54 protein-coding genes and 1 pseudogene (1 of these 55 cut by a window edge) are annotated in these 56,329 nt (G+C 59.5%); 30 read left to right on the forward strand and 25 right to left on the reverse strand.

From position 1 onward, the window contains the following. The 4 genes from MHY08_RS05985 to MHY08_RS06000 form a co-directional block, all read right to left on the reverse strand. On the reverse strand, positions 1-229 hold a 229-nt coding region (locus MHY08_RS05985; RefSeq protein ID WP_239235851.1), incomplete at its 3' end, for a hypothetical protein. 354 nt (positions 230-583) lie between these two features. Beyond that, on the reverse strand, positions 584-1,555 hold the full coding sequence (locus tag MHY08_RS05990; protein WP_239235852.1) for a beta-carotene 15,15'-monooxygenase: 972 nt from the start codon (positions 1,553-1,555) through the stop codon (positions 584-586). Beyond that, positions 1,552-2,355: an AAA family ATPase gene (locus MHY08_RS05995; RefSeq protein WP_239235854.1), complete on the reverse strand. Its 804-nt coding sequence runs from the start codon at positions 2,353-2,355 to the stop codon at positions 1,552-1,554. The genes MHY08_RS05990 and MHY08_RS05995 overlap by 4 nt, the downstream gene beginning before the upstream one ends. Next, complete coding sequence (locus MHY08_RS06000) at positions 2,352-2,726, reverse strand: GntR family transcriptional regulator (RefSeq protein WP_005327000.1); 375 nt, start codon at positions 2,724-2,726, stop codon at positions 2,352-2,354. Before MHY08_RS06000 ends, MHY08_RS05995 begins: the two co-directional genes overlap by 4 nt. A gap of 203 nt (positions 2,727-2,929) precedes the next feature. Between MHY08_RS06000 and MHY08_RS06005 the strand changes: the two genes are divergently transcribed. After that, on the forward strand, positions 2,930-4,027 hold the full coding sequence (locus MHY08_RS06005) for an NYN domain-containing protein (RefSeq protein WP_005325960.1): 1,098 nt from the start codon (positions 2,930-2,932) through the stop codon (positions 4,025-4,027). On the opposite strand, the gene MHY08_RS06010 is transcribed toward MHY08_RS06005, so the two are convergent. Together MHY08_RS06010 and trxA are read right to left on the reverse strand one after the other, a co-directional pair. Then, on the reverse strand, positions 4,024-4,761 hold the full coding sequence (locus tag MHY08_RS06010; protein ID WP_005325958.1) for a PspA/IM30 family protein: 738 nt from the start codon (positions 4,759-4,761) through the stop codon (positions 4,024-4,026). The genes MHY08_RS06005 and MHY08_RS06010 overlap by 4 nt on opposite strands. An 83-nt stretch (positions 4,762-4,844) precedes the next feature. Then, entirely contained in the window at positions 4,845-5,213 is a 369-nt protein-coding gene (gene trxA, locus MHY08_RS06015) for a thioredoxin (protein ID WP_005325956.1), read from the reverse strand. Between the two features lie 117 nt (positions 5,214-5,330). On the opposite strand from trxA, the gene MHY08_RS06020 reads away from it, so the two are divergent. The 3 genes from MHY08_RS06020 to MHY08_RS06030 all read left to right on the forward strand — a co-directional run bounded on the left by MHY08_RS06020 (position 5,331) and on the right by MHY08_RS06030 (position 8,278). Beyond that, positions 5,331-5,531: a heavy-metal-associated domain-containing protein gene (locus MHY08_RS06020; RefSeq protein WP_005325954.1), complete on the forward strand. Its 201-nt coding sequence runs from the start codon at positions 5,331-5,333 to the stop codon at positions 5,529-5,531. A gap of 8 nt (positions 5,532-5,539) precedes the next feature. Continuing rightward, positions 5,540-7,693, forward strand: coding sequence for a cation-translocating P-type ATPase (locus tag MHY08_RS06025; protein ID WP_239235856.1), 2,154 nt, complete (start codon positions 5,540-5,542; stop codon positions 7,691-7,693). A 120-nt stretch (positions 7,694-7,813) separates the two neighbouring features. Then, entirely contained in the window at positions 7,814-8,278 is a 465-nt protein-coding gene (locus tag MHY08_RS06030; protein ID WP_239230174.1) for a VanZ family protein, read from the forward strand. Between the two features lies 1 nt (position 8,279). Here MHY08_RS06030 and dnaB read toward each other — a convergent pair whose 3' ends face one another. The 8 genes from dnaB to MHY08_RS06070 form a co-directional block, all read right to left on the reverse strand. Continuing rightward, positions 8,280-9,710 carry a replicative DNA helicase gene (gene dnaB / locus MHY08_RS06035; RefSeq protein WP_005325950.1) on the reverse strand — a complete coding sequence of 477 codons (1,431 nt, stop codon included), beginning with the start codon at positions 9,708-9,710 and terminating at the stop codon, positions 8,280-8,282. 467 nt (positions 9,711-10,177) lie between these two features. Continuing rightward, entirely contained in the window at positions 10,178-10,630 is a 453-nt protein-coding gene (rplI, locus tag MHY08_RS06040) for a 50S ribosomal protein L9 (protein WP_005325949.1), read from the reverse strand. A 48-nt stretch (positions 10,631-10,678) separates the two neighbouring features. Next, on the reverse strand, positions 10,679-11,224 hold the full coding sequence (locus tag MHY08_RS06045) for a single-stranded DNA-binding protein (RefSeq protein WP_005325943.1): 546 nt from the start codon (positions 11,222-11,224) through the stop codon (positions 10,679-10,681). 49 nt (positions 11,225-11,273) lie between these two features. Then, a complete protein-coding gene (gene rpsF / locus MHY08_RS06050; RefSeq protein WP_239235858.1) occupies positions 11,274-11,564 on the reverse strand; it encodes a 30S ribosomal protein S6 in 291 nt (96 codons plus the stop codon). Positions 11,565-11,686: 122 nt separating this feature from the next. Next, positions 11,687-11,875: a hypothetical protein gene (locus MHY08_RS06055; RefSeq protein ID WP_198492222.1), complete on the reverse strand. Its 189-nt coding sequence runs from the start codon at positions 11,873-11,875 to the stop codon at positions 11,687-11,689. Then, the gene (locus MHY08_RS06060; RefSeq protein ID WP_239235861.1) at positions 11,872-13,269 is read right to left on the reverse strand and encodes a glycosyltransferase family 87 protein; all 1,398 of its coding nucleotides are present in this window, start codon (positions 13,267-13,269) and stop codon (positions 11,872-11,874) included. The genes MHY08_RS06055 and MHY08_RS06060 overlap by 4 nt, the downstream gene beginning before the upstream one ends. A gap of 6 nt (positions 13,270-13,275) precedes the next feature. Continuing rightward, on the reverse strand, positions 13,276-15,525 hold the full coding sequence (locus MHY08_RS06065; RefSeq protein WP_239235863.1) for a transglycosylase domain-containing protein: 2,250 nt from the start codon (positions 15,523-15,525) through the stop codon (positions 13,276-13,278). Between the two features lie 75 nt (positions 15,526-15,600). Next, positions 15,601-15,978, reverse strand: a complete 378-nt coding sequence (locus MHY08_RS06070; RefSeq protein ID WP_034667960.1) for a DUF5318 family protein — start codon at positions 15,976-15,978, stop codon at positions 15,601-15,603. A 117-nt stretch (positions 15,979-16,095) separates the two neighbouring features. Here MHY08_RS06070 and MHY08_RS06075 point away from each other — a divergent pair, with 117 nt between their 5' ends. The 6 genes from MHY08_RS06075 (at position 16,096) to MHY08_RS06100 (ending at position 21,909) form a co-directional block, all read left to right on the forward strand. After that, a complete protein-coding gene (locus tag MHY08_RS06075; RefSeq protein WP_239235865.1) occupies positions 16,096-17,184 on the forward strand; it encodes an inositol-3-phosphate synthase in 1,089 nt (362 codons plus the stop codon). Positions 17,185-17,238: 54 nt separating this feature from the next. After that, entirely contained in the window at positions 17,239-17,739 is a 501-nt protein-coding gene (locus MHY08_RS06080; RefSeq protein ID WP_179387141.1) for a MarR family winged helix-turn-helix transcriptional regulator, read from the forward strand. Between the two features lie 86 nt (positions 17,740-17,825). Beyond that, positions 17,826-18,797, forward strand: coding sequence for a universal stress protein (locus tag MHY08_RS06085; RefSeq protein WP_239235867.1), 972 nt, complete (start codon positions 17,826-17,828; stop codon positions 18,795-18,797). Positions 18,798-18,806: 9 nt separating this feature from the next. Next, the gene (locus tag MHY08_RS06090; protein WP_239235870.1) at positions 18,807-19,289 is read left to right on the forward strand and encodes a hypothetical protein; all 483 of its coding nucleotides are present in this window, start codon (positions 18,807-18,809) and stop codon (positions 19,287-19,289) included. A 17-nt stretch (positions 19,290-19,306) separates the two neighbouring features. Beyond that, entirely contained in the window at positions 19,307-21,166 is a 1,860-nt protein-coding gene (locus tag MHY08_RS06095; RefSeq protein WP_239235872.1) for a chorismate-binding protein, read from the forward strand. Continuing rightward, positions 21,163-21,909 carry an aminotransferase class IV gene (locus MHY08_RS06100; RefSeq protein WP_239235874.1) on the forward strand — a complete coding sequence of 249 codons (747 nt, stop codon included), beginning with the start codon at positions 21,163-21,165 and terminating at the stop codon, positions 21,907-21,909. Before MHY08_RS06095 ends, MHY08_RS06100 begins: the two co-directional genes overlap by 4 nt. Here the strand turns inward: MHY08_RS06100 and MHY08_RS06105 are convergent. After that, on the reverse strand, positions 21,906-22,841 hold the full coding sequence (locus MHY08_RS06105; RefSeq protein WP_239235876.1) for a rhodanese-related sulfurtransferase: 936 nt from the start codon (positions 22,839-22,841) through the stop codon (positions 21,906-21,908). The genes MHY08_RS06100 and MHY08_RS06105 overlap by 4 nt on opposite strands. A 112-nt stretch (positions 22,842-22,953) precedes the next feature. Beyond that, positions 22,954-24,450: a DUF1846 domain-containing protein gene (locus MHY08_RS06110; RefSeq protein ID WP_239235878.1), complete on the reverse strand. Its 1,497-nt coding sequence runs from the start codon at positions 24,448-24,450 to the stop codon at positions 22,954-22,956. 127 nt (positions 24,451-24,577) lie between these two features. Here MHY08_RS06110 and MHY08_RS06115 point away from each other — a divergent pair, with 127 nt between their 5' ends. Both MHY08_RS06115 and MHY08_RS06120 read left to right on the forward strand, forming a co-directional pair. Continuing rightward, positions 24,578-25,393 (forward strand): Fpg/Nei family DNA glycosylase, encoded by an 816-nt coding sequence (locus MHY08_RS06115; RefSeq protein WP_239235880.1) that lies wholly within the window; start codon positions 24,578-24,580, stop codon positions 25,391-25,393. 18 nt (positions 25,394-25,411) lie between these two features. Continuing rightward, a complete protein-coding gene (locus MHY08_RS06120; protein ID WP_239235881.1) occupies positions 25,412-26,989 on the forward strand; it encodes a bifunctional ADP-dependent NAD(P)H-hydrate dehydratase/NAD(P)H-hydrate epimerase in 1,578 nt (525 codons plus the stop codon). Here the strand turns inward: MHY08_RS06120 and MHY08_RS06125 are convergent. After that, positions 26,986-27,627 carry an ABC transporter ATP-binding protein gene (locus MHY08_RS06125; protein WP_239235882.1) on the reverse strand — a complete coding sequence of 214 codons (642 nt, stop codon included), beginning with the start codon at positions 27,625-27,627 and terminating at the stop codon, positions 26,986-26,988. The genes MHY08_RS06120 and MHY08_RS06125 overlap by 4 nt on opposite strands. Position 27,628: 1 nt before the next feature. Next, entirely contained in the window at positions 27,629-28,612 is a 984-nt protein-coding gene (locus MHY08_RS06130) for an ABC transporter permease (protein ID WP_239235883.1), read from the reverse strand. A gap of 153 nt (positions 28,613-28,765) precedes the next feature. On the opposite strand from MHY08_RS06130, the gene MHY08_RS06135 reads away from it, so the two are divergent. The 4 genes from MHY08_RS06135 (at position 28,766) to MHY08_RS06150 (ending at position 32,285) form a co-directional block, all read left to right on the forward strand. Further along, positions 28,766-29,866, forward strand: coding sequence for a sensor histidine kinase (locus MHY08_RS06135; protein WP_239235885.1), 1,101 nt, complete (start codon positions 28,766-28,768; stop codon positions 29,864-29,866). Further along, complete coding sequence (locus MHY08_RS06140; RefSeq protein WP_239235887.1) at positions 29,859-30,476, forward strand: response regulator transcription factor; 618 nt, start codon at positions 29,859-29,861, stop codon at positions 30,474-30,476. Before MHY08_RS06135 ends, MHY08_RS06140 begins: the two co-directional genes overlap by 8 nt. Further along, the gene (locus MHY08_RS06145) at positions 30,476-31,450 is read left to right on the forward strand and encodes an NAD(P)-binding domain-containing protein (RefSeq protein WP_239235889.1); all 975 of its coding nucleotides are present in this window, start codon (positions 30,476-30,478) and stop codon (positions 31,448-31,450) included. The genes MHY08_RS06140 and MHY08_RS06145 overlap by 1 nt, the downstream gene beginning before the upstream one ends. A gap of 82 nt (positions 31,451-31,532) precedes the next feature. Further along, entirely contained in the window at positions 31,533-32,285 is a 753-nt protein-coding gene (locus tag MHY08_RS06150) for a DUF364 domain-containing protein (protein ID WP_239235891.1), read from the forward strand. Here the strand turns inward: MHY08_RS06150 and MHY08_RS06155 are convergent. Next, entirely contained in the window at positions 32,282-32,872 is a 591-nt protein-coding gene (locus tag MHY08_RS06155) for a TetR/AcrR family transcriptional regulator (protein WP_239235893.1), read from the reverse strand. The genes MHY08_RS06150 and MHY08_RS06155 overlap by 4 nt on opposite strands. Before the next feature lie 134 nt (positions 32,873-33,006). On the opposite strand from MHY08_RS06155, the gene MHY08_RS06160 reads away from it, so the two are divergent. Continuing rightward, positions 33,007-34,056, forward strand: a complete 1,050-nt coding sequence (locus MHY08_RS06160; RefSeq protein ID WP_370658790.1) for an ABC transporter permease — start codon at positions 33,007-33,009, stop codon at positions 34,054-34,056. Positions 34,057-34,080: 24 nt separating this feature from the next. On the opposite strand, the gene MHY08_RS06165 is transcribed toward MHY08_RS06160, so the two are convergent. After that, positions 34,081-34,671, reverse strand: a complete 591-nt coding sequence (locus MHY08_RS06165) for a VanZ family protein (protein ID WP_239235899.1) — start codon at positions 34,669-34,671, stop codon at positions 34,081-34,083. Positions 34,672-34,749: 78 nt separating this feature from the next. Between MHY08_RS06165 and MHY08_RS06170 the strand changes: the two genes are divergently transcribed. Next, positions 34,750-35,724 carry an MDR family oxidoreductase gene (locus tag MHY08_RS06170; RefSeq protein ID WP_239235901.1) on the forward strand — a complete coding sequence of 325 codons (975 nt, stop codon included), beginning with the start codon at positions 34,750-34,752 and terminating at the stop codon, positions 35,722-35,724. A gap of 78 nt (positions 35,725-35,802) precedes the next feature. Here the strand turns inward: MHY08_RS06170 and MHY08_RS06175 are convergent, their stop codons facing one another. After that, positions 35,803-36,261, reverse strand: coding sequence for a MarR family winged helix-turn-helix transcriptional regulator (locus MHY08_RS06175; RefSeq protein ID WP_239235903.1), 459 nt, complete (start codon positions 36,259-36,261; stop codon positions 35,803-35,805). Positions 36,262-36,594: 333 nt separating this feature from the next. Here MHY08_RS06175 and MHY08_RS06180 point away from each other — a divergent pair, with 333 nt between their 5' ends. After that, on the forward strand, positions 36,595-37,236 hold the full coding sequence (locus tag MHY08_RS06180; RefSeq protein ID WP_239235904.1) for a hypothetical protein: 642 nt from the start codon (positions 36,595-36,597) through the stop codon (positions 37,234-37,236). On the opposite strand, the gene leuS is transcribed toward MHY08_RS06180, so the two are convergent. After that, entirely contained in the window at positions 37,237-40,083 is a 2,847-nt protein-coding gene (gene leuS / locus MHY08_RS06185) for a leucine--tRNA ligase (protein WP_239235905.1), read from the reverse strand. 173 nt (positions 40,084-40,256) lie between these two features. On the opposite strand from leuS, the gene MHY08_RS06190 reads away from it, so the two are divergent. Both MHY08_RS06190 and MHY08_RS06195 read left to right on the forward strand, forming a co-directional pair. Further along, positions 40,257-42,830, forward strand: coding sequence for a hypothetical protein (locus MHY08_RS06190; protein ID WP_239235906.1), 2,574 nt, complete (start codon positions 40,257-40,259; stop codon positions 42,828-42,830). Positions 42,831-42,840: 10 nt separating this feature from the next. After that, on the forward strand, positions 42,841-43,473 hold the full coding sequence (locus MHY08_RS06195) for an MOSC domain-containing protein (protein ID WP_239235907.1): 633 nt from the start codon (positions 42,841-42,843) through the stop codon (positions 43,471-43,473). 283 nt (positions 43,474-43,756) lie between these two features. Here MHY08_RS06195 and MHY08_RS06200 read toward each other — a convergent pair whose 3' ends face one another. Continuing rightward, positions 43,757-44,968, reverse strand: coding sequence for an MFS transporter (locus MHY08_RS06200; protein WP_239235909.1), 1,212 nt, complete (start codon positions 44,966-44,968; stop codon positions 43,757-43,759). Positions 44,969-45,240: 272 nt separating this feature from the next. Continuing rightward, positions 45,241-46,722 carry an NAD-dependent succinate-semialdehyde dehydrogenase gene (locus MHY08_RS06205; RefSeq protein WP_370658791.1) on the reverse strand — a complete coding sequence of 494 codons (1,482 nt, stop codon included), beginning with the start codon at positions 46,720-46,722 and terminating at the stop codon, positions 45,241-45,243. Positions 46,723-47,045: 323 nt separating this feature from the next. On the opposite strand from MHY08_RS06205, the pseudogene MHY08_RS06210 reads away from it, so the two are divergent. The 6 genes and pseudogenes from MHY08_RS06210 to trpA all read left to right on the forward strand — a co-directional run bounded on the left by MHY08_RS06210 (position 47,046) and on the right by trpA (position 53,736). Then, positions 47,046-48,564, forward strand: a pseudogene (locus tag MHY08_RS06210) (anthranilate synthase component 1). Next, positions 48,561-49,208 carry an anthranilate synthase component II gene (locus tag MHY08_RS06215; RefSeq protein ID WP_239235913.1) on the forward strand — a complete coding sequence of 216 codons (648 nt, stop codon included), beginning with the start codon at positions 48,561-48,563 and terminating at the stop codon, positions 49,206-49,208. The pseudogene MHY08_RS06210 and the gene MHY08_RS06215 overlap by 4 nt, the downstream one beginning before the upstream one ends. 2 nt (positions 49,209-49,210) lie before the next feature. Then, on the forward strand, positions 49,211-50,245 hold the full coding sequence (trpD, locus tag MHY08_RS06220) for an anthranilate phosphoribosyltransferase (protein WP_239235915.1): 1,035 nt from the start codon (positions 49,211-49,213) through the stop codon (positions 50,243-50,245). Then, complete coding sequence (gene trpCF, locus MHY08_RS06225; protein WP_239235917.1) at positions 50,245-51,651, forward strand: bifunctional indole-3-glycerol-phosphate synthase TrpC/phosphoribosylanthranilate isomerase TrpF; 1,407 nt, start codon at positions 50,245-50,247, stop codon at positions 51,649-51,651. The genes trpD and trpCF overlap by 1 nt, the downstream gene beginning before the upstream one ends. Positions 51,652-51,664: 13 nt before the next feature. Then, entirely contained in the window at positions 51,665-52,870 is a 1,206-nt protein-coding gene (trpB, locus tag MHY08_RS06230; RefSeq protein ID WP_239235920.1) for a tryptophan synthase subunit beta, read from the forward strand. Beyond that, entirely contained in the window at positions 52,870-53,736 is an 867-nt protein-coding gene (gene trpA / locus MHY08_RS06235; protein WP_239235922.1) for a tryptophan synthase subunit alpha, read from the forward strand. The genes trpB and trpA overlap by 1 nt, the downstream gene beginning before the upstream one ends. Before the next feature lie 65 nt (positions 53,737-53,801). Here trpA and MHY08_RS06240 read toward each other — a convergent pair whose 3' ends face one another. Further along, a complete protein-coding gene (locus tag MHY08_RS06240) occupies positions 53,802-55,013 on the reverse strand; it encodes a dicarboxylate/amino acid:cation symporter (RefSeq protein WP_005325887.1) in 1,212 nt (403 codons plus the stop codon). Positions 55,014-55,205: 192 nt separating this feature from the next. Here MHY08_RS06240 and MHY08_RS06245 point away from each other — a divergent pair, with 192 nt between their 5' ends. The 3 genes from MHY08_RS06245 to MHY08_RS06255 form a co-directional block, all read left to right on the forward strand. Beyond that, positions 55,206-55,676 carry an SdpI family protein gene (locus MHY08_RS06245; protein ID WP_239235925.1) on the forward strand — a complete coding sequence of 157 codons (471 nt, stop codon included), beginning with the start codon at positions 55,206-55,208 and terminating at the stop codon, positions 55,674-55,676. A 340-nt stretch (positions 55,677-56,016) separates the two neighbouring features. Further along, positions 56,017-56,238, forward strand: coding sequence for a hypothetical protein (locus MHY08_RS06250; RefSeq protein ID WP_005325883.1), 222 nt, complete (start codon positions 56,017-56,019; stop codon positions 56,236-56,238). An 85-nt stretch (positions 56,239-56,323) separates the two neighbouring features. Beyond that, positions 56,324-56,329, forward strand: the 5' portion of a protein-coding gene (locus MHY08_RS06255; RefSeq protein ID WP_005325879.1) for a Rieske 2Fe-2S domain-containing protein. 360 nt of this gene lie beyond the right edge of the window; 6 of the gene's 366 nt are visible here — the first part of the coding sequence; its start codon is at positions 56,324-56,326; its stop codon lies beyond the right edge, outside the window.

Genomic DNA, 56,329 nt, shown 5'->3' on the forward strand with positions numbered 1-56,329 from the left:
AAAAAAATTTCAGAACAACATCCGAAACAGGCCGTGAAAAGCCCGAAACCCAACAAACAAACAAACCACCACAAACCACAAAAGCCTGTGCTGGCGTCCAAAAAATTACTACAAAGAAAAAATACAGTTCCCTCAACCCGACGGGGTCAAAAATAAGGAAACCAAAAAAGTTGAACACAATCACATGCCAACCAATCCATCTCAATGCAGCCGAAACACCAAACAGCATTCAAAAAGGGTACGTGTTCCACATACCCAACCGGCACACACCAACCAACAAACCACCTAGGCCTGCTGGCAGACAAACCAATCAACACACAACCATGCACACAAAAAATAAAAAGTACATTGGCACACTATTGAGTTCTCAAACATCATCACCACACAACAACCACACACACTTTGGCATGTAGCTCGTTGTGAGCAAAAAAATTTTGTTTTGTCAGGGCCTGTTTTCCTATCGCCGCTTCAGCCAGGAACTTTTCTGTTCCTGTGGGGCGCTGTCGGTCGCGCTGACTCGTATTAAGTTACACAGCGACTTAAACAAACACAAATCCCCAGGCCAACCCTTCTTTTAAGCGGTTTACTTTATGACCATCCAAGCGCTCATTCCCCCTCGGTGCGCGTTCGCTCGGCGAATGTAGGCGGGGAACGTCAATGCCCAGGCCGCATAGAAGGCCACCGCCAAGAAAAGCTGGACAACCGCGGGAACCGCCACCTGAGTACACAGAAGGGCCATCCCGGCGATGAGGACCGCATAGAAGGCGAATAGGTGCCAATTCTTCTTTCCCAGAAATTCCAGACTGGCCACTACTGGGGCGCAGGTGGCACTAGGCAGCGCGACGGCCGCAACGAGTTCACCGTCTTTCGCTAGTACTGCGCTGAAGGTTAAGGCGACGACGACAGGGATCAGTCCGAGCACTGCAGTGTGGCGGGCCCAGACGGTACGGCTACCACCAAGCACCGTGTATCCACGAAGGGATACCCGCAAGCTGTGCAAAGCCGCAGCGAGCGCTACCGCTGTCAGTGCCCAGCAGAAGGTTCCTAGGAAGCCGAGGACTGGGATCTGGTCCTCATACCTGTAGAGAGCAAGACCGATCGCAGGAGCCAAACACGCTGCGCCCCACGCCTTGACCTGGGGGCGATAAATTGCTTGCCCAGCCAAGGTGCGGGGGAACCATCCAAATCCGTTTGAGGGTTGGGAACCGGTCGTGGTGTACCCGACCCGTTTAGGAGTAGCCCTGCGGTACATGGCCCACGCCGCTGCGACGGCATAAATGGGCAATGCCCACCACAACTGCACGGTGAGGGCACCGATAGCTGCCGCTAGTGCGCACAGGGCAACGAGACAGCGGCGATGTTCATTCCAGATTTTCGAGCCTAGCCCCACCAGCTGATACTTCTTAAAGTCTGGTGTCAGGGAAAGTATTTGCGACAAGGAAAAGATCACCGGGAGCACGTTCCACGTTCCCTGCGCCATGACGGGCATGACGAGCAAAGCGAAAAGGAAAAAGGTCCAGAGCCACCAATCGCCTAGGTACCACAGGAGTTTCATGCTTTCTCCTCCAGTGCCAGGACCGCGCGCTCCAAGGAGACCTCAGTGACGCGCAGACCGTAGTCCTGGGCCGTGCGGAAGATGGGGTCGGTGGCGGTAGAGCGGGCGTCGATAAGCACGCGGTCCCCCAAGCCTGTGGTTTCCCTACTAAGTACGCGGAGGTCGAGCTCTGTGACCGCTGCGTTGAGAGCCTCCGATGGGCCGTTGAGCTCAAGAATTCCCTCGATGAAGTCATCGATAGGACCGGAAATTGGGTTATCCCCCATCAGCGAAACGGTGTCGAGGAGACCTGCTACCTCATTGAGGTGATGGGTGGAGATGACGATGGTACGGCCGTGCTCCTCCCGCAGCACCTGATAGAAGAGCTCGCGGCGCTGAGTATCGAGGCCCAGATAGGGTTCGTCGAGAAGCATGACCTCACAGCCAGAAGCAACGGCGAAGATGAAGCCCACCGCAGACTTTTGCCCGCGGGACAGGGCAGAATAGGCCTTGGCCGGCACGTCAAAGCGAACCAGCAGCTCATTGAAGCGCTCCTCATCCCAGCGCGGCCAGCGCGCCTTACCAATAACGCCCAGCTTTCCGATGCCCCAAGAATCCGGCAGTGGGTTATCAATACCCATCAATATGACTCGGTTGAGAACCGACTGCTTGTCAAAGGGTTCCTCGCCGAAGACCGTAATACCGCCAGATTGGATTTGTCCGGCAATCTTGCGCAGGAGCGTGGTCTTGCCAATGCCATTGGGGCCAACTAAGCCATGTGTGAGGCCATCGGCAAAGGTGAAATCTCGTGTTGTAATCATGAGTACATTCCTCGGCTTTCTGCAACGCGATCAAATAGGTCGTGGAGTTGGGCGCGGTTGTAGCCCAGGCGAACGGCTTCGTCGACAAGCGGTGCCATGTATTCCGCCGCGAAATCGGCGCGGCGGCGCTCGCGGATCGTTTTCAGGGCCCCTTCTGCCACAAACATGCCGATACCGCGGCGCTTATCCAGCACCCCGATATCCACAAGGAGGCTGATGCCCTTGCGGGCAGTGGCCGGGTTGATGTTGTGAAAATCAGCAAGCTCATTAGTAGAAGGAGCCCTGTCCCCTTCGCCCAGGGTGCCGTCCACGATGGCGTCTTCCACCAAGGAAGCAATCTGGCGGAAGAGTGGTTGCGTGGAATTATCCATTGACCCTCGGCTCGTTGGTTAGTTACTTGTGTAACTAACCATATCGGCAACACCCCACCCCTGCAATACTTCCGAAGAGAAAACTTTTTTGCTGCCACTGCGCTGGGAATTTGCCCAAGGTTATCGACGTTTTGTGACTAATGGGGCACACTGGAAACCACAAAGAATTTTATTTAGAACAATTAGAACGGAACTTAGGAGCCATGCTTGAACGCACACTCGTCTTTGTCGATACCTCATACTTGCTCGCTAGCTTTTATAACTCGTGGGAAACGGGTGCTCGCGCACAACTAGAAATCGATCTGCCCGAGGTGGTCAGCACCATGGGCGGGATGATCGAGAACCAACTTGGGACCCCAATCCAGCGCCAATACTGGTACGACGGCATTCCCGATACCGGCCCACACCGCTACCAGCGCGCGCTGCGCACCTGCGAAGGGGTCCAGCTGCGCACCGGTCAGCTCATCGAATGGGGTGAGCGCCGCACCCAAAAGGCCGTAGATACCCGCCTCGTGGCGGACATGGTCATCGCCGCCATGAAGGGCCAATTCACCGACTTTGTGCTCGTCAGTGGCGATGCCGACATGATTCCTGGCGCACAAGCAGCCGTAGACAATGGCATCCGCGTACACCTCTATGGATTCGGCTGGGACTCCATGTCCTCCGCACTGCGCCATGCCTGCGATTCCACCACCATCTTGGACCCTCGCGAGGACTTCGCGGACGCTATGGAATTGCAGGTCCTAGAAGGTCCGCTTCCTCCAGTGGTGCGCGAAAATGCGCATAAAGAGGGCGAGGAAATGCCCGAACCGGATGAATGCGGCGAGCCCTCAGAGGTGGAGGCAGCCTTCGGCGCCACAGAAAAGCCCACCCCGGCCCCGACGCCCAAGCCGGCTCCGCCCAAGGCGGATGCGGCAGAGGATTCCCCCGCCGAGGAGGACTCTCCCGCGGAGAAGCCGGCGCCCAAGCCATCCATGATGGCACCGCGGCGCAAGCTGCGCTCTAAGTATGTGCCGCTGCCGGAAGAAGTATGGAGCTCAGCTGGGTTCCAATCCCCATTCGACGTGGGCCAGCAATACGCCTCGTGGTGGTTCGATAACGCTGCTAGCACCGAGCAGCGCGATCAAGCACATCTGCTTTCTGGCGGCGGGCTTCCCCCAGAGATCGACCGCCCACTTTTGCAGTTTGCCTGCGAGACCCTGCACGAATACACCCTGACCGAAACCCAGCGCGTGAACCTGCGCGATGGATTCCACTCAGGGATTCGTGGAGTTCTGATTAATGTTCGCCGGCAGAATTAATCGCCGGATTCGAGCTCTTTCTTCTTTTTAAGATCCGCCCGGATGGCATCAAGGCGCGCAGTCGCCTTCATGTCATTGCCGGCGGCCTGGATCTCATTAATGCGATCGCCGCCGGTGGCGTGCTGCAATTCTTGGGCGCCAAGGGCATCGGCGTAGCGCTTTTCAATCTTGGCGCGGACAGAATCAAGAGTAGGCACGGAATCGTCCGGGTTGAGCTGATTCATGGAATCAATAGCCTGGGCGTTCTTTTCTTGCATAGCCGCCTGGTCCGCCTGGGCCTCCAGCTGGCTAACTTGCGCTAGTTGTTCCTTCAAGCGCGCCTCAGACTGCTGCTGCTGGCTCTTGGCCTGCGCGGCAGCCTGTTCTGCGGCGGCGTACTGCTGCTTAACGTCCTCCAGCTCCTGCTCCACCGCTACCAGCTGGGAGGCAACCACTTCCGCAGCCTGGTTATATTCGGAAGCCTTTTGCGGGTCCTCCGCAGAATCCGCCAGCTCCAATGCACGCTGGGTTTGAGACTGGTAGTCCTGCTGGGACTTAACCAGGCGGTTCATCTGCATCTCCAGCTGGGACTTATGGCCGATGATTTCTGCAGCGTGATCAGAAATCTGCTGGTGCTGCTCCTTGGCGGCCTGGACGGCCTGCTGGATCTGCACCTTCGGATCAGCGTTCTCATCAATCTTCTGATCGAAGGAACTCATCATGTACTTCCAGCCCTTGCTAAAGGGGTTAGCCATTATCTTCTCCTTTGGACATAAAAAGGCGCTTTCTAGCGAGTTTAGCGATACTCACCAGAAAGCGCCTAGGAAGCTAGCGGGGATTAACCCTGCGCGTTCTGCTCTTCTACCTGGCGGCGAACCTCCGCCATATCGAGTTCCTTGACCTGCTTCAGCAGGTCTTCCAATGCTGCAGGTGGCAGCGCGCCAGCCTCGCGGAAGACCAGGATGCCATCGCGGAAGATCATCAGCGTAGGAATGGACTGAATCTCCAGCGCGGATGCGAGGCCCTGGTTGGCCTCGGTATCGAGCTTGGCAAAGGTAGCATCCGTGTGCTCTTCGGAGGCCTTTTCAAAAACCGGCGCAAAGCGCTTGCAAGGGCCGCACCAATCGGCCCAGGCGTCTACGAGCGTAATGCCCTCGCCGGTAACGGTTTCTTCAAAGTTTTCTTCGGTGACATCGATAGTAGCCATGGTTGTTCTAACTCCTTTGCGGATTGCTTTATTCCCCAACGTACATGAAATATCCTTGTCATATACCCCTAGGGGGTATAAAATGGGCCCGGAAACCAACCCTAAGAAAGGATCATCATGAGCACCAAGAACTACACCGTAGAGGGCATGACCTGCGGACATTGCGAAATGTCGGTAAAAGAAGAGGTCGGCGAAATTTCTGGCGTTAGCGAGGTCACTGCTGACCACACCACCGGCGCCGTAACGGTTACCGGCACCGATTTCACCGATGAACAGGTAGCAGCCGCCGTGGCTGAGGCCGGCTACACGCTGAAGTAGGAACCACCATGTCCCACTTGGACCTTGGCGTAACAGGAATGACGTGCACCTCCTGCTCCTCCCGCGTCGAGCGCAAGCTAAACAAGCTCGAGGGAGTAAGCGCCAGCGTCAATTTCGCTACCGAGGCGGCGGCCATCGAGTACGACTCCCAGACGGTAAGTCCACAGGAGCTCATTTCGGTGGTGGAGGGCGCAGGTTACGGCGCCTTCGATATGGCGGGGGCGAAGACGGAGGAGCCCCAGGCCGAGAAAAGCCGTGACGGGGGCCTGCTGCGCCGCACCATTATCTCGGGTGCCCTATCGCTGCCGCTCATGGTGGTCTCGATGTGGCCAGCACTGCAATTTCCCAATTGGCAGTGGGCCTGCGCCATCGTGGCCACCATCGTTTATATCTTTGGTGGCGCGCCTTTCCACACCGCTACGTGGACAAACCTCAAGCACGGTTCTTTCACCATGGACACGCTTATCACCATGGGAACCTCAGCGGCCTACTTTTGGTCGCTATGGGCACTGTTTTTCGGCAACGCGGGCGAACCGGGCATGAAAATGCACATGACACTGGACGCGAATGCGGCGCAGATGGATCACATCTATTTCGAGTCCGTGGGCATGGTCATTACCTTCCTCCTGCTCGGTCGGTGGTTCGAGGCGCGGGCCAAAGGCCAGTCCTCTGAGGCCCTGCGGGAGCTGCTCTCCTTAGGCGCTAAGGAAGCATCGGTGCTGCGCGAGGGAGGCGAACAGCGCATTCCCATTGCCCAATTGCAGGTAGGCGATGTCTTCGTAGTACGCCCGGGCGAAAAGATCGCCACCGATGGCATCGTCGTTGCCGGCAACTCGGCGGTCGACGCCTCCATGATCACCGGCGAGCCCGTGCCCGTCGAGGTCGGGTCCGGCGATGCGGTGACCGGCGCAACCATTAATGCCTCCGGCAAGCTCGAGGTCCGAGCGACCAAGGTGGGCGAGGATACGGTACTGGCCCAAATGGCCCAGCTGGTCACGGATGCACAAACGTCCAAGGCGCCGGTACAGCGCCTCGTGGACCGCATTGCGCAGGTCTTCGTCCCCGCGGTCATGGCCGTAGCAGTGCTGACACTCCTTGCCCATCTTTTCTTCGGCGGGGTGGCCCCGGCCTTTATCGCCGCGGTCTCCGTCCTCATCGTGGCCTGTCCTTGCGCTATGGGCTTGGCGACGCCCACCGCGATCCTCGTCGGCACCGGCCGCGGGGCACAGCTGGGGCTTGTCATTAAAGGCCCGGAGATCCTGGAATCTACGCGGCAAATCGATACCATCGTCATGGATAAGACCGGAACGGTCACCGCCGGAGAGATGTCCGTTACCGCCGTACACGGCGACGTGCTCGACTTGGCCGCGGCCGTGGAACACAACTCCGAGCATCCCATCGCTCGCGCTATCGCCCGAGAAAGCACGGTGGAACCAGCTACCGATTTTGCAGTAGTTTCAGGCGGCGTGGAAGGAACTGTGGAGGGGGCCCGGGTGGGCGTCGGCAAGCGCCAAAGCCCGTTGGGCGACCTAGAAGCGCCATTCCGCGCCGCACAGGACGCTGGTGCCACGCCGGTGGTCGTCACCGTCAACGGGCAGCCTGCAGGCATCATTGAGGTACGCGATACCCTCAAGCCGAGCTCGTCCGCCGCTGTGGCACAGATGAAGGAGCTAGGGCTTACCCCTTACCTGCTGACCGGCGATAATGCCGGGGCCGCCCGCGCCGTGGCTGCCGAGGTAGGAATCGATCACGTCAGCGCCGGGGTCCTGCCCGAGGACAAGGTGAACCACATCAAGGAGCTGCAGGCCGCGGGGCACACCGTGGCGATGGTGGGCGATGGAATTAACGACGCCGCCGCACTGGCCCAAGCCGACCTCGGCCTCGCCATGGGCGCAGGTACCGACGTTGCCATTGAAGCCTCCGATATCACCCTGATGAACGGCGATTTACGCTGCGCCGCTGATGCTATTCGGCTCTCGCGCCGCACGCTAGCAATTATTAAGGGCAACCTCTTCTGGGCCTTTGCCTATAACGTCGTACTCATTCCCGTGGCCGCGCTGGGCTGGCTCAACCCCCTGCTGGCCGGCCTGGCCATGGCGCTAAGCTCTGTTTTCGTGGTTACTAACTCGCTGCGGCTGCGCGGGTTTTCCGCTCGGCGCTAAATAAGGCCGCCGGGGCACCCCTGTGCAGGCTAGCATTGGCGGGGGTGTACACTCCCCCGCCACGAAAGAAAGGACTAGCGCGTGCTCAGCAGGGTATCCCTCGCCGCGTGGACCGCGGTTATGGTCGCGTTAACCACGCTCAAGCCCTTCTACCAGATTGGCTATTTATGGAAGCCAGAAAATCAGCGTGCCCGGGATCTGCGCTGGGTTCCTTTCGATGAATTTTCCGGCGGCAGCTGGTTTGGCCCGCTATTTGAGTACGCGGGCAATACCGCATTCTTCATCCCTTTTGGCTTGCTGGTATTTAGTCTATGCCGCTCCGTTAAGAAGACAGCTGCGTGGGGATTAGGTCTCAGCCTTGTACTAGAGGTGTGCCAGTACGTTTTCGCCCTGGGGCGCACGGATATCGATGATCTTCTCTTCAATACCCTGGGCGCTCTCATCGGCGCAGCGTTCGCCCGTCTGTGCGGCGAACGCCTTTTCCCCGTATGGCGATGGCTGGCGCTTGCCGCAGCTGCGGTTTTCTTGGTACTGGTCATCCTTGGCCCACGATTGGGAGACCCCAACGCGGTGGTGGACCTGTAATTTATCCGTGCGCCATATTGACAAACTTGGAGTAGTGCAGCTGGTGCGCCACCTGCACGGTATCGATCGGGCCGCCACGGTGCTTGGCTAGGATAATATCCGCCTCGCCGGCGCGCTCATTATCACGGTCCTGGGAATCGGGGCGGTAGAGCAGCATGACCATATCGGCGTCCTGCTCCAGCGAGCCAGACTCACGGAGATCCGCAAGCTGCGGCTTTTTATCCGTACGCGCCTCAGGTCCACGGTTCAGCTGCGAGATCGCGATGAGGGGAACCTCCAGCTCCTTGGCCAAGAGCTTCAGCTGGCGGGAGAACTCAGAGACCTCTTGCTGGCGAGACTCGACCTTTTTACCCGAAGACATCAGCTGCAGGTAGTCCAAGACGATGAGGTCCAAGCCGTGCTGCTGCTTGAGGCGGCGGGCCTTGGACCGAATTTCCATCATCGTGAGGTTCGGTGAGTCATCGATAAAAAGCGGGGCATCTTGCACTCGGTTGAGGGTCTCATCGATTTTTGCCCAGTCTTCGGTGGAAACTCGGCCACCGCGCATATCGGCCAGCTTTACCTCTGACTCCGCCGAGAGCAGGCGCATGACAATCTCAGAAGCTGACATCTCGAGCGAGAAAATCACAGAGGACTTGCCGTGCTGCAAAGAGCAGGAACGCATAAAGTCCATGGCTAGGGTCGATTTACCCACACCAGGGCGAGCAGCAACGATGACCATCTGGCCCGCGTGAAGGCCATTGGTTAGCTTATCGAGGTCGATGAAGCCAGTAGGCACACCTAGCTCCACGCCGCCTGCCTGCTGCAGGGCAGCGAGCTCATCAATGGTGGGGTCAATGAGATCTCCCAGGACACGGTAATCTTCTGCCGTCTTGCGCTGGGCGACGGCGAAGACTTCCTGCTGCGCACGGTCCAGGACGGACTCGATTTCTGCATCTTCGGTGCCGGAAAATCCGAGCTGCACTACGCGCGTGCCGGCATCAACAAGCTTGCGCAGCACTGCCTTTTCCGCGACGATTTCGGCGTAGTAGCGAGCGTTGGCCGCCGTGGGCACTGTAGCTAGCAGAGTGTGGAGATAAGGAGCGCCGCCGACGCGCTCGAGGTTATTAAAGCGGTCGAGCTGGGAGGCCAAAATGACGGCGTCGACGTCCTTGCCCTCTGAATATAGATCCAGCATGGCGCGGTAAATCAACGTGTGTGCCGGATAGTAGAAATCCTCGGGCTCCAGCTCCTCAATGACTTCCATCACCGTATGGGGACTGAGCAACATGGCACCCAGAACACCCTGCTCCGCTTCGCGGTCTGCGGGGGGCTGGCGGAATTCGCCATAGCGCTTTGGCTCTTCCTGCTGATAGCGACGGCGCGGAGCCGGTTCCTCCTCCGGCGGTGGCTCCGGTGGTAGGTGTTCATCATCAAAACTGGCGTTGGTCATGGTCTCCCCCTTGTAGCTATTCGAGCGTCCGAGCATATCGGAATCTCAGTGTAGTCTAGTGCCCGGACACCACCCCCTGGGCATAACTTCCACAGTTATCCACAGGGCAATGTGAAAATTGCAGGTCGCGGGAGCCTTAGCCCATATTTGCCCTGCATAGGCCTGTGGATAACTTCAAAACCCCATGACCTGCATAAATCAAAGACCCAGCTCAGAGCATGTTTTTCCAGATGTGAAAATAGGCACATCCTTGGTGGATAAGCGGCCTGACCTGCGAGTTAATAAAGAGGCCTCCGCGTAAACAGAGAGTTAAATTGCCAAAGAGTTATCCACAGAATTCCACAGTTATCCACAGGCCGGTTAAAACGCGCTAAAGGCCCCAAGTTCCTGCCACCTCACATAGCAGGAACTTGAGGCCTAAAGCGTTGCTGTTGTCTTTGGGTCTATATGGACCGTCGTGCGCCTAGTTAGGCAGCAACGACCGAGAAGTTCACCTTGCCGATAACATCAGCGTGCAGCTTCAGCTCGACCTGGTAGTTGCCGGTCTTCTTGACCAGGCCCTTAGGAAGCACAACGATGCGCTTATCCAGCTTAGGGCCACCGGCCTTGGAGACGGCGTTGACAATGTCTTCTGCTTGAACGGAACCGAAGAGCTTACCGGATTCGGAGGTCTTAACCTCTACCTTGACATCCGTCAGCTGCTCGAGCTGGTTGCGGACCTCACGTGCGTGATCCAGGTCGCGAATCTCGCGAGCTTCCTGGGCGCGCTTGATGCCCTCAATCTGCTTCTCTGCGCCGCGGGTAGCCACGATGGCCAGGCCGCGAGGAAGCAGGTAGTTACGTCCGTAGCCGTCCTTAACCTCAACAATTTCGCCAGCGGCGCCGAGGTTCTCAACGGCAGCGGTGAGGATCAGCTTCATGATCCCTGCCTTTCAATTGAGTTAGTTGAATAGTTGCGGGTGACAGACTTAGAACGGAGGTTCAGAATCAGCGCCTCCGAAACCACCTGCAGGTGGTGCGGAGTTCCACGGATCCTCAGAAGGAGCCTGGTTCTGCTGCGGCTGCTGTTGCTGGCCGCCTCCAAAACCGCCCTGATTATTGTTATTCGAGCGCTGCTGGCCGCCGCCAAAGTTATTGCCGCCCTCACGCGGATTGCGGTTTACTTGAGCGGTGGCGTAGCGCAGAGACGGACCGACTTCGTCGACGTCAATCTCGAATACGGTGCGGTTATCGCCCTCACGGGTCTGGAAGGAACGCTGCTTCAAGCGGCCGGTAACGATGACGCGCATGCCCTTCGACATAGTCTCGGCAACGTTTTCCGCTGCCTGACGCCATACGTTGCAGGTCAGGAACATAGCTTCGCCGTCTTCCCACTGATTCGTCTGCGAGTTATAGCGACGAGGGGTGGAGGCGACGCGGAAGTTAGCTACTGCCGCACCCGCCGGGGTGAAGCGCAGCTCGGGGTCAGCAACGATGTTGCCTACCACCGTGATATTGGTATCTCCCTGTGCCATGTCTTTACTCCTTATCGGTTACGTGGATTGTGCTTGATCCCAGTATCCGTTACTTGCTGTCGGTGCGCAGAACCTTGGTACGCAGGATGGTGTCGTTCAGGTTCAGACGGCGGTCGAGCTCGGCAACCGAAGTGTGCTCGCACTCCAGCTTGACGACGGCATAAATGCCCTCTTCCTTCTTGTTGATGGGGTATGCAAGACGGCGCTTGCCCCATACATCAAGGTTCTCAACCTTGCCGCCTTCCTGGCGGACGATTTCGAGGAACTTATCCAGGGACGGGGTTACGGTGCGCTCATCCTGATTAGGATCCAGAATGATCATGACTTCGTAGTGACGCACGGACCTCATCACCTCCTATGGTCTAGTAGTTTTCGGCTGCATCACCTTTGCGGATGCAGCAGGAGGGTACGTTGCGTCAAGCAACCCCACTACAGTACCGCAAATGACCGGCGAAAAGAAATCTAACCAGTGGTCGTTGCGGCGAAAAACACAGCTGCCGTCGCCGGAATGATGGTGAGGAAAAGAATGGCCAAAAGCCCCAGCACGATGGGCCCGCGACGATCCTCCCGATTGTGGAAGAGCCAGAAGGCTGCCATCACGCAGAGGAATCCCAAGAAGATCGATGCCATTCCGATATAGGTAACGATCATGCGAATGCTCCTGCCAAGGGGTCGCGGCCGGCGTGCGCATCGCGCACCTTATCCGTGGTTTTTCCGCACATCTGGCGAATAACGAGGACAGCCATGGCGATAATGAGGGCGTCGCGGGAGATAATCGCAACGTCAAGCAGCTCGTGCGGAATACCCTTATTGTCTGTTCCCAGCATGTGCCACATGAGTAGGGGCCATACCAGGGCATCGACAAGCGCCCAGCTAAAGACCAAGCGCCAGCGTGGCAGGGCTAGCGCCGCGGGCACCAATAGCCACAACGAATACTGGGGCGACCACACCTTGTTGAATAGTAAGAAGGCGGCCACGATGAGGTAAACCAGCTCGGCCATGCGCGGCGTCCGCGCGCTGCGCAGGCCCAGCACCGCAATCGCCGCACAGAGAGCCAAAAACGCCACCAGGCTGAAGGTATTGAGGAACTCAGGGCTAAAGCTAATCCCAGTATTGCGGCTGAGCACCGAGTAGATGGTGGTCCACTCCGCACCGCGCTCTTGGTTGAGGCGGAAAAATTCGCGCCATGCCTCCGGATACTTCAGGGCCACCGGCGCGTTGACCACGATCCAGGTCACGGCCGCGCCGAGCAAGGCGTAGAAAAATTGCGGCCAGCGACGATTGCGCACCGCCAAGACCAGGAATGCGCCCAAGAGAAAGAGCGGCCACAGCTTAAAGGAAGTGCCAAGGCCGATGAGGACACCCGCTACGGCAGGGCGCTTGCGCGCGGCGGCCAGGAGCGCACCTACGGCAAAGGCAATGGAGGGGATATCCCAGTTGCTGAAGGCGTGAATAATGATAAGAGGGCTGGCGGCGACGAGGATGGTGTCCCAAGTGCGATTGCCCACCAGCAGGTAGACCATGTAGAGCACGCCTACCCAGATGCACGCCATGACCAAGGCGGTCAGGCCGAAGTACCATCCGGCCTCCGGGATGCCGGCCCACTCAACCAGAGAGTACGTATTGCGGGCGATCCATCCCATCAACCCCTGGAATAGGCCTGCGAGGACTGGGTACTCCATATAGCGGGTCAGGTCACCCTCTTGCCAGGAATAGGCATAGGGGAAGCCGCCTTCATCGAGGCCGCGGCCGCCGTAAAGCGGGATGATGTCGTTATAGCAAAATGAGGTGTACTGGCGGTTGCCCGCCCAATTTAGGTTAATGACCCCGTCATCACCGCGGGTGCCGCCGGCGCAATTAGCCTTCGAGAGGAATCCGCACGCCAGGAAAACCCAGCCGACGGCGATTATGGCGCGCAGCGGGGTCCACCACTGGGTGCGGCGTACACCGGCAAAACGGCCCCTTGGCCCGCCGAGGAATTCAATTACCCCGCGGGCCAAGGGTTCTGAGGAGGCGGGAATGCGCTGGTGCGGATTCGCTGTCACTGCCGCCTACCCTAGGAGGTCTGCCAAGTCGCTATCGGGGCCGATGAGGTCATCCAACGACGGCGCCTCTGGCTGGGCCGGTGCCTGGTTGCTATTACCGCTATTGCCACCATTGCCGCTATTGCCATTGCCGCGTTGCGGTTTCGGGGCAGGCTTCGGGCTCTCCGGCTTGTTCTCCGGCTGAGCCGGCTTGGTTTCCTCTTCCGGAGCTGCTTGCTCGGCAGGGGCCTCGTAGTCCTGGGTATCGCCAGCGCCGCTATCCCAGCTCGGGTCATAGGCCGGAGCAGCCGTTCCGGCGCCCATGTTGCCGAATCCCAGCGGATAGGCAGCCGGGAAGTTTTGGAATTCGGAGTTGGCCAGGGAGTTGTCCAGCACGGCCTTCCAAATCTTGGTTGGCGCGCCGGCGCCGTACATGATGCCGCCGTACTGATCGAAGATGGCGGAGGTGTTGTCCGCGGTACCTACCCACACGGCGGTAGCCAGCTGCGGGGTGGCACCGACCATCCAGGCATCCTTGTTATTTCCGGTATCGCCCATCTGAGTGGTGCCGGTCTTTGAGGCGGAAACACGGCCACCGGCAAGAGCGCCATTAGACCATGCGGCCACCGGCTCCATGGCTTCGATGACGTTATTAGCCACGTTGGACGATACGCGGCGCTCGCCCTCGTCTTCGGGGTGCTCGTACAGCACTTCGCCGGCAGCGTTTTCTACGCGCTGCACAAAGTGCGGGTTATGCCACACGCCCTGGTTAGCCAGGGTGGACATTGCGGTGGCCATATCGAGCGGGCGGGACTGGTACTGGCCCAGAACAATGCCTTCGAATGGCTGCTTGCCGTTTTCCGTCAGCGTCTTTTCAATGCCCGGCAGGGACTTAGCCACGCCAAGGGCGTGCGCCATATCTGCGGTGTCCTGCGTGCCGTTCTTGAGGTCTTCCTGCAGGCGAAGGAAGGAGGTATTCAGGGATTGCTTGGTAGCCTCGCGCAGGTTGCACACGCCGCAGCCGCCGCCCACGTTGGTGACAACATCCGAGCCAGGCAGCTGGTACGGAGCGGACGAGTAATTGGTATCTAGGCTGATGCCCTGCTGCAAGGCGGCCGCAAGGGTCATGATCTTGAAAGTAGAACCGGTCTGCAGCGGGGAGTTGGCGTAGTCCCAACCATTGGAATCGTGGCCGCCAAAGTATCCGCGGACCGCACCGGTCTTCGGATCGATGGTCACGGAAGCCGCACGCGCATCCTCTTGCAGCGGAGCCATCTGGTCATCGACTGCCTGAATGGTGTTGTTTTGCACATTCATGTCGATGGTGGTGGTGATGCGCAGGCCGCCGGTGGACACCTCGTTTTCGGTGATGCCTACCTCTTCCAGTTCGCGGATGACCTGATCCTTGATGTGGCCATTAGCGCCTGGGGCTTCGGTGTAGGCAGAGTACTCAGCTGGGTCGCGGGTCTCTGGGAAGACCATGCCATCGCGCTGTTCCTGGGTGAGGTCACCCATGTCTACCAAGCCATCAAGGACGTAGTTCCAGCGGTCCTCGGAGCCCTCCTGGTTCACGCGCGGGTCGAGGCCGGACGGGGACTGAATGAGGCCGGCGAGCATGGCGCCTTCCTCCGGAGTGAGGTCCTTGGCGTCCTTATCAAAGTAGGCGTTGGATGCCGCCTGGATGCCGTAGGCATTGCGGCCGAAGTACACGGTGTTGAGGTAGGCGTTGAGAATATCCTCCTTATCCCACTCATTGGTCATCTTCACCGAGTAGATGAGCTCGCGAATCTTGCGCACGTAGGAGTATTCGTTACCCACCAGCGTGTTTTTCACATACTGCTGGGTAATGGTGGAACCGCCGCCAGCATCTTCATTGCCGGTTACCTTACCAACCACGGCGCGGCCGAGGCCGGTGAAGGAGAAGCCGGAGTTATCCCAAAAGTCACGGTCCTCCGCGGCCAGCACGGAGTCCTGCACGTATTCCGGGATTTCATCCAGCTGCACGTGGGTGCGGTTGCCTTCCGGCGGCACCAAGCGGGCGAGCTGGGTCTGATTATCACCCGCATAGATGGTGGAGACCTGGTTATTGGCTAGGTCCTTCGGCTCCGGAACGGAGTATTGCGAGTATGCGTAGGCAAAAAGTCCTGCGGGCAGTGCTACAAAGACCAGTAGGAACGCCAAAACGACCCACGGCCAGATGCGGCGCTTCTTTGTCGCCTGCTTTTTGCTGGGGCGAGCCCCCTTAGTGGACTTGCCGGTAGATTCCTTCTCGGTCACTGATTCGTGTCCTCATTCATCCCTGATCACAAACTAAATAATTGCAGCTTACTGCCTAAGGCGGTGCGCTGGAAACTAACACGCGTTAAATGCAGTCGCAGAACGCAACAAGTGGTTCCACCGGCACTGGCGGCATACCTCCACCTCGTGCACCGTAAACTCCAAGCCCTCGGCTACAAACTCCGCTATTTCTTTCTCACTGCGGGCGCTCCCGGCGCGGCGGCCGAGGTTCTCGCCATAGACCCAGCGCGTGAGCCGCAAAGGCTCGCCGCACACGGGGCATTCCTTATCCATGGTGCGCCCGTGGTGCTCAGCTGCGGCGCGCAGCAAAAAGTCAGCATCGCACACGTCCTCCCGCGTGAGCTGCCCGGCGCGAAATTCGCGCAAGTGGTGGGCGCGCTCCCACTCATGGGAGAGCACGTGCTTATAGGCAACGGAATTCACCCGGATCATCCTAATTACCTCTTCTTGATCGATCCACATGGCGTTATGCCACCGTAGGGCATAATTTTCGGCTTACCCTTGCGCAGTCACTGACAGCCACAACTCATGGAGTTAAAGGAGTAGACCGTGTCCGAAAAAGTAAAGGTCGCCATCGTGGGCGTCGGCAACTGCGCCACGTCCCTCATTGAAGGCGTGGAGTTTTATCGCAACGCCGCGGCCGATGCAGATATTCCCGGTTTGATGCACGCCCAGTTTGGCCCGTACCACGTAGGCGATGTGGAATTCGTTGCCGCCTTCGACGTGGATGCGGACAAGGTGGGCAAGGATCTGGCGGAGGCTACGCGCAGCTCCCGCAATTGCACCATTTCCATTACCGACGTCCCTGATCTGGGCGTTACCGTGCAGCGCGGTCCTACCCTGGACGGCCTCGGCCGGTACTACCAAGAATCCATCGCGGAATCGGAAGCCCCGCTTGCCGACGTCCCCGCCACACTCCGCCAGTCCGGCGCCGACGTCGTAGTCTCCTACCTACCGGTGGGCTCTGAAGAAGCGGATAAGTTCTACGCCCAGGCGGCCATCGATGCCGGCTGCGCCTTTGTCAATGCCTTGCCGGTCTTTATTGCCTCTGATCCGGTATGGGCGAAGAAATTCGAAGACGCCGGGCTGCCCGTCGTGGGCGATGATATTAAGTCCCAGGTGGGCGCGACCATTACTCACCGCGTCATGGCGAAGCTTTTTGAAGACCGCGGCGTGCGCTTGGAGCGCACCATGCAGCTCAATGTGGGCGGCAATATGGATTTTAAGAATATGCTCGAGCGCGAGCGCCTCGAATCCAAAAAGATCTCCAAGACGCAGGCCGTTACCTCTAACCTGCACAACTCGCCCATCGCCGGCAAGCAGGAGGACCGCAACGTCCACATCGGACCTTCCGATTACGTGGAATGGCTTGATGACCGTAAGTGGGCCTATGTCCGCTTAGAGGGTTCCGCCTTCGGCGAAGTACCGCTGAACTTGGAGTACAAGCTGGAGGTCTGGGACTCGCCAAACTCCGCCGGCATCATCATTGATGCCGTGCGCGCCGCCAAGATTGCTCTCGACCGCGGGGTGGCGGGCCCGGTACTGGCTGCCTCGTCCTACTTGATGAAATCCCCGCCGGTGCAAAAGGCCGATGACGTGGCGCGCGCCGAGCTAGAAGACTTTATTGCCGGAAACTAATTTTTTAACTTCCGAACTACCGCGCAGGGAAAACGGGCTATACAATCGTTTTCTATGACGCAGCAACATGAGGAGAAGGGCCCCGCTCAATCCCCGTCTACGTACGAGGATGCTGTCGAGGTCGCGCGTTCCATCCAGCCGTCGCTCAATAAGCTCATTCTTATTTTCCAGCGCACGGCGGAAGGCTCCTCATTGACCACCTCGCAGGTGTCCATCATGAACCAGCTGCGTATGCGCGGACCGTCCCGCGTTTCCACCATCGCGCAGGCAGAACTTATCCGCATGCCCACCGCCTCCAACGCGCTCTATCAGCTAGAGCGCCGCGGCTACGTGGAACGCCACCGCGATGAAGAGGACCGCCGCGGCGTCTTGGTAGCGCTGACGCAACTAGGCGAATCCGAACTAGCCATCGTCTCGCAGCAGCGTGCCTCCGCCCTAGCAGAGATCATGCGGTGGCTCGAGCCGAAGGATTTGGAGACCGCGAACGACGTTGCCACCGTCATCTCCAAGCTGGCTGATGTCTATCGCCCCACAATGAACGGCGAACAGCACTAGTTTTGCCCGCGGTGATTTCATTTTTCGTGGGCTTAACGTGATAATTGAGAAAACGAAAACCGTAATCTCTCACTAGTTCACTCCGTATGGCAACTGATTCTTCCGATGGGCATCTGCCGGCCTTGAGCAAGGGCTCGGCCGATAAACCCCTTCGTATTCTTATTTCTTGGAGCCCTTCTTCCTCCGGCACCGAGGCTCTAGATTGTGCCGCGTGGCTCTCCCGTACCGCCACTACCCAGGTGCGGGTCATCTCTACCGTGTTCCAGCCGTGGACTACTACTTCCCTCACCAAGCTGGGCGGAAAATATAAGAAATGGTTTAAAGCACAAAAGGAGGCCTGCGCGGCCGCTACCCATGCCGCCCTCGATGAAGCTGGTGTGCCCCGCAGCTGCTGGGATGACAAGCCTTCCCTCTTGGTCGACGGGCCTTCGCGCCCCCACCTACTGACGGAGATGGCCAAGAAATTCCAGGCAGACCTCATCATCTTAGGCCCCAACCAGGCTGCGCCAAAGGGCCGTTTCTTTGCTGGTTCTACGGCCGATACCTTGCTGCATTATTCTCCTCAGCCGTTGGGTTTAGTGCCACGCAAGGTAAAGCTGTCCAAGCACGGCGTCACCCGCTTTAACTTTGCCATCACCGAACGCAGCCCGCGCGAAGATCATGAGATGCTCGCCGCAGCCGAGCTTGCCAATCGCTGGAACCTGCCGCTGCGCCTGCTGGCCTTTTCGGCAAAGGGACTGCTCAATACGCCGTCCAAGGATAAGCACGATATGGCGCTCGAGCTGGCAGCGGAGTGGCTCGAGGATTCCCTCGCCATGCTGGACCGCGCCCGCGATTGCATTCAAGAAAAATTCCCCGAGCTGGATGTCACTTCTGAAATTGGCTCCGGCGCGGGCTGGGGCGGCGCGGTGGATTCGCTCAAGTGGAAGAAGGGCGATCTGATGCTCATGTCCTCCACCCCGCAGGGCCCCATCGCCCGCGTGTTCTTGGGATCTACCGCCACGGAGCTGCTGCCGCATATTCGGGTGCCTATCTTGGTCCACCCATCCTGCGGTTAGGATTGGGGCATGAGCCTGCGACCAGAGCATCCCGAAAACGATCTGACCTCCGATGCGGACTATGCCAATCTGCGCCGCCCGGAACCGCGGAGCTTTGATGAGCTGGCCGATGAACCGGACCCCTTAGAGGTTGCTGCCGCCAACCGCCGCTCTACCCGCCAGGCCGTCTGGTACATGATCGGTGTTTTGGTTCTCTCCGCGCTTTATGGTTTCGCGGTCGCGCTCGTCACCCGGCTATCGGGTGGTCCATTGTGCGAGGACGGCACCGCCACGTGGCTCTGCACCGACGGGCAGCGCACCTTCTTTAGCCTGACCACCCCGATCATTCCGTTCTTCGGCATGATCGGCTGCGCCATCATCATGGTGCGCAAGCTGCACCGCTATCTGCGGTGGCGCAGTTGGATGGCCATTTTCTGGGTAATGGCCTGCAATTTCATGCTGTGGACCATTACCGATATCCAGCTGTTCCTCATGGACTCGGCCGCCGCGTAGAAACTTTCCGCCTCCCTATGATCCTCCTGCTTGATAATTACGATTCTTATACCTTCAACCTTGCCCACCTCATCGCGGAGGTAGCCAGACGCGAACCACTCGTCGTCGCCGCCGGTGAAGCGGAAGGGCTGGCCGAGCGCGTCCGTGCGGGCGAATTTTCCCATGTGGTGATCTCTCCTGGCCCGGGCACGCCGGAACACGAAGAGGATTTCGGTGCTGCCCGGGGCATTATCGCCGCCGCGGCCGCGGCCGAGATTCCGGTGCTGGGCGTATGCCTTGGTCACCAGGGGCTAGGTCTGCTAGCCGGAGCCCAGGTGTCGCCGGCGCCGCAGCCGCGCCACGGTTTCGTCTCCACCATCCGTCACTCGGGCGAAGGTATCTTTGCCGGAATCCCGCAAAACTTCGAGGTGGTGCGCTACCACTCCCTGCATATAGAGGAGGCCCCCGGCATCACCGTCCATGCCCGCAGCGAAGACGGCGTCATCCAAGCCCTCAAGGTCGATGGCTTGCCACACTGGGGCGTGCAATTCCACCCCGAGTCGGTGCTCACGCAATACGGCCGGGATATTATGCGCAACTTCTTGGGCGGGTTTCGCCTGCTCCACCGGGAGGTGCCCGGCGGGGTGAACTGCCCGCGGGTCTTTGCCGCCCTGCGGGCCGAGGGCAACGATGCCTTCTTCCTCGACTCCGCGGATCCCCGCGGACGCTACTCCATCCTCGGCGATACCGCGGGAGCGTTGAGTCGCTCTTTCCGCTACCAGCTTGGCGACGCCCCCGATATCCTCACCCTCCTCGACCGCGAGCTCGCCACCCGCATCATCGACGCACCGGCCCTCCCGTTTACCGGCGGGCTCATCGGGTACCTAGGCTACGAATGCGCCCAGCTCACCCTGCCCGTTGAGCTACGCCACCACTCCCCTTACCCAGATGCCTATTTTGTGCGGCCGCAGTCCTTCATCGTCTATGACCACCAGGCAGAAATAGCGCACCTGTGCTGCCTTGCCGGTGACGGCGCCGAGCAATTGCTGAACCGTCTGGAAGCCGCTTTGGCCGCAGAGGAATCACGGTCCAGTGGGGAGGACAGTGGGGCGTCGCTAAGCGCGGGCTCTTGGCGCAGCCCTGGCTACCTGGAGCGGATTAAGCGCGCCCAAGAATTCCTGCACGCCGGCGAAAGCTACGAAGTCTGCCTGACCGATACCTACTCGGCCGCAGCCGAGGGCGAGCTCTATCCCCAACTGCGCTCGCACAATCCCGCCCCCTATGCCGCACACCTCGTCTTCGATGGTGTGGAAGTATGCAGCGCCTCGCCCGAACGCTTCCTCACCGTGCGCGGCCGTAAGGTAGAGGCCAAGCCGATTAAGGGCACTATCTCGGCCGACCAGGATCCCGCGCTGCTGACCACGGACCCGAAGACACGCGCCGAAAACCTCATGATCGTCGACCTACTGCGCAATGACCTCTCCCGAGTGTGTGAGCCCGGCAGCGTGCACGTGCCCAAGTTGATGCAGGTAGAAAACTATGCCACCGTCCATCAGTTGGTCTCCACTATTACCGGGCAACTGCGCGCCAGTGCCACCGCGGTCGATGCCCTCCGCGCCACCTTTCCTCCCGGATCGATGACGGGCGCGCCGAAGCTGCGCACCTGCGAGATCATTGACCGACTCGAAACGGGACCGCGCGGTGTGTACTCCGGCGTGGTGGGCTACCTGGGGTTTGACGGTCAATCCGATCTCAGCGTGGTTATCCGCACGGCCGTGCGGGCGGCCGGTGAGGTCACCATCGGTGCCGGCGGAGCCATCGTCCTAGAATCGGATCCGGCCGCCGAGCTGGAGGAGCGCAACCTCAAGGCCCAATCCGTGTTGGGGGCGTGGCAATGAGCACCTACCTCTGGCACGAAAGCAGCTTCATTCCAAGCCAAGCCCACCCCGGCCCCTTTGACGTGGCGGATTCTTGGCGGATGCTTGCCAACGCCCACTCCAATGCCCTCACCCTGCACCTCCAGCGCTTCGAGTCAGTGGCCGGCCCACTTCCCGCCGGCTTCGTGCCCGCGATGCTGCAGCTCGTGGGCCCCGGCGATCTCTTCCCCCGCATCTCGCTAGCCGGCGGACACCTGCGCCTCGATATTCGCCCCGCACCCCCTGCACGCAGAACCACCCGGCTGACCTATGTGCAAGCCCCAGACCCGCGCACGCAGCCTTTGGTCAAGGGCCCCGACTTCCCAGCGCTGGCAGGCTTCCGCGCCGAATACCAAGCAGACGGTACCGATGACACCGCCATCGTGGATGCCTCCGGAGCCATGGTGGAGACCACCACCGGCGCGCTCGTCGCTTGGGATGGGGAGACGCTCATCCTCCCCACCGGACTGGCGCTGCCTAGCATCACGCTGCGCCAGGTCATCCGGCGCGCTGCGGACCTAGGTATGTGTACCGAAACGCGCCCACTCACTCCAGAGCTCGCCGCCGAGTGCCCCCTGTGGTTCCTCAACTCGCTCCACGGCATGAACCCGGTTAGCGAACTACACGCCCCCACCGGTGTCATCCATCCACCGCACAGCCCGCATACCACCGCATGGCAGCAATGGTGGTGGGGCTGCTTTCGCAGGGAAACGGCGCGCGACTAGCTCTCCTGCTTGACTAGCTGCGCTGCCACTTCGGCGCAATCCGGCCGACCGCAGTGCTGGGTTTCTACGTGCTGGATGCAGTCATCACAGATGAGTACCTGCTGGCGGCAGGTATCTTCATTGATGCAATTGTGGAAGGTATTCGTGCCCTTACCGCAGTGCACGCAGTGACCCAGCTGGATGAAGCCGGGGTCTTGGAGTCCTTGACCAAACTCGTGGTGCATGCGCTTGTCAAAGACATACATGGAGCCTTCCCACAGGCCATCATTGCCATACTTTTCGCCGTAGCGCACGATGCCGCCATCGATCTGGTAGACCTCTTTGAAGCCACGGTTCTTCATCAACGAAGACAGGATCTCGCAGCGAATGCCACCGGTGCAATAAGACACCACCGGCTTATCCTTCATCCAGTCATACTTGCCGGACTCGATTTCCTCGATGAAATCATGCGTGGTTTTCACATCGGGCACGACGGCATTTTTAAACTTGCCAATCTCCGCTTCCATGGCGTTGCGGCCGTCAAAGAAAACGACCTCCTCACCACGTTCTTCTACCAGCTTATTTACCTCTTCTGGCTTGAGGTGCACGCCGCCGCCAACGACGCCGTTTTCATCGACCTTCAGCTCGCCCGGCGCGCCAAAGGCCACGATTTCATCGCGCACCTTGACCGAAAGGCGCGGGAAGTCATCCGCGCCGCCATCGGACCACTTAAACTGCATGCGCTTAAAGCCTGGGTATTCCTTGGTCTGGCGGACGTAGCGCTTGCAGGCTTCCATATCGCCGCCAACGGTGCCGTTAATGCCGTGCTCGGAAATGAGGATGCGCCCCTTGAGCCCCAGGGACTCGCACAAGGTGCGCTGCCACAGCATGATTGCGGTGGGATCTTCGATGGGGGTAAAGCAGTAATATAGGAGAACTTTGCCAATAGTCACGCCCCAATCTTAGGCCTGCAGCTGCGCAGATCCCCAATCTTGTAGCTCTCCCTTATATGACTGCGGCCCCTCCAGCACTAGCTGAAAGGGCCGAATCTTGAGCATGCGGAAGTTAGCGCTTCTGGTACAGCGCCTTCTTGCGAGCAAAGACCGGATCAGAGGTCACGAGCACGCCCAAGTTGCGGAAGATGCCCTCATCCACAGAACCCAGGATGGTGGTGGTGTGAACGTCGCAACCAGCAAGTTCCTTGATCTGCTCCAGCGCCTTGCGGGCGTTCTCATCCTTCGCCGCAGACACGGACAAAGCGATCAGCACCTCGTCGGTATGCAGGCGTGGATTCTTGGAACCCAGGTGCTTGGTCTTGAGCGTTTGAATCGGCTCGATGGACTCGGGCGAAAGCAGGTGGATATCGTCATCGATGCCCGCTAGGTGCTTCAGCGCGTTAAGCAGCATAGCTGCAGAACAACCCAGCAATGGCGAGGTGCGGCCGGTGATCATGGTGCCATCGTGCAGCTGCATAGCGGAGGCGGGCTCGCCGGTTTCTTCCGCGCGCTGGCGAGCAGGTGCCACCACGGGGCGGTCTTCTACCTTGATGCCGGCCTTGGCCATGATGACCGCGGCGCGCTCGGATTGCTCGGTGCCCAGGCCCGCACGAGCCTCTTCCACCTGTGCCTTGAAGTAACGGCGGATGATTTCTTGCTGGGCGGCGGCGCGGCACACGGCGTCATCAGTAATGCAGAAGCCCGCCATGTTCACGCCCATGTCCGTCGGAGACTGGTACGGGGTGGTGCCGGTGAGCTTTTCCAAAAGCGTGCGCAGCAGCGGGAACGCTTCCACATCGCGGTTGTAGTTCACGGTGGATTCGCCGTGGGCGGACAGGTGGAAGTGGTCAATAATATTGGAATCGTTGAGGTCCACCGTGGCTGCCTCATAGGCCAGGTTCACGGGGTGTTCCAGGGGGAGATTCCAGATAGGGAAGGTTTCAAACTTGGCGTAGCCGGCATTATTGCCGCGCTGGTGCTCGTGGTAGACCTGCGAGAGCGCGGTGGCCAGCTTGCCGGAGCCAGGGCCCGGCGCGGTAACCACGACGAGGTCGCGGGAGGTTTCCGCAAACTCATTGCGCCCAAAGCCCTCTTCGGACACGATGAGGTCCGTATTGGTGGGGTAACCAGGGATAACGCGGTGGCGCGCCACCTTGAGGCCGAGGCGCTCGACCTTTTCAATGAAGGCCTCCGCTTGGGAATTGCCTTCCTCCAACTGGGTCATGACGATGTTTTCTACCAAGAATCCGCGGCTGCGGAATACATCCACCAGGCGCAGCAGGTCATCTTCATAAAGGATGCCCAGGTCCGCGCGTACCTTCTGGCGGGAGATATCCTTCGCGTTGATGCAGATGAGGATCTCTACGTCTTCTTTGATGCGCTCCAGCATCGCGATTTTATTGTCCGGGGTGAAGCCGGGCAGCACGCGGGAGGCGTGCATATCGTCAAAAAGCTTGCCGCCCATCTCTAGGTAGAGCTTGCCGCCGATTTCCTCGCGGCGGGCGTGGATGTGCTTCGACTGCAGCTCAATGTATTTCTCGCGGTCAAAGCCGATTTTTTGCGTCATGATTTGAAAGCCTTCCCCTGAGTTAAATCATTCCGCATTTCGAGTTTACGCTATTGCGACTCTGCAAATAAGTGAGCTGGTTAGCGCCCGGTTTGGCCGAAAATTCTTCCCGATTAGACTGGATTCCATGCCTGAAGGTCACGTCATCCACCGCCTAGCTAATAAATTCAACGCCGATTTTCGCGGCATGCCGCTGCGCGTGACCAGCCCGCAGGGGCGCTTCGCGGCGGAGGCGGAGCTTCTCGATGGCGAGCGCATCGAGCTGGCAGAGACCTACGGCAAGCACCTTTTCGTGCACTTTAGCGCCCAGGATCCGCGCCATATCCTCTATATTCACTTAGGCCTGATTGGCAAGCTGCGCTTCGAGCCCCGCGAGGAAGTAGGCGGACAGATCCGGGTGCGCATTGATAATGGCGCCGAGGCCGCTAACCTGCGCGGACCGCAGTTTTGCCGCCTGCTCACCGAAGAGGAGTACCGCGCACAGCTAGCCAAGGTAGGCCAAGACCCGCTGCGCACGGACGCTGACGTGGAGGCGCTCTGGGACAAAGTGCATAAATCGCGCCGCAGCATCGGATCCCTCATGATGGATCAGCACCTTTATGCCGGCGTGGGCAATATCTACCGGGCCGAGACCCTCTTTCGCCACGGCCTCTCCCCTTTCCTGCCGGGCCGGGACGTTTCCCGTGAAACCTTTGACGCCACCTGGGAAGACTTGGTGGATCTGATGGAGTACGGGGTGGAGCACGGCCGCATCGATACCGTACGGCCCGAGCACTCCCCCGAGGCCATGCGCCGCGAACCGCGCAAGGATGACCACGGCGGCGAGGTCTACGTCTATCGCCGCGCCGGCCTACCTTGCTATATCTGCGGCACCCCAGTGGCAGAAAAGGTCATGGAGGGACGCAACCTATTTTGGTGCCCGACCTGCCAACCGGCTCCTTAAAGGCCTATCCTGGCGGTCATGCGACATGCCTATAGCGTTGCCGCCGTCCGCGCGGCGGAGCATTCCCTTCTCGCCCAGCAGACCTTTGACGATGAGCTCATGCGCCTAGCTGCACGAGGCGTAGCAGCCACGGCTACAAGCATGCTCGACTCTGGACGGCACGTAACTATCCTTGCCGGGCCAGGCGGCAACGGTGGCGATGGCCTCTATGCCGGCGCTTTCCTGGCAGAAGAGGGCTACTCAGTGGAGGCCATCCTCGCGGCGGATAGCGCCCACGAACCCGCGCTAGAGGCATTTACCGCGGCCGACGGAACCATAGCGCACGACCTAGGAGACGCCGATCTGCTTATCGACGCCGTCGCCGGCCTCGCCTCCACCCGCGGCCTTTCCGGTGCCCCGCTGAGGGCCTATACCGAGGCCAAGGAGCGTGGGGTGCCGGTATTAGCGGTGGATATTCCGTCGGGCATTAACGCCGATACCGGCGTGGCCGCAGCCGATGCCGCAGAGGCAGACGTGACCATTAGTTTTGGCTGGGCCCGTGCCGGACATATTTTTGCCCCGGAATGCGGCGCGGTGGTGCTCTGCGATCTGCGCCTGCCCGGTGCCCCGCGCTCCTTTGCAGAAGAGCTTTCCGCTACCGCGGAGCCGGTGGGCTATATCGCCAATGAACCCACTATCGCCTTGCCCTACCAGTGGCCGACTGAGCCGGTGCTTTCGGGAGAACAAGGCCTGGTCACCGCCCCGAAGCCGGTGGGCTGCACGGGGTCAATTCTGGATCCGACTCCGGGGGCGAAAAGCACCAAGTACACCGGCGGGGTGACCGCGGTCTGTGCTGGCAGCAGCGCCTATCCCGGCGCGGGTATCCTCGCCGCCACGGGAGCGGTGCGCGCCACGCCGTCCATGGTTCGCGTCGTGGGCAATGACTCCGTGGTCGCGAGCCTGCCGGAGGTAGTGCCTCATGCCAGTGCCCAAGAAAAAGTCCACGCCCAAGCCTGGGTCGTAGGCCCAGGACGAGGCACCGGACCGGAGGCGGCCGCGGAATTGCGCGCCGTCCTAGAACGCGGGCTGCCCACGATTATTGACGCCGATGCACTGACCGTGCTTTCGACCGACGGCGATCTACGCGAACTCGTGCGCGATCATCCCTGCGCCGTCCTGACCCCGCATGCCGGGGAGTTTGAGCGGCTCTACGCGACAACTCTCGGCCGCGAACTTGATCTTTCGGAGGGGCTCGGGGTGCGCCTGCGGGAGCTTTCCGATGCGCTCGACTGCTTCATCCTGCACAAGGGCCGGATCACCATGGTCACGGCCCCAGGCCAGAAAATTTATGGCATGAACGCTGGGCACTCCTACGCGGCCACCGCCGGTTCTGGTGACGTACTCTCTGGCATCCTCGGCGCCACGCTCGCGCAACTGGATGCCGCCGAGGCGGATGCGGAGGCGATAATTATGGAAATCCTGCATGCCGCGGCCATCCACCAACACGCGGCGGCCATTGCCGCCCACACCCCGGACGGCTTTGGCCTTTGCTCCGCCTCTCAGATTGCCGCATCCGTGCCGCAGGCAATTGCCCGGCTACTCCTCATGCAGCGCTAGCTGAGCGCAGAGACCTTCTCCTGCTCGGAGACGTGGCCATCCTTGACCTCCACCACGCGGTCAGCGAAGTTGAGCAGGGAGCGGTCATGGGTCACCAGCACGGTGGCGGTGTTCATCTCCTGGGTGACATCGCGCAAGAGGCGGATGATCTCCTGCGAAAGGTGGGAATCAAGCGCAGAGGTAGGCTCATCGGCCAAGAGCAGGTCCGGCTGCTCCATGAGCGCTCGGGCGATATTGACGCGCTGGCGCTGGCCACCGGACAACTGACCCATGCGGCGATTGCCCATTCCTGCCAGGCCGACAAACGCCAATAACTCATCGGCGCGCTGTGGGCGCAGCTTGCGGCCAGCGATATGGTCCATGATCACCAATTGGTCGCGCACATTGAGTGAGGACAGCAGGTTGGCCTGCTGGAAAATGATGGAGCGGGTACCGTCCACGTGCACGGACCCGGAGTCAGGGGTGATGAGGCCAGCGGCTACGGACAGCAACGTGGACTTGCCGGACCCAGACTCACCCACGATGGCGGTAAGGGTGTTGGATTCGGCGATGAGGGAGGCGTCGGCAAGCGCGGTGGTCGTAGTCTCGCCGTCCTGGTAGGTCACGGTGGCGTTGCGGATATCAAGAATGGTGGACATGTTAAGCATTTCCTCCAAGGGCATCGAGTGGGTTGGCTTTAGCTACGCGGCGGGTAGCAATAAGGGCGCCGGCCATGCCGAGAGCCCAGATGCCAACCGCGGGAACGGCGATGGTGCGCAGGGAAACATCGAAGGGCACGGTGCCGGAGGCAAGCGCGCCGAGCACCCAACCAACGACGGCACCCGCAATGGTGCCGGCCGCCAAGATGATGGCGGCTTGTGCCAGGGCATCGCGCAAGAGGTAGCGCACGGTGGCGCCGAGCGCGCGCAGAATGGATAGGTCGCGGGTGCGCTGGATGGTCCATACGGTCAAGAAAGCGACGGTGACCAGTGCGGAGATGCCGTACAAGAAGCCCTGCATGGTAAGCAGCGAGCCGCGCTCAGACTGATAGGCCGCTAGGCCGGAGAAGGACGTGGACACCTTCACAGAGCCTGGAATCTCGTACTTATACAGCGCTGCGGTGCCGATAACGTCTTCTGGAGCATGGCTAATCTGCTGCCAGGACTCGGTGGAGGCCCACACCACCTCGGAGTGGGAGTACATGGTCTCTGGGACGGTGCCCTCCACCGAAAAGTCGGCGCCGCCTAGGGTGACGGTATCGGCCGCGTCGATGGACTCGGGCAGGAGCACGCCCTGCTCCGGAATGGTCTTATCGGTACCCGGGACCTGAGTGCCGGCCGGCAGGCTGAGGACGGCAACGCCGCCGTGGCCCTCCAGCTTGGTCTGGGCCGCACCGAAGGGAATGCCATCGCTGGCGACATCGCCAGCGTGCATCTCGGATTCGCTAAAGGAAGGGTCCTCGGTGGAAAAGGAAATATATGGGTATTCCTCTTCCAGGAACTCCAACGCGGAAGTATTCTGCTTGGACAGGCCCTCCGTCAGGCCGGAGAGCATCACGAGCAAAAGGGTAATGAGCGCAACCGTGCCGCCGATGAGCGCGAAGCGGCCGCGCGCTGTGGTGATTTCTCTGATTGCTAGGAACATAGTTCTATATTCGCTTTATGCAGGTCAGAAGTAATCGGCCAGCTCGCTGAACCTCGAGTCAACCAAGTGGTTGATTCACGGTCCACCGGTGCGCGGATATCCTGGGTGGTTGTGTTTAAGGGACAAAAATTATGGGTCTATGGCCTCCACGCCATGTTCGCGTTTCTGCTAGTCTTCGGCGTGGCGCGTGCCTATGTGGATGGCCGGCTCGACGCCCGGGTGATTGGCTTAGCCATCGCCCTCGCCGTGGTGTATGCCGCACAGCGTTGGCTGCCCACATGGTTATGGCTGGGTGGGCTATGCCTCCTGTGGCTGGGCCTGATGGTGCATGCGCAGGATTTCATGTGGCTGGAATTCCCGCTCATTTTTGTCTTTCTGCGCGCCTTACCCACCGTGCCTGGGTTGGTCTCCATCGCCGTGCTGTGGGCAGCAGCGGCATTCATCCCCGCCTGGCTGCACCCCGAGGGCTGGTCCATCGCTGCGGCCGTGGGACCACTTATCGGTACCGTCTTTGCGGCCACAGTCTTTTTCATCCAGCGGCGGCTGCAGGCAGAGGCGGCGCACCACAGGGACATCGCCAAGCAGCTGCGCGAAACCCAAGCCGAGCTGGCCGCCAGCGAGCACCAAGCCGGCCGGCTAGAGGAGCGCGAGCGCCTCTCCCGCGAGATCCATGACACCGTAGCGCAAGGCCTCAGCTCTATCTTGCTGCTCTCCCGCGCGGCCCGCGGCACCGATGATCCAGCGACTAAGGAGGAGCAGCTGGCGGTCATCGAGGACGTCGCGAGCGAAAACCTGGCTGAGGCACGCCGCTTCGTCCGCGAGCTTGCCGGCCCCGATGAGCGGCTGGAAACCCAGCTGACTTCCCTGTTGTCCCAGATGCGCAGCCGCGTGAAAGCCTTAGGCGAGGACACAACCTTTGAGCTGGTGGTTTCCGGCAGCGGCAAGGTGCCCGAACACATCAAAGAGGTCATCGTGCGCGCCGCCCAAGAGGGCCTGAATAACGTCATCAAACACGCCCACGCCTCGCGCGCCGTGGTCACGCTCGGCCTCTTCGAGGATGCGGTGACCTTGGACGTCGTTGATAATGGACGCGGACTATCCGCCTCCCCTGGCCCCCATGGCAGGGATCATGGTTTCGGGCTTACCGGCCTGCGCGGCCGCGTGGAAGCTGTGGGCGGCACGATGAACCTGGAATCCGGCGAGGGCACCGCCTTGGCGGTCCGTATCCCGCTGAAGGAGAAAAGCAATGGTTAATGTCATGCTGATTGATGATCACCCCGTGGTCCGGGCCGGTCTGCGCGCCATCCTCAATACCTTCTCCGATGTCGAGGTAGTCATGGAAGGTTCCACCGGCGCGGATGTAGATAAGCTCTTTACAGACGACGCCCCGCAGGTAGACGCCGTGGTCTGCGATATTCAGATGCCCGGCATGGATGGCATCGCGGCCACCAAGCGGGTAGTGGAGGCCGGCGGCCCACCCGTGCTCATCCTGACCACCTATGACACGCAGGCCGATATCCTTGCCGCCGTGGAAGCCGGCGCGATGGGCTATCTGCTTAAAGATTCCCCCGAGCAGGCGCTGCACGAGGCCGTGCTCAATAACGCCGCGCACCGCCGCACCCTAGCGCCGGAGGTAGTAGACCTCTTGGCCCAGCGCGTAGGCCGGCCGCAAGAATCGCTGTCCACCCGCGAGCTAGAAATCCTCCGGGCGCTGTCCACCGGTTCCTCCAATAAGGAACTAGCCAAGCAGCTCTTCATCTCTGAGGCCACGGTCAAGACCCACCTCATCCATATCTTCCAGAAATTGGGCGTGGAAACTCGCACCGCCGCAGTGACCGTGGCACGGGAGAGGAAGCTCATTTAATGCTGGACTGCATAGTCATCGGTGCCGGCCAGGCGGGTCTTGCGGTGGGTTACTACCTGCGCAAGAAAGGGCTGGATTTTGTCATTCTGGATGCCGAATCCGGCCCCGGCGCGGCCTGGCGCCACACCTGGCCTTCGCTGACGCTCTTTAGCAATTCCGCCTCCTCTAACCTGCCGGGATGGCCCATGCCCCACCACGAGGGCTTTCCGCCGGCCATCCACGTCATCGACTATTTTGCGCGCTACGAGCAGCGCTATGAACTGCCCATTCGCCGGCCAGTCAAAGTGGATAAGGTCGACCATGACGGCGCGTGCTTCCACGTCTTTGCCGGTACAGAGCAGCTGACCGCGCGCACGGTCGTGGCGGCCACGGGCACGTGGTCCGCGCCCTTTATCCCCTACTACCCCGGCGATTTTGGCGGACAGCAATGGCATTCAGCCTTCTACCCAGGCCCAGAGGACTTTGCCGGGTCCACCGTGGCGGTCGTGGGCGCAGCAAATTCCGGCGCCCAGATTGCGGCCGAGCTCCTGCTTTCCGGCGTGGATACCACCTGGTATACCCGCAACTCCCCGCGGTGGATGCCCGACGACGTTGACGGCCGCGTGCTCTTTCAGCGCAATCGCGCCCGCCTCAACGCCATGATGCGTGGTGAGCCAGACCCCGGCGCGGATTCCAACCTGGGCGATATTGTGATGGTCCCACCGGTCCTGCGCGCGCGGGATTCCGGGCTTTTGCAGGCCACCCCCATGTTTTCTTCGCTTGAAGAAGTCACCGCAGACCACCTCATCTGGTGCACCGGTTTCCGGCCTGCCCTCCGGCCCATCCGCGGGCTTCTTGATGGCACCTCCCCCACCGTCGACGGACTCTTCCTCGTGGGTTACGGCACGTGGACCGGCCCCGGCTCCGCAACCATTACCGGGGTAAGCCCGTTTGCCAGGCAAACCGCGCACGATGTAGCGAATATATGTGACTAAAGCTATAGGTTAGTCCCAGCTAATTCGACTACACTGCCTTCACACAAAGAGTGCGACACAATGTGGGAAAGCTGGTTTATACATGTCTGCCTGGGATCTCTACGATGACCTCATCGATGCCATTCCCCGTGACATAGTGGTCTCCCGCGCCGCCCAAGGACCGCGGTGGACCCGGGTATACACCGAAAGCCCTAGCTGCGGCATGGCCATGACCATGTCAGCAACTTCTCGCCCGGCCCAGATGCGCGCCGAGTACTCCGGTGTTCCTTTACGCGCCATCGCCCAGCTGGCCAAGAGTTGGAATTTCTCGGAGGCTTCCTTCGGCATGGCCGCGCTAAATTCCTACTACGCCACGCCTTCCGTGGCCGACGAGAATGGCTTTGCGCTTGCCGACGCCCCCTGGCCCCACATCTTCGATCCCTTCCGCAACGCCGTCGCCGGGAAGAAGGTCGCGGTCATTGGCCACTTCCCTTTTGCGCCCAAGGCACTCAACCAGGCTGCAGATTTTTATATGCTAGAGCGCTCGCTCAATGAGGGCGACTATCCCGATTCCGCCGCCGAATACATCCTGCCCGAGTGCGATTATGTCTTTATTACCGGCTCTGCCTTTGTCAATAAAACCGCGCCCCGCCTGCTCGAGCTCTCCCGCGAGTCCTTCAATGTCGTATTGGGTCCGTCAACTCCCTTAGCCCCGGTACTGGTTGAAGACTACGGCGTATCGCAGGTCACCGGAATGGTCCCAACCTCTCCCCTGGCTATGTTCGAGGGCTTAAGTGGTACCGATGCCGGCACTACCATGTTTGACTGGGGCCACCGAGTGGAATTATCCGCCTAAGGCCGCGCCTCCAAAAGCGCCTCGCATGCCGCTGCATAGATTTCTGCGAGCTCATCGATGGTTTTCTCCCGCACATAGGGAACGAGAATCACGTTGCGCGTAATCGCAACGCCAACCAGCATGGCGCCAATAAAGGGAATGCGTTCCCGCTTTTCTGGCGTATCGAATACCGTCGCACTCAATTTAGATTGGGATACTAGCTCCAAGAATTGCTCGTCCATATATTGCCGCAATACTCCGGAAGCATGGGAAGAGCCCACCCCGGCGCGCAATACCGCCTTCAACCTCGACCCCATGTCTTCTGCTTCCCAAAGCTGCAAGTACTGGGCGATGAAGCCTTTTAGGTCTGCTACATCTTCCAACCGCCCAGGGAGTTCTTGCAGGCTTGAGACAACTGCGTCAAAAAGGCCTTGCTTGTTTTTGAAGTAGTGCATCACCAGCGCAGGGTCTACCTCGGCCTCTGCTGCCACGCTGCGAATTGTGGTGGCCTCAAAGCCTACATCGCCAAAACGCGTACACGCTGCGGCCAGGATCTTTTCTCGAGTCTCCTCATTGCCGGGCCGTCGTCCTGCATGTTTGTTCTCCATGCTGGGTATTTTACCTTTACCCTCTCTAAGATTTTCAACACCTGTTGAATTTCAACGGTTGTTGAATTAGCATGTTCAACGTTCGTTGAATTGCGGTTGACGGACTACCCACACGAACCGAAAGCAGGTACCCCATGCGCAACGTAAAGAAGGCGCTAGTCGTCGGGGCTCTCGCCCCCTTAGCGCTAACACTCTTCCTTCTAGCCTTCCTGTGGCCGATGGCCACGATGGAACCCCGCGATATTTCCACCGCCGTGGTCGGTGAACCTCAGCAAGTTGCACAGATTCAAAAGGCTCTCGATGAAAAGAAGCCCGGCCTATTCAAGACGCAACCCGCCTCGGACCGGGCCGAAGCCGAACGGCTGGTTCAACAACGTGAGGTTTCAGGCGCAATCGTCCTTGGCCAAGAGCCCGAGGTTCTCTACTCCTCGGCAGCGGGATTGCCCCAGGCAAACATCATCAAAAACCTGTCACAGCCATTGAGCGAGATGGCAAATCACCAAGCCAAGGCCGCCGCTCAAGCTAGGGGTCTTCCTGAACACAAAGTTCCCTCCGTCGATGTCAAAGCAAGAGATTTAGCCCCCTTGGATAGCCGTGATCCACAAGGAGCGGGCATCAACTTCTCTATCCTGCCCGTAGCTTTCGGCGGCATAATCGGTGCGGCACTGATCTCCTTTGTATTGCAGAAAAACACTCAGCGTCTTCTCGCATTCGCTGTATACGCACCACTCGGAGGCCTCCTCGTTTCCTGGGTCTACAGCGGGGTATTCGATCTACTGCCGGCTGGCTTCTGGACTTCAGCGGGCGTGTTCACCCTTGGCATCGCCGCCTCCTCATCCTTCATTGTTGGACTCCGTGCCTTGTTCGGAACTCCAGGATTCGGGCTCGGCGCACTTGCCATAATGCTGATTGGCAACCCCCTAGCCGGAACGATGGCCCCCAAGGAGTTCATTGCCTCACCGTGGGGAGCCCTTGGCCAACTATTCCCCAATGCAGCCACCGCTTCCCTAACCCGCTCGGTAAATTACTTCCCGCTGGCTTCCATTAGCACTGAGGTGTGGACGCTCCTGGCTTGGATAGCGGTTGGTCTGTGCGCCCTGGCGGCGGGCATTGTTAAAGAACGCAAGCAATCACAGCACGAAAATCCCGCCGCAGAAGAGTCCACTCAGCCGCAACCAGCCTAAGGCCCACCGCTCGAGACCTAGTTTCTAGAGAACTACCCCGGCCATAACGGCAAGAAGTAATGCACCCAAGCTCAATGCCGCAAGCCATCCGATGACGCGTACGGTCCGCAGCTGTCCCTTGGCGCTGCTGCGGCTTACCAAGAACGCGCCCACAGACGCACCGAGGGTGTTGAAAACGAGGTCATCGACGTCGCTAAATCCCAACGAGAATACGTATTGGGTAATTTCGATACCCAGGCTGAGCGCCATCGCCAGAAGGATAGTTCCACCGCGGCCGAAGCGGACGTGCCGCGAATTCTGTCCCAGCACCACCAGACACGCCCCGAGCGGCATAAACAGCGCGATATTGCCAAAGGTATTGGTCCACGGACCCCACCACGGATGAGGGTTATTAAAGCCGTTGAACATTTGCAGATCGAGGCTGCGGCGGGCATGCGCACTGGCATCGATCACGCCGGGAATATCAATAAATGGCTTGCCCACCGTAGCTACGGCAATCGCCATCAAAACGACCACGCAGGCGACACCGGCATTGCGCCACTGGGTGGGCCGGGCAGGCACGCCCCGCGCCCCAACCTGACGCGAGATGCGGGTGGATGTCGTGATCATCGTCATGTTGTTCAAGTTAACAAGCGAGCCTGAAAAATCCCCGTGAGATTCGCTGTTAAATCTCTGCATCACATTTAACGTACGATGGTGAGCATGAGCACGCTACTAGTAACTCGCAACGAAGATAAGTCCGTTACGACCTCCTTCGAAGAGGGAGAGTTCCTCGGCGAGGGCGACCTTACCGTCGATGTTTCTTATTCTTCCCTGAACTACAAAGACGCCATGGCTATCGCAGGTGACCGCGGCGTCATGCGTACCAGCCCGCTGGTTCCGGGCATCGACGTGGTCGGCACGGTTTCTGAATCTAGCGTCGAGCGCCTTCCAGTTGGCACCTTGGTATCTTCCTTCGGCGATGGCCTCGGCGAATTCCGCCACGGCGGCTACACTCCGAAGCAGCGCGTTAACTCCCAAGCAACCGTCGCCCTGCCCGCGGACTTCACCGCAGAGCAGGCGGCCGCTGTTGGCACCGCAGGCTACACTGCCGCACTGTGTGTTAATTCTCTGCGCGGGCTGCCCGATGGTCCGGTCCTGGTCACCGGCGCCACCGGTGGCGTAGGCTCCATCGCCGTGAACCTCCTTTCCAATGCCGGCTACGAGGTTCACGCGATGACCGGCCGCCCGGATGACTACTCCCAGTACCTCCACGAGCTAGGCGCCCACACCATTGTGGACCGCGCCGAGTTCGCCGAGTCCGGAAAGCCACTACAAAAGGCTAGCTATGCCGGTGCCGTCGACACCTCCGGCTCCCACGTCCTAGCCAATGTATTGGCCCGCACCGTGTGGGGCGGCACCGTCGCTTCCACCGGTATGGCCGCCGGCCCAGACCTGCCCACCACCGTCTTGCCTTTCATTCTGCGCAACGTACACCTGGCCGGCGTTAACTCTGTCGACGCCCCGCTGCACTACCGCCAGAACGCATGGCAGCTGCTCGCGCGCAAGCTGGACTTGTCCATCCTCAAGTCCCTGACCAATACGATTCCACTGTCGGACGTTGTCGAGGAATCCAAGTCCCTCCTTGAGGGCACCCACCACGGACGCACCGTCCTCAAGATTTCCTAGGCCACCCCTAGATAGTCTTGTACGGCACCCGCCATCTCGGCGGGTGCCTTTTTGTATGCCCAGTTACTGCGCGAAGCTCTAGCTTTCCGACGTCCCCTCTTTAACTACCCCGCGTAGCAACGTGCGGGAAATCCTGCCCAAGGTTTGTAGGTCTTCGTCGCTAAGGGTGCCCACCACGATTTCCTCGACTGCGGCGGTATGTCGCGCGATCGCGGCGTTGAAAGCGGTACTTCCCTTTTCCGTCACAGTGACTTCAACTGCACGGGTTCCTAACTCCGGCGCCTCGCGCCTGGAAACCAATTTTCGGGACTCCATGCGCACTAACTGCCGATGCAGCCGCGACTTCTCCCACCGGAGCTCGTCTGCCAATTCATGCGGGCGTGTAGAAGTTTGGCGCCGACGATTCAGCACGGCCAAAACCGCGTAGTCTGCCTCGCTCAATCTAGAGCCACTCTGCAGCTCCCCAGAAAGCCGCGCGTGAAGCGCTTCCTGCATGGCAACAAAATCGCCCCACGCCGCGCTCTGCTCCACGCGCATCGCATTCCTCCTTTGGTTCTCCTTCTTTCACCAGTCTATACTGCATAGTTGATCTAGCAACTCATTGCCCTGCCGGGAGTTGATACACCAACTCCCACTACTGCACAGAGATGTGGGTCTACGAGAACCACAATTTCACCAACCCATACCTTTGCTACCGAAAGCACTTTAATTTTCCTTTTGAATACCTATCTGCTTAAACTCACCATTGTTTGAGTAGATATGTTCTTAACTGGAAAATTAAATAGTGAAGCAACTACTCGCGGCAAAGATGCGGCTGCGAACGCAATCGCCGCACCGGCGGAGAAGACCGTAGCGTTTAGAATGGCAAGCATGGATAAGCTATTTAGCACGTGCGGTTTCGACTTCGCGAATATGGAAGAACTCATTGCGGAGCTGCCTACCGACCACGACATGTGGGAGGCGCCCGGATTTGATCGAGTGCTATTCCACGCCGACCCGTCCGGCATGGCGGTCACAGCTATGGAATACGAAGGGGAGTGGGCCGCGGTGCCTTCGTACCGGGGTGGGGAAGAGGCACCGGGGACGATATATCGCGCAACGCCTTATATCGGCATTGTGGAAACGGGGGATTTACGGTTCGCGGCATTGGCGGATGCGCCCTTCGCCCTGCCGGCAGGCAACCCAGTCGGCGGAGAAAAGCTCCGGGGACAGGTGCGGCCGGCGGCTGTGGCATTGAAATACGAGGTAGGGGAGCCGGAAGAGTTTACCTTGACTTCGCCTGCTACAGAGCGCTTCTACCGGAACTTCAAGCCCAGCATGCTTAACCCGCAGGTAGAGGTGTCGGGGACTATCGGGGGCGTCGCCAAGCACAGCAATGAGCTGGGCATGGGGGAGTTTTGGGTATGCGACCTCGACGGCCTCCCGCTCATTGTGAACGAGAAACTGGAGGTCGGCCAGGGGATCCGGGCGCACGGCATTGCGCTGTGCGCCACGGAATTTTGGGACGAGTAACTACTTGACCACGAGGTTGACCATGCGGCCCGGAACGTAGATCTTCTTCACCACGTTCTTTCCGCTAGTCAGATCGGCAATCTTCGCGTCGGCGAGAGCAACGTCAAAGACCGCGTCCTGGTCCGCATCCGCGGCCACATTGATGCGAGCCTTGACCTTGCCATTGATCTGAACCGGCACCTCGATCTCATCATCGACCAGGTACTTTTCCTCAAAAGTGGGGAAGGGCTGGTAGGTGATGGTCTCATCATGGCCGAAGCGCTGCCACAGTTCCTCCGCAATATGCGGGGCAATGGGGGAGACCAACTGTGCGATCGGCTCCACGGCGGCGCGTGGGGCCTCGGTGCGGTAGGTCTTGGTCAGGTAGTTGACGTACTCGATGAGCTTCGCCACCACGGTATTAAGCCGCAGGTTCTCGTAATCATCGCGCACGCCCGCGATGGTGCGGTGGAGCTGCTTGAGGTCATCCTCGCTCAAGGCGGCGTCGGTAGTCGCCAGCTCGCCGGTGTCCTCGTTGACGGCCAGGCGCCACAGGCGCTGCAAGAATCGCTGGGAGCCTACGACATCCTTGGTAGCCCACGGGCGAGACGTATCCAGCGGACCCATGGACATCTCATAAACGCGCAGAGTATCGGCACCGAAGTCGCGGCAAATATCGTCCGGAGCAACGGCATTCTTCAGGGACTTACCCATCTTGCCGTACTCCTGATTGACCTCTTCGCCGTTGTAGTAGAACTTGCCGTCCTTTTCCTCTACTTCAGCGGCCGGCACGTACACGCCGCGGGAATCCGTGTAGGCATAGGCCTGGATATAACCCTGGTTGTACAGGCGGCGGTAAGGCTCTTGGGAGCTAACAAAGCCCAAGTCAAAGAGCACCTTATGCCAGAAGCGGGAGTAGAGCAGGTGCAGCACCGCGTGCTCGACGCCGCCGACGTAGAGGTCCACGCCGCCCGGGTCCTGCGGGCCATGCTGTTCTGGACGCGGGCCGGTCCAGTAGCGCTCGTTCTCGATATCGCAGAATGCCTCATTATTGCGGGGATCGATATAGCGCAGCTGGTACCAGGAAGAACCCGCCCACTGCGGCATAACGTTGGTATCGCGGAAATAGGTCTGTGGGCCGTCGCCCAAATCGAGTTCTACCTCGACCCAATCGCGCACCTTTGCCAGCGGAGGTTGTGGCTCGGAGTCCTTGTCCTCCGGATCAAAGGAAACGGGCTTATAATCTTCTACCTCCGGCAGCTCTACCGGCAGCATGGATTCCGGCAGGGCGTGGGCAAAGCCGTCCTTGTCATAGACGATGGGGAAGGGCTCGCCCCAGTAACGCTGGCGGGCGAAGAGCCAATCGCGCAGCTTGTACTGCACCTTTTCCCGGCCGGAGCCGTCCTTTTCCAGCCATTCAATGGCCGCGGCAATGGCCTCGGCCTTATTCAGGCCGTTGAGATCTAGGCCCTTGTCATTGGAGGAATTAACCAGCGCGCCGTCCTCGGTCCAGGCTTCTTCCTCCACGTTTCCGCCAGAGACAACCTCCGTAATAGGTAGGCCGAAGGCCTGGGCAAACTCGTAGTCACGAGTGTCGTGCGCCGGAACTGCCATGATGGCGCCGGTGCCGTAGCCGGTCAGCACATAATCCGCGATGAAGATCGGGACCTTCTTGCCAGAGACCGGGTTGGTGGCATAAGTACCCAGGAAGACGCCGGTCTTTTCCTTGTTCTCCTGGCGCTCCAGGTCGGACTTGGCGGCAATATCGGTGCGGTAGGACTCCACGGCCTCCTTCGGATCATCGTGGCCATAGGTCCAACGCTCATCCACGTCATCGTCATAAGGGATGGGGGAGAGGAGGGCGTCGACAAGCTCGTGCTCCGGGGCCAGCACCACGTACTCGGCGCCGAAGAGGGTATCCGGGCGGGTGGTAAAGACCTCAATCTCGTAGCCCTCGGCAGGGAAGGAGACCTCTGCGCCGCGGGAACGGCCAATCCAATTGCGCTGCATGGACTTGACCTTGTCCGGCCAATCCAAAAGCTCCAGGTCATCCAGCAAGCGATCGGAGTAGGCGGTAATGCGCATCATCCACTGCGAGAGGTTCTTGCGGAAGACTGGGAAATTGCCGCGCTCGGACTTACCCTCAGCGGTGACCTCCTCGTTTGCCAGCACGGTACCCAAGCCCGGGCACCAGTTCACCGTGGAATTAGACAGGTAGACCAGGCGGAATTCATCGATGGCCGCGGCCTTTTCCTCTTCGGTGAGGTCCTCGTAGTAGCGGCCATCCTTAGTGGTGCGCTTATTGGCCTCTAGTTCCTTGATGAGCTCTGCAATCGGGCGCGCCTTCTGCTGCTCCTCATCGAACCAAGAGTTATAAATCTGCAGGAAGATCCACTGCGTCCACTTGAAGAATTCCGGATCGGTTGATTCCACAGAGCGGCGCGGATCGTGGCCCAGGCCCAACATGCCCAGCTGGCGGCGCATGTTTTCAATATTCGCCTCGGTGGTGGTGCGCGGGTGGGTACCAGTCTGGATGGCGTACTGCTCGGCCGGCAGGCCGAAGGCGTCGTAGCCCAAGGTGTGTAGCACGTTCTTGCCCAGCATGCGGTTATAGCGGGCGTAAGTATCGGTGGCGATATATCCCAGTGGGTGTCCCACGTGCAGGCCCGCACCGGAAGGGTAGGGGAACATATCCTGCACATTGAGCTTTTCCTTAGGCAACTCGCCCGCATCGGTGGCGAGCTCGCCGACCGGGTTCGGGGCACTAAAGGTGCCATTGTCTTTCCAGTACTGCTGCCAGGTCTTCTCGATCTGGTTCGCCAGCTCCGGGGTATAGCGGTACGAAGTGGAATCGCTCTGGGTAGTCATAGTCACATAGTGTAATAGCCGCATCCCGGCGCGGGGTAGTTCACTACGCTTTCCGCGTTCCGCAGGGCACGCACACCCAAAATCCCCGCCGTAATCGCCCCCGGTTTTCGCGTCATTTCCGCCGCTCGCAGCCAAAATGCAGATCTGCATGAAAATGATCTAGGCTGGGGTAAATGAGCCAGGAGAAGTTTCGCAGCCAGCTATCATCTTTTGCAGACGCAGCGGTATTCCAGGGAATCCCGCACCTGCGCCTCTCCCCAGCTACCGACACATTGGATCTGTACCTACCGGCCGTAACCGCAGGTTATGAGCCAGAAGATCCCCAATGGACCGTGACCGCACAGCTGCTCGACGGCAGCGAGGACACCCGCAAGTTCTACTACGTGGAGGGCGAGGAGCCCGGCTTGTGGATTAGCATGCCGCGTGCCTTTAGCCACCTCAGCGTCTCCTTTGAGGAACACACCGTGGAATTCGCCGGCGTGGCCAATGGCGGATTGCTGCTCGATTCCACCCATCGCCCAATCGATACCACCACCGCGGTGGCCAAGGGCTCTTATACCTTCATCGCCCCCGCCGGCACGGAGCTAGCCAAGGCCAAGGTCGGCGAGGCCCGTCCCCACGGCGCATGGGAGGGCTGGACCATCGCCCCGGTAGAGGTCAGCCAGTCTTTCACCGTGGAGGTTCCGCGCCAGGAACCCGCGACCATCAAGGTCTCCGGCAGCCCTGATTTTGCCTGGGACATGGCCGTGAAGACGCTACCCAATGCCCACGGCCTCGATGGCGAACTGGTCTATACCCAGTCCCCGCGGGTCATCGCCAATACGGAACTCAGCATGGAGCTGGCCTATGTCCCCATTGGTGGGGAAGAGGAGGCCGTGCTGGAGGATGAACTGCCGGAGGGTATTCACGAGGTGCTTCCCGCAGACGCCTTCGAGGATCCCTGGGTAGGCCGCTACCGCTTCACCCTGTACAAGGACGAGGAGCTGGTGGATATCCAGTACCTCAATTTTGCGGAGTCGCTGCACATGCGTGCCAAAAACGAGGGCCCGCGCGGCACCAACTTCCGCTTTATCGATGCCCTGGGCAACCTTTCGCCGTTTAGCTATGCCCTAGCCTCTGCGCCGGGAAAGGCTATCCAGATGGAAAAGGGCCAGCGCGTCTTTGGCGAGGACGAAGGCGTGCGCGAGGAGACCGTCGGCAGTGAGGCCGGCTATGAGCTGACCTTCCAGGTGGAACCGGCGACGATTCGAACTCGCGTGAAGCGCACCGCGGCCGAGCCCGTGGACTACCTGGATAAGCAGGTCATCCTGGCGGACCAGCTCGATGCGAATGCACTTTTTACCATCCACTCACCGGAGCCACTGCCGCTGGCAAAGTTCGTGGTTATTGATAAGAACCAGAAAATTAGGGACCTGGTCACCGCCAATGGCTCTACGGAGGCCGCCACCAGCCTGTCCGTGCCAAACCGCGCGCTAAAGTCGGCGCTGACGAAGAAAACCTCGCTGGAGCTCTACCTCCTGTGGTCCACGTTGTCCTATGAGGAATACCTCGAAGGACTGCCGGAAAAGGAGCGCGCAGCGCACCAGAAGCGCAGCTTTGAGCGTCGCGTCATGGAATATGAGGCCACCGCGGCCAGCGACCTCATCTATGCAGCCATCGCCACCGTGCGCAAGGCACCGTTGGTCGCCCGCGCAACCATTGAGGACGGCATCCTCGTCCCCGAGCAGGCGCATGAGGAGGAGGTAGAGCTGCTGGCTTGGGCGTGGCCGCTGGGCAACCCAGCGGGCGAGCCGCAACCGCTGGAGCCCACTGAGGAAGGCTTTGAGCTGCCCGAGGAGCTGCTGGACGCCGGCCACCTCATCGTGGACTTCCGCGAGGATGAGCCGGCCAGCGACTTGGCCGCGCCGCAGTACCCGCCGGCTAGCGCACTCATCATCTTCCAGGACGGTGAAACCGAAAACACCGAGGGCCTGTGGCCTACCTACGCGGCCATGCGCCGCCTCGCACCCAAAGCCAAGGAAACCTTCGAGAGAATCATCAAGGAGATTGAGGCCGATCCGCGCGCCAGCATGGATGCCCTTATGGCCGCGGACTTTGAGCCGGGGCAGCGCATGCGCGCCTTTGTCCGCACCGGCCTGGTCTCCCGCACCTTCCGCCGCGAGGAGCCGGCCGGCGAACCTTCCTCGCTCTTGGCCGCGCTTGCCGACGCCGCCCATGACTACGTCGAAGCCCACGGCTCCGCCTCCCTCGCGCGCGTGCCGTCCACCGGCGTCGACGATGTCACCCGCCCCATGCTGCTGATGAGTGCCACGGGCGAGGCACCTACGCCGGCTACGGCCAGCGACCAGCTCTGCGATGATGCCCACCGCATCGCCGCACTGCGCGAGTGCTTTGCCAATGACCTTGCGCTCACCCGCTTGGGCACCATTTCCAACCTGCGTAGCACCGCAATGCAGCTGCGGGTGACGCTGCAACAGCTGGGCGTCGATAAGTCCGTGCTGCATACCCTGCTCGCGCTGGACGCCTTTGGCGATGGCAATTCGGAGCTCGGCGATTCCGCCTGGATGCCGTTTATTTCCTATGTCTTTGCCATCACGGCGCGCGGTGTGGCCAATGGCAAGCTGGCGGACCCTGCTTTCGCTGCCACGCTTGACGACGCCCTCCCGCAGCTCGCCGAGGCCGTCTCCCTCGCCCCGCAGCTTTTCTACCGCGATATTCTCACCGCGGAGGCGCTCACACTCAGCTAGGGTGACAGGCATGCAGGTCGTCTCCACCAATGTCGCCGTCCGCCGGCCGGACCCGAGCGGGCGGCATGAGTTTTCGGGAATCGACAAAAAGCCGCAAGACTTTATCGATCTGGCAGCACCCGGACCCCATTATGGCGATGGGTCCGGCGTGCGCGGCGATATAATTGGTGACGCCAAACATCACGGCGGCAACGATAAAGCCGTCTACGCCTACTCCCGCGAGGAACTGGATTACTGGCAATCCGAGCTTTCCCGCCCGCTGGCCTCCGGCGGCTTTGGCGAAAACCTCACCACGCAGGGCATCGATCTCTCTGCTCTGCTCATCAATCAGCGCGTGCGCATCGGCACCGCCGTGCTTGAAGTATCCGTGCCCCGCCAACCGTGTGCCACCTTCGCCGGCTGGCTAGGGGAGCGCGGCTGGCTCAAGCGCTGGACCGCGCGCGGCGACTGCGGCACCTACCTGCGCATCATCTCCCCCGGCCGCATTCGCCCCGGCGACGCCATTGAGCTAGATAACCCACCCAGCCACGACATCACCATGCGCATCGCCTTTGCCGCCAAGATGGGCGACCGCGCCCTTGCCCGGCGCGTTATCGATGCTGGCTGCCTGCCCGCTCACCAACAGAACTCGCTTCGCACCTAGTTACACAAGCACTCATAGTCCGCCATGTCGAGCTCAGCAATGTCCCGTTGTTCCGCCGGTACTCGATGCGCCCAAACATGCAGTAGGCAACGGGACCGTTAATCAGCACATCCATGCTCAGCGGGTCTCGACGCATACTCTACTTCCGGAACCGCAGACTGTGTCTGGATCTTTAGCTTACCGGCGAGGCCAGCACACTCTTCTTGCCCGGAGTGCGCGCAAAACAAAAGCACGCCAGCGCTAAGCGCTGGCGTGCTTTACATGCTGAGTGCGAAGGAGGGTGTTACTTTCCCTCTTCAAAGCTCAGATGGTGCCCCTTCGCCTTAGGGAAGCGGCCGTGCACGAAGAAGTAGTAGATAGCGGCGATGACCACGAGACCCGCGAGAATGAGATACATCGTGTCAAAGCCAGTTGCCGCAACGATGGGGCCCAAGCCAAACGGGGCCAGGCCAATGCCGAGGTCCATGAGCAGGAACATGGTGGAGATGCCCGCGCCCATCTGCGCGGCAGACACCGAGCGCACGGAGATGGCTTGGCAGGCGGGGCTGAGGGTGCCGAAACCCAAGCCGGTGCAGGCGCCCGCGACCACCAGCATGGCGTCATTGGTGGGGAAGCCCATGATCAGCAGGGCCACGACGAAGGCGGCCAAGCCGAGGTACATTACGGCATTATCACCCTTATGGTCCTGGATACGGCCCAAGAAGAAGCGCATGATGAGCATCGTGACCGCATAGCCGATAAAGAAGAGCCCTGCGCCGGTGGCCAGGTCTTCCTTGCGGGCGTAGGCGTTGAGGTAGGTCACCACGCCGGAGTAGGCGATGCCGACTAGGAGCATGAATAGACCGATGGGAACCACGTTGGGGTGCACGGCATTGCGCAGCCTAAAGGCCGGCTTTTCGGAGGAAACCTCGGCCGGATAGCGCAGCACCAAGGCCAGGATCAGGGAAACAATATTTGCACCAAGGGCGACAGCAAAAAGCGTGGTGTAGCCGATGTTATTAGCCAATAACAGGCCGATAGCTGGACCAAACGCGGTTGCCAGGGTAGTGCCCAGAGCGAAGTATCCGGTGCCTTCCGCACGGCGTTCGTGTGGGATAACGGACTGCGCCACGGCCATAAGTGCGGTGGAGGTCAAGGCATAGGCCGCGCCGTGCACCATTCGCACGATAATCAAGACCGCAACATTATGCGCAAAAAAGTACGCCACAGCTACTACTGTGACGAAGGCTAGGGAAGCCAAGGCCGCCTTCTTGTGGCCCACGCGGTCCACGATCCAGCCGGAGAACACGCGCATGCACGTCGCGCCCAGAACAAAGGCACTGGAGGCGAAACCACCGACGGTATCCGATGCCCCGAAACTCTCTACCGCGTAGAGGGCCATGGTGGTTACGAACAGGTAAAAGACCAAGAACTGACAAAAATTAGCCACCCACGCGAGGACAAACGTAGGCGTAATCAGCGGCGGCTTAGCCGCTGCAGATTCTGTAGGCGTCATATACTCACTCCAAATTACAAAAAGAAAATTCCTTCTCCACGCGCTGGCCATAAGGCCGCGCATCGCAGACGAAGGAAATAGAAATTGAATTATACGGAGAGGCACTATACGCCCCGCAGGCTGCAAAGGTTAATTGAAAGGCTTTCCAGGCCCTTATCGACGCCGCCCGTACACGGGCGGCTACCGGCAACCGCTACACCTTGAACTGGAAAAATGCTACGCACTGTGTAGGTAGCGTTGACTTATTCACGCTTAAGAAAAGTTCTTGAATCCTAGGCGCCGGCATAAGGATCACGGATACCCAAGTACTGCACCGAGGTATATTCCTCAATACCTTCGGCGCCGCCTTCGCGTCCTAAACCAGAGTGCTTGACTCCACCGAATGGGGCAGCGGCATTGGAGATGACACCGGCATTGAATCCCATCAAGCCAAACTCGAGGCCGTCGGCAACGCGCCAGAGGCGATCGGAATCCTCCGTATATACATAGGAGGCAAGTCCGTACTCCGTATCGTTCGCAATCTCTAGCGCTTCCGATTCATCCTTAAAGGTAAGGATAGGAGCAACCGGTCCAAAAATTTCTTCCTGAGCCACGCGAGTTTCACGTGAAACATTGCTCAGGATTGTGGGCGCATAGAAGTGGCCCGCGCCCTCGCCGCGAGAGCCGCCGGTGACAACGGTCGCGCCCTTGTCCACCGCATCCTCAACCAGGGCTGCGATATTGTCGAGTGCCTTAGCCTCAATCAGCGGACCACACGTCACACCTTCGTCCATGCCATTGCCGACGACGAGCTTCTCAAACTCTGTTGCCAGCTTCTGCGTAAACTCCTCCGCCACGGACTCGTGCACCACGAAGCGATTAGCCGCGGTGCAAGCCTCGCCAATATTGCGCATCTTCGCGCCCATGGCTCCCGCAACCGCTTGGTCGATATCCGCATCCTCGAAAACAATGAACGGTGCATTACCGCCTAGCTCCATGGAGGTGCGCAAGACATTGTCCGCGGCACCCTTGAGGAGGGTTTTGCCCACTGGGGTAGAACCGGTGAAGGAGAGCTTGCGCAAGCGGGCGTCGGCAAGCAAAGGCTCCGAAATGGCCGAAGCGGAGCTGCCGGAGACCACATTGAGCACGCCCTTCGGCAGGCCGGCATCGAGCATGGTCTGCGCGAAGTACTGCGCGGTGAGCGGCGTCAGCTTGGCCGGCTTCAGGACCATGGTGCAGCCCGCGGCAACGGCCGGGGCAACCTTTCGGGTGGCCATGGCGAGGGGGAAGTTCCACGGCGTAATCAAAAGGCACGGACCCACGGGCTTGCGGCGGGTAACCATGCGCAAGGTGCCTTCCGGGACAGGGGAGTAGCGGCCATAGTCACGCGTGGCTTCCTCACTAAACCACCGCAAATATTCCGCGCCATAGGTGACCTCACCCTGGGACTCGGCAAAGGGCTTTCCCATTTCAAGGGTCATCAGGGTGGCAAACTCATCGGCGCGCTCGTGTACCAACTCAAAGGCGCGGCGGAGAATATCGGCGCGCTCGCGCGGGGTGGTGCGCGCCCACTCATCCTGGACCGCACAGGCAGCATCGAGGGCAGCCACCGCATCATCAGAATTCGCTGAGGACAGCGTGGCGATGGTCGCGCCTGTCGCCGGGTTTTCTACGTCAAAGGTCTCGCCGGAAGACGCGTCGCGCCACTGTCCGCCAATCAATAGCTGGGTGGGGACCTTCGCTAATAGTTCCTTCTGATCAATGCTCATATTCATCACCTTTCTCCATTGCGTGAATGCACCCCACAGTACCGCGAATCGATAGCCGGTCTTCTTGGTCCTGCGCCAGGCATGGCAACATAGGGGAGTGGGCGAATATTTTTATCAATTACCTTCCAAGCTATAGAAATGTAGGTTAGTATGACCGATATGAAGAAGATGACTACTGCTTGGTGGTGGCGCGCGTAACCCGCGGGCCCTATTTCACCTCCCATTTTTAGGCTCGCATTCTGCGGGCCTTTTGGCGTTTTAGTGCCCCCTGCTCGCGGAAGCTCGCTATCCATTTCCCAGTTTCCCTCACCCACCGAAAGGGCACTGCAATGCCATACACCGCCACTCGCGATCTCTCCTACGGCAGCGATGCGGCCGCAATCTTTGACGGCCTCGCACAACCGCACGACTCCCTATTGCTCGAGAGCGCAGACATTGAGACCAAGAAGAATCTCAACTGCCTCGCCGTGCTCAAGACGGCCCTGAAAGTAACGTGCCACGGCCAGACGGTAGAAGTACGCGCTCTCACGGAAGCGGGGGGAGTCGCTCCTTCCTTCCCTGGAGGAGCGGTTCCACCATCACTTAGTTTCACGTGAAACTACCACCGCGGCTTTCGAGTTCTCGCTCTCCACACACCCAGACGAGCGGGAACGGCTTCTTGCCGAATCTACCGCTGATGTTTTGCGGTTCCTGCAATTAGAAGCCAACTATTCCTCTCCACTATTGCCGTTCCTTGGGGGCGGATTCGCCTATGACTACCTCGCTACTTTTGAGGAACTGCCCGAGGTTAAACCGGGGGCCAACACTTACCCGGACTATGAATTCTTGGTAGCCCAAACGGTCCTGGCAGTGGACCACCTGCAAGGGACTGCGCACCTAGAAGGCTGGGACATCGACGACAAGCGCCTGCGGGAAGAGTTGGACTCTCTTGCCTCACTGCCGGCGGCCGCTCGCCCCGCGGCGCCGCAAAGGGAAAGGATCCGAGCGGTGGCCGATGTGGATGATACAGGGTTTCGGGCGGACGTCGACAAGCTTAAAAGCAATATTCACGCCGGCGATATCTACCAAGTAGTGCCCGCGCGCGCCTTCACCGTGGACTGCCCCAACGCCCTGGCTGCTTACCGGGCGCTGCGCGAGACCAACCCCTCGCCCTATATGTTCTACGTCCGCGGTGCCGACTATGAGCTCTTTGGCGCCTCGCCAGAATCGAACCTCAAATTCACGCCGGAAGATAGGCAGGTCCAGCTCTATCCCATCGCCGGAACTCGGCCGCGCGGGCTCAACCCGGATGGCAGCATCAACCATGAACTGGATATTCGCAACGAGCTGGACATGCGCACAGACCACAAGGAGATTGCGGAACACACGATGCTGGTAGACCTAGCGCGCAATGACCTCGCTCGCGTGGCCGTGCCCCGCAGCCGGCAGGTGGCCGAACTCCTGCACGTTGACCGCTACTCGCGAGTGATGCACTTGGTCTCCCGCGTCACGGCGACGCTCCACCCGGACTTCGATGCGCTCGATGCCTACCGTGCGTGCATGAACATGGGAACGCTTACGGGAGCGCCCAAACTTCGCGCCACCGAACTGATACGCCGCACGGAAGGAAAGCGCCGCGGCTCCTATGGCGGGGCGGTGGGATACCTGCGCGGCGATGGAGCCATGGATAACTGCATCGTCATCCGCTCGGCCTACGTCCAGGACGGCACCGCAGTGGTGCAGGCCGGCGCCGGCGTGGTCAAGGATTCAGTGCCGCAAGCCGAGGCCGATGAAACGGTGCATAAGGCCTACGCCGTCCTCCATGCCATCGCCATGGCACACGGAGCCGAATTGGAGGTACAGCGATGAGCTCGCCGCATATTGTCCTTCTGGATAACCACGATTCTTTTGTCTACAACCTCGTCGATGCCCTCGCTGGGTTCGATACCACCGTTTTTCGAAATACCGTAGCGGTGCACGACGTGCTGCGCGCGCAGCCCGACATTATTGTGCTTTCCCCGGGCCCCGGCCATCCACGGGACGCCGGCTGCATGATGGAGCTTATCGACGCCACCCTAGGCACCATCCCCATCCTCGGCGTGTGCCTCGGCTTCCAAGCGCTACTCGAGCACCACGGCGGCGCGGTCGAACCGTGCGGGCCCGTACACGGGAAATCCGTCCCGATGACTCTTACCGAGGCCGGGGTAACGCACCCCGTCTTTCAGGACCTTGCCACTGATACCGAGCCGGACCAACCGGGTCACCTCGGTACGCAAGTTCCGGTGGCGCGCTATCACTCCCTTGGATGCGCGGACCTCCCTCAGGGGATGCGTTGTCTCGCGCGTACGTCCACGGACATCGGAGAGGTAGCCATGGCGGCCGAAACGGATGACGGTAGCGCCCTCGGCGTCCAGTTCCACCCCGAGTCCATCCTCACGCCCCGCGGCCCCCTCATGCTTGAGCGTTGCATCAATCAATTATATACGCACACCACTATGGATACGGAGAACTAAAAATGAACCACCATCCCCTGCGTACCTTGCAAGCCTTCCTGAATAACCCTCAGCCCACCATCGAAGAAGCCATGGAGGTATTTACCCCCTTGGCCGTGGGTGACTACGACGATATTCATATCGCGGCGCTGCTTACCCATATCCGCACCCGCGGCGAGACCTTCGCAGACATTGCCGGCGCGGCCAAAGCTTTCTTGAAAGTGGGTTATCCATTCCCCATCACCGGAGAAGAACTCATGGATTCGGCCGGCACTGGTGGCGATGGCGCGAATACCATCAATATCACTACGGGCGCCTCCCTCGTTGCCGCCGCCGGGGGAGTGAAGATGATCAAGCATGGCAACCGCTCGGTCTCTTCCAAGTCCGGATCGGCCGATGTTCTCGAAGCCCTGAATATCCCACTGGACCTAGACGCCGCCCGAGCAGTGCGCCAATTTAAAGCTTCCAACTTCACGTTCCTATTCGCCCCGGCCTACAACCCAGCCGTCGCCCACGTACAACCGGTGCGCAAGGCGCTAGGTATCCCCACCATCTTCAATACGCTAGGGCCGCTCCTGTCCCCAGGACGCCCCTCTCTCCAAATCATGGGCATCGCCAACCCGGCGCAAGGCCAACTCATCGCGGAAGTCTTCCGAGAACTCGGCCGAAAGCGCGCCTTGGTAGTCCACGGTGCTGGCACCGATGAGATTGCTACCCACGGCACTACGCAGGCCTGGGAGCTCAACGACGGCGAGACTGTCACTTATGAGCTCACCCCAGAAGACCTTGGCATCAAGCGCCACGAACTAGCGGACCTAGCCGGCGGCGACGGCGCCGCCAATGCCCAAGCCCTCCGTGCGGTTTTTGCCGGCCGTGGCGAGCCCGCCCATTGTGACGCCATTGCCGCCACCGCCGGCGCCATGTTTTACCTCAACGGGACCACGGAGACTATCGCGGCGGGAGTCACTCACGCAAAGGAACTGATTAGCAGCGGCACTGTTGAACAGTGGCTCGCGCTCCACGAGAACACCAACTATGCCGTAGGGGAGGAGAGTTAATGTCGGGAAATGCATTACCCACGGTACTCGAGGAGATCGTCGCCCAGCGCCGCACTCACCTGCCCGCACTCCGGGAGCGGCTATCCCACGTGGACTTAGCTAGCGTGCCACGCTCGGAGCGTTCGCTTGCCGACGCCCTCCGTGGCACCAACCGCTTCATCATGGAGTGCAAGTCCGCCTCGCCGTCCCTCGGCATGATCCGTGAAGACTATCGGCCCAGTGATATCGCCCGGATCTACTCCCGTTACGCCTCCGCCATCTCGGTGTTATGCGAGCCCAATCGGTTTGGCGGCGACTACGACCACTTGCAGACCGTCGCGCTATCCACCCATGTACCGGTGCTGTGCAAAGACTTCATTGTCGATCCCATCCAGGTCTATGCCGCGCGTTATTACGGCGCCGATGCCATCTTGCTCATGATGTCTATCGTGGACGATGACACCTACGGTGAGCTCAAGGCACTGGCGGACGAACTCGGCCTAGACGTCTTGACTGAAGCCATCACCGAGGACGAAGTGGATCGCGCGGTGAATTTCGGCGTCGATATCATCGGCATCAACAACCGCAACCTCCACGATCTCAGCATCGATCTAGGGCGCACTGAACGCCTAGCCCGCCATGTTCCAGACGGAAAGGCGATAGTTTCCGAATCTGGAATCTGCGATAATGCCACCGTCCGCCGGTTAGGGGTCCACGCACATGCCTTCCTTGTAGGCTCCCAGCTCACCTCCCAGGAGGACATCGATCGGGCGGCGCGCGACCTCGTCTATGGTGCCAACAAAGTATGCGGCCTTACCACCGCCTCCTCCGCACAATCAGCGCGCGCTGCTGGAGCCCGTTACGGGGGACTCATCTTCGCGCCGGATTCACCTCGCAGTGTTTCACGTGAAACCGCACAAAGCATCATTTCCGCGGAACCAGAGCTGGAGTACGTAGCCGTGACGCGCTCTACGGATGTGGAAACGCTGCGGAGCATAGCCCAGATCCCCGGCCTCAAAGTTCTCCAGCTTCACGCCCCATTCCAAGGGAGTAGGGAAGCAGAGCTGCAATTCCTTCACGATGTTCGGGGCGTCGCTGACGGCCTTAACCTTTGGCGAGCCATCGACATGAATAACTCTGAATTCGCTGCCTTAACGCCGGACCTAGTACCAGAAGTAGAGGCCCTCGTCCTCGACTCCGGCAGCGGCGGGACAGGAACCACTTTTGAATGGCAGACGATTCCCGATGAAGTGAAGCAGAAATCCCTCCTCGCCGGAGGGCTCCGGGTAGAGAACCTCGAAGAGGCACTGAGAATCGGAACCTTGGGATTGGACCTCAACTCAGGCTTGGAGTATGCGCCCGGCCGCAAGGACTCCTCATTGATCGCCCAAGCCTTTAGCACCATCCGAAACTACACACACCCATAGAAAGAAGAGAACGATGACAGTTTCACGTGAAACGCTTCTTCCGGCATACTTTGGTGAATTCGGCGGACAGTTCGTCCCCGAATCCCTCATCCCAGCACTCGACCAACTTGAAAAGGCTTTTGTCGAAGCACAAAACGATCCAGTCTTTCGCAAAGAGCTGAGCGCGCTGTTGCGTGACTATCTCGGCCGTCCCACACCAATTACAGAGGCGAGGAACCTCGGGGGCAAGGCGCGCATCTTCCTCAAGCGTGAGGACCTCGTACACGGTGGAGCACACAAGACGAACCAAGTTCTCGGCCAGGCACTGTTAGCAAAGCGGATGGGGAAGACACGCATTATTGCGGAGACCGGAGCGGGCCAGCACGGCACCGCTACTGCACTTGCGTGCGCATTGCTGGATCTCGAGTGTGTGATCTACATGGGTGCGAAAGATGTGGCCCGACAGCAGCCAAACGTATTCCGTATGGAGCTGATGGGAGCGAAGGTCGTCGCCGTCGACACCGGATCCGGAACTCTTAAGGACGCGGTGAATGAAGCCCTCCGTGATTGGACCGCCACTTTCCATGAATCCCACTATCTCCTCGGTACCGCGGCCGGACCTCATCCATTCCCAACCATCGTCCGAGAGTTCCACAAGGTCATCTCCGAAGAGGCTAAAGCGCAAATGCTTGAGCGCACCGGTGGGCTACCGGATGTAGTCGTAGCGTGTGTCGGAGGCGGCTCCAATGCAATCGGCATGTTCGCAGACTTCATTGAGGAAGAGGAAGTGGAACTCGTCGGCGCCGAACCTGGCGGCGAAGGTCTAGACTCCGGCAAGCACGGTGCCACCATCAACAGCGGTACGGTTGGCATCCTCCACGGCGCGCGCAGCTACCTCATGCGCAACGCGGACGGCCAAGTGGAAGAATCCTATTCTATTTCCGCCGGACTCGACTACCCAGGTGTAGGACCACAGCACGCGCACTTACACGCCAGTGGCCGCGCGCAATATGTCGGCATTACTGACGTCGAAGCACTCGAAGCATTCCAGCTTCTTTCCACTAAGGAAGGCATCATTCCCGCTCTCGAATCCTCTCACGCGTTGGCCTACGCCTTGAAGCGGAAGGATGAGGACATCAACATCTTGGTCTCCCTTTCCGGCCGCGGCGATAAGGATATCGACCACGTTCGCCACACCCTTGAGAACCACCCAGAATTTAAGCTCCAGGAGAAGAACTAATGAGCACCCGATACGAAGACCTATTCCGCTCACTACGCAACAGGGGAGAGGGTGCTTTCGTCCCATTCCTCATGTTGGGCGATCCCACGCCAGAGCACACGCTGGCCATCGTGCGAACCGTCGTCGCGGCCGGAGCCGATGCATTGGAGCTAGGTGTTCCATTTTCTGACCCAGTGGCCGACGGCCCCACCATTCAGGCCTCCCACCTTCGCGCGATCGATGGCGGCGCCACCGTAGATTCCGCCTTGGAACAGGTGCGAACAATACGCGCGGAATTTCCCGAGCTTCCCATCGGCATCCTCATCTACGGCAATGTGGCGTTCACTCGCGGTTTCGACCGGTTCTACGCCGAGTTTGCAGAAGCGGGCGCGGACAGCATCTTGCTTCCCGATGTCCCCGTGCGCGAAGGTGCTCCATTCATCACCGCAGCAGAAAAGGCCGGTATTGACCCAATCTTTATCGCCCCGGCCCGCGCTACTGCGCACACCCTCGAGGGCGTCGCTCAATGTTCGCGCGGCTATATCTACGCAGTATCGAGAGATGGAGTTACCGGTGCCGAAAAGGAATCCGAGACTATTGGGCTCGAAGAAGTCGTCGCCAACATCAAAAGATTCGATGGACCTCCGGTACTGCTAGGATTCGGCATTTCCTCGCCGCAACACGTGTGCGATGCCGTGACCGCTGGGGCAGCGGGCGCCATTACTGGCTCCGCAATCACCAAGATTATCGATCGCCACGTTTCACGTGAAACAGACGCGGAAGGCAGGCCAGTGGAAGGAACTCCAGGCCGCATTTCCGACGAGAGAGCATTGCATAAGGAACTCGCCGAGTATGTAGCTCGCATGAAGGCAGCGACTCAAGAGTAGTCCTGAAGACGCGAAGAACCCTCCTCAGCTCTCGGCAGCTGAGGAGGGTTCCCTATAAAAAGCCTCTACGCGGTTGCTTCTGCAGATTCCTCTTCGGTGTGGTCCTTCTTGGAGCCCGCGAACTTGTCCACGATCATCGCGATAGCGCCGTCGCCAGTAACGTTGGCAGCCGTGCCGACCGAGTCAATGGCGATGTAGGCCGCGATCATCAGCGCCACCATGCCATCGTCAAAGCCCATCATATCCGCCAGTAGTCCAGCTGCGACCATAACCGCGCCGCCAGGCACACCTGGTGCCGCAATCATCATGATTCCCAACAGGAAGATGAAACCAAGGCCGGTGCTCGTACTAATATCCAGGTTCGCCATGTACACAATCGCAAAGGCATAGAGCGTCAGCTTAATCATGGAACCAGAGAGGTGAATGGTCGCACACAGTGGGATAACGAAGCTTGCCACCGGCTTCGAAATGCCATTCTTCAAGGTGGACTCCATAGACACCGGGATGGTGGCGGCAGAAGAAGAGGTTCCCAGTGCGGTGAAATATGCCGGCACCATATTGCGCAATGCCTTGAAAGGATTCTTACCGGTGATGGCACCAGCGATGATGTACTGGAGCACCAGGTAAACCAGAGTCATGACAACCGCCAGGATCAGGACCTTCGCGAAGGCCGAGAGTACTGAGCCCAAATTGCCATTCATGCCCAAGCCCAAGAACATGCCGAAGATATAGAAGGGCAGAATTGGCACTACAAAGCCCCAAATAACCTTGACTACTACGCTCTCCAATTCCTTTGTAACCGCATACAAGGTATCGGACTTCACTGTAGTCATCGCTACGCCGATGCAGAATGACAACAAGAGAGCCGTCATAACCTCAAAAGGCGGAGCCATTTCCACCTCGAAGTACGGAGTGAGTGCCCCCTCATCAATATCGGAGACATTTGTAATCAGATCCTGACCACTGAGCATGGTGGGGTAGAGCCAGTGCGCAAGTACGTAGGCAAGAAGACCCGCAACAATCGTTGAGCCGTAGGCAATACCTGCAGTAACACCCAGCCATTTTCCGGCTCCCCGTCCCAGACCAGCAATCGACGGGGCGATAAGCGCGAAGATGAGGACCGGAATAAAGAAATTGAGGAAGTTACTAAAAAGTCCATTGAAGGTGGCGAACACGCGGCCAAACCATTCGGGCGCGAATTGGCTCACCACCACGCCAAGGATGATGGCGACGATGATGCGGAACAACAGAGATTCCGAGAGTTTCTTGAGATTCATGTACTTACAATCAAATCGGGTGTTTCGCCCCTTGGTAAACAATCCCAGGGTGAAACACTGCGGTACAGAGGCAATAGTCAATTCAATATCTATCGATCGACCTTAAAGGCATACTACCCGACCGGAGGCATAGCCAGAACACTCACCCCAGCCACGATTTTTATCTTGGCGCTACAAGGTTAAACTAAGTACATGATCGTTGTGGGAATCATCTTTTTAATCCTCGCCGTCTTTCTCATCGTCGTGGGAGCCTTGGCCTCGACCAAGCGCCTGCCTGGAAATAGCTATATCGGCTTGCGCCTACAGGAAATTCGCAAATCCCGCGAAGCATGGGACAATGCCCATCGCGTCGCCGGCCCATTCTGGATACTCAGCGGCGTCTGCTTAGTCTTCGGCGGCATCGTCGCGCTCCGCGCTGATGGCTGGATGTGGCTTATCCCAGTTCTTACCTTTGTGGCCGCAGTTCTAGCCCTCTCCATCGGTTCCAACCTCGGCTCACGTGCCGCGTTCCTCTACGAACAAGCACACGCGGATGAGGAGGGTTGTGGAGACTCCTGTAATTGTGGTTCCGACGGTTGCGGTGGGGAAGAGGTTGCCGCAGCACCCGCCCCTCAGGTTGATGTCGACGCGCTCCGTCACGCCGCTCGCGAATCCGACAGATAGCCACGCGCCGCTGAGCAACCGACCCCTTCTGGAGAAAGATTCTCTTCCGTCCAGAAGGGGAATTTTTGTAGCTATGGTATTCGTGTCGAACTATCGCCGAGCACTTTACAGTAGTCACAGTGACTTTATTTAGCAGGATAATAGTGCTTACCCCTTTTTAGTAACTGTCGATATTTTACTCCGAGTCTCTGTCTGGCATTAACCCATACTTGACTAACTCTATAGTTGATTCACTGCACCATTGCGATTCCTGCGAGAGAGGGTAGAGGTTGCGTAAAGCTGCCATGGAACCCTGACAGGCAAGAGCGCAACCAGTCCTCTGAAGGGCAGAATATAGTGCATGAAGAAAAGTACCGCCCTGGCGGCCATCGCCGCTTCAACTTTTGTCATCGGCACGTACGCCGAGCAAGACCACAAGGCAACGACGCCCCTAGCAGAAGCGCAAGAACAGCAATCTGCTCAGAGCATCGTAGATGATTTAGGGATTAACTCCGGTACCTATGAACTTGTCGCTACCTCCGATGGCTCTCCGGAGACGTGGGAGGGGCTCCTAGCTGACTAACTTCAGAGTTTCACGTGAAACTTTAATTCCAACCGGACAAACGGGAACGGCACAATACACAAGACCGACAGGCTAGAGTAGAAGCATGATC

The organism is Corynebacterium sp. ACRPJ (assembly GCF_022347345.1).
In the GTDB taxonomy this organism is placed as follows: Bacteria; Actinomycetota; Actinomycetes; order Mycobacteriales; family Mycobacteriaceae; genus Corynebacterium; species Corynebacterium tuberculostearicum_D.

Bases quoted from the DNA above. Each gene is read 5' to 3' on its own strand.
- MHY08_RS05990 (WP_239235852.1), bottom strand. From the start codon at position 1,555: ATGAAACTCCTGTGGTACCTAGGCGATTGGTGGCTCTGGACCTTTTTC.
- MHY08_RS05995 (WP_239235854.1), bottom strand. From the start codon at position 2,355: ATGATTACAACACGAGATTTCACCTTTGCCGATGGCCTCACACATGGC.
- MHY08_RS06000 (WP_005327000.1), bottom strand. From the start codon at position 2,726: ATGGATAATTCCACGCAACCACTCTTCCGCCAGATTGCTTCCTTGGTG.
- MHY08_RS06005 (WP_005325960.1), top strand. From the start codon at position 2,930: ATGCTTGAACGCACACTCGTCTTTGTCGATACCTCATACTTGCTCGCT.
- MHY08_RS06010 (WP_005325958.1), bottom strand. From the start codon at position 4,761: ATGGCTAACCCCTTTAGCAAGGGCTGGAAGTACATGATGAGTTCCTTC.
- trxA (WP_005325956.1), bottom strand. From the start codon at position 5,213: ATGGCTACTATCGATGTCACCGAAGAAAACTTTGAAGAAACCGTTACC.
- MHY08_RS06020 (WP_005325954.1), top strand. From the start codon at position 5,331: ATGAGCACCAAGAACTACACCGTAGAGGGCATGACCTGCGGACATTGC.
- MHY08_RS06025 (WP_239235856.1), top strand. From the start codon at position 5,540: ATGTCCCACTTGGACCTTGGCGTAACAGGAATGACGTGCACCTCCTGC.
- MHY08_RS06030 (WP_239230174.1), top strand. From the start codon at position 7,814: ATGGTCGCGTTAACCACGCTCAAGCCCTTCTACCAGATTGGCTATTTA.
- dnaB (WP_005325950.1), bottom strand. From the start codon at position 9,710: ATGACCAACGCCAGTTTTGATGATGAACACCTACCACCGGAGCCACCG.
- rplI (WP_005325949.1), bottom strand. From the start codon at position 10,630: ATGAAGCTGATCCTCACCGCTGCCGTTGAGAACCTCGGCGCCGCTGGC.
- MHY08_RS06045 (WP_005325943.1), bottom strand. From the start codon at position 11,224: ATGGCACAGGGAGATACCAATATCACGGTGGTAGGCAACATCGTTGCT.
- MHY08_RS06055 (WP_198492222.1), bottom strand. From the start codon at position 11,875: ATGATCGTTACCTATATCGGAATGGCATCGATCTTCTTGGGATTCCTC.
- MHY08_RS06070 (WP_034667960.1), bottom strand. From the start codon at position 15,978: ATGATCCGGGTGAATTCCGTTGCCTATAAGCACGTGCTCTCCCATGAG.
- MHY08_RS06080 (WP_179387141.1), top strand. From the start codon at position 17,239: ATGACGCAGCAACATGAGGAGAAGGGCCCCGCTCAATCCCCGTCTACG.
- MHY08_RS06085 (WP_239235867.1), top strand. From the start codon at position 17,826: ATGGCAACTGATTCTTCCGATGGGCATCTGCCGGCCTTGAGCAAGGGC.
- MHY08_RS06090 (WP_239235870.1), top strand. From the start codon at position 18,807: ATGAGCCTGCGACCAGAGCATCCCGAAAACGATCTGACCTCCGATGCG.
- MHY08_RS06095 (WP_239235872.1), top strand. From the start codon at position 19,307: ATGATCCTCCTGCTTGATAATTACGATTCTTATACCTTCAACCTTGCC.
- MHY08_RS06100 (WP_239235874.1), top strand. From the start codon at position 21,163: ATGAGCACCTACCTCTGGCACGAAAGCAGCTTCATTCCAAGCCAAGCC.
- MHY08_RS06110 (WP_239235878.1), bottom strand. From the start codon at position 24,450: ATGACGCAAAAAATCGGCTTTGACCGCGAGAAATACATTGAGCTGCAG.
- MHY08_RS06115 (WP_239235880.1), top strand. From the start codon at position 24,578: ATGCCTGAAGGTCACGTCATCCACCGCCTAGCTAATAAATTCAACGCC.
- MHY08_RS06120 (WP_239235881.1), top strand. From the start codon at position 25,412: ATGCGACATGCCTATAGCGTTGCCGCCGTCCGCGCGGCGGAGCATTCC.
- MHY08_RS06125 (WP_239235882.1), bottom strand. From the start codon at position 27,627: ATGTCCACCATTCTTGATATCCGCAACGCCACCGTGACCTACCAGGAC.
- MHY08_RS06130 (WP_239235883.1), bottom strand. From the start codon at position 28,612: ATGTTCCTAGCAATCAGAGAAATCACCACAGCGCGCGGCCGCTTCGCG.
- MHY08_RS06135 (WP_239235885.1), top strand. From the start codon at position 28,766: ATGTTCGCGTTTCTGCTAGTCTTCGGCGTGGCGCGTGCCTATGTGGAT.
- MHY08_RS06140 (WP_239235887.1), top strand. From the start codon at position 29,859: ATGGTTAATGTCATGCTGATTGATGATCACCCCGTGGTCCGGGCCGGT.
- MHY08_RS06145 (WP_239235889.1), top strand. From the start codon at position 30,476: ATGCTGGACTGCATAGTCATCGGTGCCGGCCAGGCGGGTCTTGCGGTG.
- MHY08_RS06150 (WP_239235891.1), top strand. From the start codon at position 31,533: ATGTCTGCCTGGGATCTCTACGATGACCTCATCGATGCCATTCCCCGT.
- MHY08_RS06155 (WP_239235893.1), bottom strand. From the start codon at position 32,872: ATGGAGAACAAACATGCAGGACGACGGCCCGGCAATGAGGAGACTCGA.
- MHY08_RS06160 (WP_370658790.1), top strand. From the start codon at position 33,007: ATGCGCAACGTAAAGAAGGCGCTAGTCGTCGGGGCTCTCGCCCCCTTA.
- MHY08_RS06165 (WP_239235899.1), bottom strand. From the start codon at position 34,671: ATGACGATGATCACGACATCCACCCGCATCTCGCGTCAGGTTGGGGCG.
- MHY08_RS06170 (WP_239235901.1), top strand. From the start codon at position 34,750: ATGGTGAGCATGAGCACGCTACTAGTAACTCGCAACGAAGATAAGTCC.
- MHY08_RS06175 (WP_239235903.1), bottom strand. From the start codon at position 36,261: ATGCGCGTGGAGCAGAGCGCGGCGTGGGGCGATTTTGTTGCCATGCAG.
- MHY08_RS06180 (WP_239235904.1), top strand. From the start codon at position 36,595: ATGGATAAGCTATTTAGCACGTGCGGTTTCGACTTCGCGAATATGGAA.
- leuS (WP_239235905.1), bottom strand. From the start codon at position 40,083: ATGACTACCCAGAGCGATTCCACTTCGTACCGCTATACCCCGGAGCTG.
- MHY08_RS06190 (WP_239235906.1), top strand. From the start codon at position 40,257: ATGAGCCAGGAGAAGTTTCGCAGCCAGCTATCATCTTTTGCAGACGCA.
- MHY08_RS06195 (WP_239235907.1), top strand. From the start codon at position 42,841: ATGCAGGTCGTCTCCACCAATGTCGCCGTCCGCCGGCCGGACCCGAGC.
- MHY08_RS06200 (WP_239235909.1), bottom strand. From the start codon at position 44,968: ATGACGCCTACAGAATCTGCAGCGGCTAAGCCGCCGCTGATTACGCCT.
- MHY08_RS06205 (WP_370658791.1), bottom strand. From the start codon at position 46,722: ATGAATATGAGCATTGATCAGAAGGAACTATTAGCGAAGGTCCCCACC.
- MHY08_RS06215 (WP_239235913.1), top strand. From the start codon at position 48,561: ATGAGCTCGCCGCATATTGTCCTTCTGGATAACCACGATTCTTTTGTC.
- trpD (WP_239235915.1), top strand. From the start codon at position 49,211: ATGAACCACCATCCCCTGCGTACCTTGCAAGCCTTCCTGAATAACCCT.
- trpCF (WP_239235917.1), top strand. From the start codon at position 50,245: ATGTCGGGAAATGCATTACCCACGGTACTCGAGGAGATCGTCGCCCAG.
- trpB (WP_239235920.1), top strand. From the start codon at position 51,665: ATGACAGTTTCACGTGAAACGCTTCTTCCGGCATACTTTGGTGAATTC.
- trpA (WP_239235922.1), top strand. From the start codon at position 52,870: ATGAGCACCCGATACGAAGACCTATTCCGCTCACTACGCAACAGGGGA.
- MHY08_RS06240 (WP_005325887.1), bottom strand. From the start codon at position 55,013: ATGAATCTCAAGAAACTCTCGGAATCTCTGTTGTTCCGCATCATCGTC.
- MHY08_RS06245 (WP_239235925.1), top strand. From the start codon at position 55,206: ATGATCGTTGTGGGAATCATCTTTTTAATCCTCGCCGTCTTTCTCATC.
- MHY08_RS06250 (WP_005325883.1), top strand. From the start codon at position 56,017: ATGAAGAAAAGTACCGCCCTGGCGGCCATCGCCGCTTCAACTTTTGTC.